This is a genomic window from Streptomyces humidus, assembly GCF_014649655.1.
GTDB classification, from domain to species: domain Bacteria; phylum Actinomycetota; class Actinomycetes; order Streptomycetales; family Streptomycetaceae; genus Streptomyces; species Streptomyces humidus.
This window is the reverse complement of record NZ_BMTL01000020.1, coordinates 1-56149: the sequence shown is the minus strand read 5'-3', so window position 1 is coordinate 56149 and position 56149 is coordinate 1. Positions and strand designations below refer to the sequence as shown.

The 56149-nt window shown below is 70.2% G+C and carries 54 protein-coding genes and 5 pseudogenes; 32 read left to right on the top strand and 27 right to left on the bottom strand.

Going from position 1 to position 56149, the window contains the following annotated elements:
• Positions 1-86 precede the first annotated feature (86 nt).
• Positions 87-833 carry a hypothetical protein gene (locus tag IE239_RS23200; protein ID WP_190151298.1) on the top strand — a complete coding sequence of 249 codons (747 nt, stop codon included), beginning with the start codon at positions 87-89 and terminating at the stop codon, positions 831-833.
• Between the two features lie 133 nt (positions 834-966).
• On the opposite strand, the gene IE239_RS23195 is transcribed toward IE239_RS23200, so the two are convergent.
• The 6 genes from IE239_RS23195 to IE239_RS23170 form a co-directional block, all read right to left on the bottom strand.
• Positions 967-1386 (bottom strand): DUF6278 family protein, encoded by a 420-nt coding sequence (locus IE239_RS23195; RefSeq protein WP_190151297.1) that lies wholly within the window; start codon positions 1384-1386, stop codon positions 967-969.
• A gap of 122 nt (positions 1387-1508) precedes the next feature.
• A complete protein-coding gene (locus IE239_RS23190) occupies positions 1509-2288 on the bottom strand; it encodes an exodeoxyribonuclease III (RefSeq protein WP_190151296.1) in 780 nt (259 codons plus the stop codon).
• A gap of 30 nt (positions 2289-2318) precedes the next feature.
• Positions 2319-2954: an MBL fold metallo-hydrolase gene (locus tag IE239_RS23185; RefSeq protein WP_190151295.1), complete on the bottom strand. Its 636-nt coding sequence runs from the start codon at positions 2952-2954 to the stop codon at positions 2319-2321.
• A gap of 34 nt (positions 2955-2988) precedes the next feature.
• Positions 2989-4317 carry a bifunctional 3-oxoadipate enol-lactonase/4-carboxymuconolactone decarboxylase PcaDC gene (pcaDC, locus tag IE239_RS23180; protein ID WP_190151294.1) on the bottom strand — a complete coding sequence of 443 codons (1329 nt, stop codon included), beginning with the start codon at positions 4315-4317 and terminating at the stop codon, positions 2989-2991.
• Between the two features lie 20 nt (positions 4318-4337).
• Complete coding sequence (locus tag IE239_RS23175; RefSeq protein WP_229878259.1) at positions 4338-4979, bottom strand: site-specific integrase; 642 nt, start codon at positions 4977-4979, stop codon at positions 4338-4340.
• A gap of 76 nt (positions 4980-5055) precedes the next feature.
• Positions 5056-6273: an IS256 family transposase gene (locus tag IE239_RS23170; protein WP_190151293.1), complete on the bottom strand. Its 1218-nt coding sequence runs from the start codon at positions 6271-6273 to the stop codon at positions 5056-5058.
• Between the two features lie 369 nt (positions 6274-6642).
• On the opposite strand from IE239_RS23170, the gene IE239_RS23165 reads away from it, so the two are divergent.
• Positions 6643-7746, top strand: coding sequence for a baeRF2 domain-containing protein (locus tag IE239_RS23165; protein ID WP_190151292.1), 1104 nt, complete (start codon positions 6643-6645; stop codon positions 7744-7746).
• 281 nt (positions 7747-8027) lie between these two features.
• Here IE239_RS23165 and IE239_RS23160 read toward each other — a convergent pair whose 3' ends face one another.
• On the bottom strand, positions 8028-8483 hold the full coding sequence (locus IE239_RS23160) for a 1-acyl-sn-glycerol-3-phosphate acyltransferase (RefSeq protein ID WP_229878258.1): 456 nt from the start codon (positions 8481-8483) through the stop codon (positions 8028-8030).
• A gap of 110 nt (positions 8484-8593) precedes the next feature.
• On the opposite strand from IE239_RS23160, the gene IE239_RS23155 reads away from it, so the two are divergent.
• Both IE239_RS23155 and IE239_RS23150 read left to right on the top strand, forming a co-directional pair.
• On the top strand, positions 8594-9673 hold the full coding sequence (locus tag IE239_RS23155; RefSeq protein WP_190151291.1) for a hypothetical protein: 1080 nt from the start codon (positions 8594-8596) through the stop codon (positions 9671-9673).
• 178 nt (positions 9674-9851) lie between these two features.
• Positions 9852-10976, top strand: a complete 1125-nt coding sequence (locus IE239_RS23150) for a CapA family protein (RefSeq protein WP_190151290.1) — start codon at positions 9852-9854, stop codon at positions 10974-10976.
• Positions 10977-11103: 127 nt separating this feature from the next.
• Here IE239_RS23150 and IE239_RS23145 read toward each other — a convergent pair.
• Together IE239_RS23145 and IE239_RS23140 are read right to left on the bottom strand one after the other, a co-directional pair.
• Positions 11104-11490: pseudogene (locus IE239_RS23145) on the bottom strand (RtcB family protein); the annotation flags it as partial.
• 800 nt (positions 11491-12290) lie between these two features.
• The gene (locus IE239_RS23140) at positions 12291-12494 is read right to left on the bottom strand and encodes a cold-shock protein (RefSeq protein ID WP_190151397.1); all 204 of its coding nucleotides are present in this window, start codon (positions 12492-12494) and stop codon (positions 12291-12293) included.
• A 318-nt stretch (positions 12495-12812) separates the two neighbouring features.
• On the opposite strand from IE239_RS23140, the gene IE239_RS23135 reads away from it, so the two are divergent.
• From IE239_RS23135 to IE239_RS23110, 6 genes are all read left to right on the top strand, one after another.
• Positions 12813-13010 carry a hypothetical protein gene (locus IE239_RS23135; RefSeq protein WP_190151289.1) on the top strand — a complete coding sequence of 66 codons (198 nt, stop codon included), beginning with the start codon at positions 12813-12815 and terminating at the stop codon, positions 13008-13010.
• 232 nt (positions 13011-13242) lie between these two features.
• A complete protein-coding gene (locus IE239_RS23130) occupies positions 13243-14343 on the top strand; it encodes a baeRF2 domain-containing protein (protein ID WP_190151288.1) in 1101 nt (366 codons plus the stop codon).
• A gap of 66 nt (positions 14344-14409) precedes the next feature.
• Positions 14410-15294 (top strand): universal stress protein, encoded by an 885-nt coding sequence (locus IE239_RS23125; RefSeq protein WP_190151287.1) that lies wholly within the window; start codon positions 14410-14412, stop codon positions 15292-15294.
• A 305-nt stretch (positions 15295-15599) separates the two neighbouring features.
• Positions 15600-15761, top strand: a complete 162-nt coding sequence (locus IE239_RS23120) for a hypothetical protein (protein ID WP_308435407.1) — start codon at positions 15600-15602, stop codon at positions 15759-15761.
• 134 nt (positions 15762-15895) lie between these two features.
• Positions 15896-16027 carry an Hsp20/alpha crystallin family protein gene (locus IE239_RS23115; protein ID WP_308435406.1) on the top strand — a complete coding sequence of 44 codons (132 nt, stop codon included), beginning with the start codon at positions 15896-15898 and terminating at the stop codon, positions 16025-16027.
• Between the two features lie 121 nt (positions 16028-16148).
• Complete coding sequence (locus IE239_RS23110) at positions 16149-16358, top strand: hypothetical protein (protein WP_190151285.1); 210 nt, start codon at positions 16149-16151, stop codon at positions 16356-16358.
• A gap of 389 nt (positions 16359-16747) precedes the next feature.
• Here IE239_RS23110 and IE239_RS23105 read toward each other — a convergent pair whose 3' ends face one another.
• Positions 16748-18160 carry an amino acid permease gene (locus tag IE239_RS23105; protein WP_190151284.1) on the bottom strand — a complete coding sequence of 471 codons (1413 nt, stop codon included), beginning with the start codon at positions 18158-18160 and terminating at the stop codon, positions 16748-16750.
• A 43-nt stretch (positions 18161-18203) separates the two neighbouring features.
• Here IE239_RS23105 and IE239_RS42295 point away from each other — a divergent pair.
• A pseudogene (locus IE239_RS42295) lies at positions 18204-18488 on the top strand (hypothetical protein); the annotation flags it as partial.
• Positions 18489-18549: 61 nt separating this feature from the next.
• On the opposite strand, the pseudogene IE239_RS42290 reads toward IE239_RS42295, so the two are convergent.
• Together IE239_RS42290 and polX are read right to left on the bottom strand one after the other, a co-directional pair.
• Positions 18550-18788, bottom strand: a pseudogene (locus IE239_RS42290) (serine/threonine-protein phosphatase); the annotation flags it as partial.
• A gap of 70 nt (positions 18789-18858) precedes the next feature.
• Positions 18859-20586 (bottom strand): DNA polymerase/3'-5' exonuclease PolX, encoded by a 1728-nt coding sequence (gene polX / locus IE239_RS23095; protein ID WP_190151283.1) that lies wholly within the window; start codon positions 20584-20586, stop codon positions 18859-18861.
• A gap of 442 nt (positions 20587-21028) precedes the next feature.
• Between polX and IE239_RS23090 the strand changes: the two genes are divergently transcribed.
• Complete coding sequence (locus IE239_RS23090; protein ID WP_190151282.1) at positions 21029-21850, top strand: universal stress protein; 822 nt, start codon at positions 21029-21031, stop codon at positions 21848-21850.
• A gap of 265 nt (positions 21851-22115) precedes the next feature.
• On the opposite strand, the pseudogene IE239_RS43295 reads toward IE239_RS23090, so the two are convergent.
• Positions 22116-22238: pseudogene (locus tag IE239_RS43295) on the bottom strand (serine/threonine-protein phosphatase); the annotation flags it as partial.
• Positions 22239-22421: 183 nt separating this feature from the next.
• Here IE239_RS43295 and IE239_RS23085 point away from each other — a divergent pair.
• Entirely contained in the window at positions 22422-23315 is an 894-nt protein-coding gene (locus IE239_RS23085; protein WP_190151281.1) for a universal stress protein, read from the top strand.
• Between the two features lie 274 nt (positions 23316-23589).
• Here IE239_RS23085 and IE239_RS23080 read toward each other — a convergent pair whose 3' ends face one another.
• Positions 23590-24015, bottom strand: coding sequence for a CBS domain-containing protein (locus IE239_RS23080; RefSeq protein ID WP_190151280.1), 426 nt, complete (start codon positions 24013-24015; stop codon positions 23590-23592).
• Between the two features lie 265 nt (positions 24016-24280).
• On the opposite strand from IE239_RS23080, the gene IE239_RS23075 reads away from it, so the two are divergent.
• The 4 genes from IE239_RS23075 to IE239_RS23060 all read left to right on the top strand — a co-directional run bounded on the left by IE239_RS23075 (position 24281) and on the right by IE239_RS23060 (position 28704).
• The gene (locus IE239_RS23075; RefSeq protein WP_190151279.1) at positions 24281-25609 is read left to right on the top strand and encodes a phosphoribosyltransferase; all 1329 of its coding nucleotides are present in this window, start codon (positions 24281-24283) and stop codon (positions 25607-25609) included.
• 553 nt (positions 25610-26162) lie between these two features.
• Positions 26163-27143 carry a sigma-70 family RNA polymerase sigma factor gene (locus IE239_RS23070; protein WP_229878257.1) on the top strand — a complete coding sequence of 327 codons (981 nt, stop codon included), beginning with the start codon at positions 26163-26165 and terminating at the stop codon, positions 27141-27143.
• Positions 27144-27270: 127 nt separating this feature from the next.
• Positions 27271-27468, top strand: a complete 198-nt coding sequence (locus IE239_RS43290; protein WP_190151277.1) for an RNA 3'-terminal phosphate cyclase — start codon at positions 27271-27273, stop codon at positions 27466-27468.
• A gap of 207 nt (positions 27469-27675) precedes the next feature.
• Complete coding sequence (locus tag IE239_RS23060; protein WP_229878256.1) at positions 27676-28704, top strand: ribose-phosphate diphosphokinase; 1029 nt, start codon at positions 27676-27678, stop codon at positions 28702-28704.
• A 177-nt stretch (positions 28705-28881) separates the two neighbouring features.
• Here the strand turns inward: IE239_RS23060 and IE239_RS23055 are convergent, their stop codons facing one another.
• The gene (locus IE239_RS23055; protein WP_190151276.1) at positions 28882-29277 is read right to left on the bottom strand and encodes a hypothetical protein; all 396 of its coding nucleotides are present in this window, start codon (positions 29275-29277) and stop codon (positions 28882-28884) included.
• A gap of 254 nt (positions 29278-29531) precedes the next feature.
• Positions 29532-29963 (bottom strand): DUF2267 domain-containing protein, encoded by a 432-nt coding sequence (locus IE239_RS23050; RefSeq protein ID WP_190151275.1) that lies wholly within the window; start codon positions 29961-29963, stop codon positions 29532-29534.
• Between the two features lie 417 nt (positions 29964-30380).
• On the opposite strand from IE239_RS23050, the gene pyrH reads away from it, so the two are divergent.
• The gene (gene pyrH, locus IE239_RS23045) at positions 30381-31109 is read left to right on the top strand and encodes a UMP kinase (RefSeq protein WP_190151274.1); all 729 of its coding nucleotides are present in this window, start codon (positions 30381-30383) and stop codon (positions 31107-31109) included.
• 113 nt (positions 31110-31222) lie between these two features.
• On the opposite strand, the pseudogene IE239_RS23040 reads toward pyrH, so the two are convergent.
• The 4 genes and pseudogenes from IE239_RS23040 to IE239_RS23030 form a co-directional block, all read right to left on the bottom strand.
• Positions 31223-31583: pseudogene (locus IE239_RS23040) on the bottom strand (ATP-binding cassette domain-containing protein); the annotation flags it as partial.
• A complete protein-coding gene (locus tag IE239_RS42280) occupies positions 31523-32518 on the bottom strand; it encodes an IS110 family transposase (protein ID WP_268254528.1) in 996 nt (331 codons plus the stop codon). The pseudogene IE239_RS23040 and the gene IE239_RS42280, both read right to left, overlap by 61 nt.
• A gap of 30 nt (positions 32519-32548) precedes the next feature.
• Positions 32549-32722 carry an IS110 family transposase gene (locus IE239_RS42275; protein WP_229878254.1) on the bottom strand — a complete coding sequence of 58 codons (174 nt, stop codon included), beginning with the start codon at positions 32720-32722 and terminating at the stop codon, positions 32549-32551.
• A gap of 101 nt (positions 32723-32823) precedes the next feature.
• The gene (locus tag IE239_RS23030; protein WP_190151273.1) at positions 32824-33801 is read right to left on the bottom strand and encodes a magnesium transporter CorA family protein; all 978 of its coding nucleotides are present in this window, start codon (positions 33799-33801) and stop codon (positions 32824-32826) included.
• A gap of 255 nt (positions 33802-34056) precedes the next feature.
• Here IE239_RS23030 and IE239_RS23025 point away from each other — a divergent pair, with 255 nt between their 5' ends.
• Positions 34057-35109 (top strand): fatty acid desaturase family protein, encoded by a 1053-nt coding sequence (locus IE239_RS23025; RefSeq protein WP_190151272.1) that lies wholly within the window; start codon positions 34057-34059, stop codon positions 35107-35109.
• Positions 35110-35223: 114 nt separating this feature from the next.
• Here IE239_RS23025 and IE239_RS23020 read toward each other — a convergent pair whose 3' ends face one another.
• Positions 35224-35385 (bottom strand): DUF5994 family protein, encoded by a 162-nt coding sequence (locus tag IE239_RS23020; RefSeq protein ID WP_190151411.1) that lies wholly within the window; start codon positions 35383-35385, stop codon positions 35224-35226.
• 310 nt (positions 35386-35695) lie between these two features.
• On the opposite strand from IE239_RS23020, the gene IE239_RS23015 reads away from it, so the two are divergent.
• Positions 35696-37402 carry a SpoIIE family protein phosphatase gene (locus tag IE239_RS23015; protein ID WP_229878253.1) on the top strand — a complete coding sequence of 569 codons (1707 nt, stop codon included), beginning with the start codon at positions 35696-35698 and terminating at the stop codon, positions 37400-37402.
• 1243 nt (positions 37403-38645) lie between these two features.
• Here IE239_RS23015 and IE239_RS23010 read toward each other — a convergent pair.
• Genes IE239_RS23010 through kdpF form a run of 4 tightly spaced genes read right to left on the bottom strand, consistent with a single transcriptional unit; the run spans position 38646 to position 43230 of the window.
• Positions 38646-39317 (bottom strand): potassium-transporting ATPase subunit C, encoded by a 672-nt coding sequence (locus IE239_RS23010; protein WP_190151270.1) that lies wholly within the window; start codon positions 39315-39317, stop codon positions 38646-38648.
• Between the two features lie 24 nt (positions 39318-39341).
• Positions 39342-41438 (bottom strand): potassium-transporting ATPase subunit KdpB, encoded by a 2097-nt coding sequence (gene kdpB / locus IE239_RS23005; RefSeq protein ID WP_229878252.1) that lies wholly within the window; start codon positions 41436-41438, stop codon positions 39342-39344.
• Between the two features lie 32 nt (positions 41439-41470).
• Complete coding sequence (kdpA, locus tag IE239_RS23000) at positions 41471-43132, bottom strand: potassium-transporting ATPase subunit KdpA (RefSeq protein WP_190151268.1); 1662 nt, start codon at positions 43130-43132, stop codon at positions 41471-41473.
• Positions 43133-43140: 8 nt separating this feature from the next.
• Complete coding sequence (gene kdpF, locus IE239_RS22995; protein WP_009326374.1) at positions 43141-43230, bottom strand: K(+)-transporting ATPase subunit F; 90 nt, start codon at positions 43228-43230, stop codon at positions 43141-43143.
• 342 nt (positions 43231-43572) lie between these two features.
• Here kdpF and IE239_RS43000 point away from each other — a divergent pair, with 342 nt between their 5' ends.
• The 8 genes from IE239_RS43000 to IE239_RS22960 all read left to right on the top strand — a co-directional run bounded on the left by IE239_RS43000 (position 43573) and on the right by IE239_RS22960 (position 50251).
• Entirely contained in the window at positions 43573-43707 is a 135-nt protein-coding gene (locus tag IE239_RS43000) for a hypothetical protein (RefSeq protein WP_268254525.1), read from the top strand.
• A 53-nt stretch (positions 43708-43760) separates the two neighbouring features.
• Positions 43761-44321: an RNA polymerase sigma factor gene (locus IE239_RS22990; RefSeq protein ID WP_190151267.1), complete on the top strand. Its 561-nt coding sequence runs from the start codon at positions 43761-43763 to the stop codon at positions 44319-44321.
• The gene (locus IE239_RS22985) at positions 44318-45136 is read left to right on the top strand and encodes a zf-HC2 domain-containing protein (RefSeq protein WP_190151266.1); all 819 of its coding nucleotides are present in this window, start codon (positions 44318-44320) and stop codon (positions 45134-45136) included. Before IE239_RS22990 ends, IE239_RS22985 begins: the two co-directional genes overlap by 4 nt.
• Before the next feature lie 32 nt (positions 45137-45168).
• Positions 45169-45978 (top strand): ABC transporter ATP-binding protein, encoded by an 810-nt coding sequence (locus IE239_RS22980; RefSeq protein ID WP_190151265.1) that lies wholly within the window; start codon positions 45169-45171, stop codon positions 45976-45978.
• Positions 45975-47369 (top strand): hypothetical protein, encoded by a 1395-nt coding sequence (locus IE239_RS22975; RefSeq protein ID WP_190151264.1) that lies wholly within the window; start codon positions 45975-45977, stop codon positions 47367-47369. The genes IE239_RS22980 and IE239_RS22975 overlap by 4 nt, the downstream gene beginning before the upstream one ends.
• Positions 47366-47941 (top strand): hypothetical protein, encoded by a 576-nt coding sequence (locus IE239_RS22970; RefSeq protein WP_190151263.1) that lies wholly within the window; start codon positions 47366-47368, stop codon positions 47939-47941. The genes IE239_RS22975 and IE239_RS22970 overlap by 4 nt, the downstream gene beginning before the upstream one ends.
• 230 nt (positions 47942-48171) lie before the next feature.
• Positions 48172-48687 (top strand): NfeD C-terminal domain-containing protein, encoded by a 516-nt coding sequence (locus tag IE239_RS22965; protein WP_190151262.1) that lies wholly within the window; start codon positions 48172-48174, stop codon positions 48685-48687.
• Between the two features lie 121 nt (positions 48688-48808).
• Complete coding sequence (locus tag IE239_RS22960) at positions 48809-50251, top strand: flotillin family protein (protein WP_190151261.1); 1443 nt, start codon at positions 48809-48811, stop codon at positions 50249-50251.
• 262 nt (positions 50252-50513) lie between these two features.
• Here the strand turns inward: IE239_RS22960 and IE239_RS22955 are convergent, their stop codons facing one another.
• Positions 50514-51122: a DM13 domain-containing protein gene (locus tag IE239_RS22955; RefSeq protein ID WP_229878251.1), complete on the bottom strand. Its 609-nt coding sequence runs from the start codon at positions 51120-51122 to the stop codon at positions 50514-50516.
• Positions 51123-51570: 448 nt separating this feature from the next.
• On the opposite strand from IE239_RS22955, the gene IE239_RS22950 reads away from it, so the two are divergent.
• From IE239_RS22950 to IE239_RS22935, 4 genes are all read left to right on the top strand, one after another.
• The gene (locus tag IE239_RS22950; RefSeq protein ID WP_190151259.1) at positions 51571-52629 is read left to right on the top strand and encodes a PucR family transcriptional regulator; all 1059 of its coding nucleotides are present in this window, start codon (positions 51571-51573) and stop codon (positions 52627-52629) included.
• 139 nt (positions 52630-52768) lie between these two features.
• On the top strand, positions 52769-53236 hold the full coding sequence (locus tag IE239_RS22945) for a hypothetical protein (protein ID WP_190151258.1): 468 nt from the start codon (positions 52769-52771) through the stop codon (positions 53234-53236).
• Between the two features lie 67 nt (positions 53237-53303).
• Positions 53304-53669: a PadR family transcriptional regulator gene (locus tag IE239_RS22940; RefSeq protein ID WP_190151257.1), complete on the top strand. Its 366-nt coding sequence runs from the start codon at positions 53304-53306 to the stop codon at positions 53667-53669.
• Positions 53666-54244, top strand: coding sequence for an HAAS signaling domain-containing protein (locus IE239_RS22935; protein ID WP_190151256.1), 579 nt, complete (start codon positions 53666-53668; stop codon positions 54242-54244). The genes IE239_RS22940 and IE239_RS22935 overlap by 4 nt, the downstream gene beginning before the upstream one ends.
• Positions 54245-54637: 393 nt before the next feature.
• Here IE239_RS22935 and IE239_RS22930 read toward each other — a convergent pair.
• A partial coding sequence (locus tag IE239_RS22930; RefSeq protein WP_190151255.1) for a Tn3 family transposase occupies positions 54638-56149 on the bottom strand: 1512 nt, incomplete at its 5' end.

Here is a 56149-nt window from a genome sequence, read left to right as displayed (position 1 = left end):
AGCCACCTTCCGGGCACTGTCGGGCCTTCCCCATAGTTCGAACACGGGTACGTCCGGCGGTGCTCGCCCAGGTACCATGCGCGCCCATGAACGACGACGTGCGCAATATCGTCCTGGGCGTGGTGGCCGCCGGCATCAGTGCCGCGCTCGGCTGGCTGGCCCGCACCTACCTGTGGAAGCGCAGACTCCGGCGCAAGCAGGCGTTCTTCGGGCTTCCGGAGCACTCGGAGTCCCTGCTCGTCGTCAACCGCGACGCCGGCAGCACGGATCTCGCGGTACACCGCCACGACGTGTTCGCGCTCCTGGAACTCGCCGCGCTCATCAAGGACTGCGGCGCGGGCGCCGAAGTGGTCACCCAGGACGCGGCCCGGCAGGGTTTCGGCGAGCGGACGGAGTTCTGCGTCGGCGGCCCGGGCTCCAACCGGCGGATGGCGGCCCATCTCCAGGCCATGCTGCCCGGTGTGCGCATCAACACCGACCGGGAACCGGGTCCGGACAGACTCGCGTTCCAGATAGGCGGCGAGCACTACCGGATGGAGTCGGGCGTCACCGAGTACGTCCTGCTGGCCCGGCTCACCGCTGGGCAACGGCGGGGCGGGCGGCCGGTGTTCCTGTTCTGCGGCCAGCGCGCGATCAACAACCAGGCCGCCACCCGCTATCTCGTCCGCAACCATGAGCGGCTGGCCCGCAAGCACGGCAACGGCTCCTTCGTCCTGCTCCTGAAGGTGATCAACTCCCAGGCGTACGGCCCCGACGTGGTCGAGCTCGTCGAGGACGTGACCCGAGCGGCTCAGACCCCCCTGCCTGCGACGACGGTCGCCACTCCTACGTGACCGTCCACGGACGCACGCCCGGCCTCAGGACGAGGTGAGGAGAAGAGGTGAGGAAGCGAGGTGAGGGAGCGACGCGCACGGTGCGACGGTCAGCCGTGTGCACCGCCGCCACGGACGCCGTTCCGTACCCGGCTCAGCGCCCGGCCACCTCTGCGTACGTCCGGGACAGTTCGGGGGTCCCGGTCGCGGCCCACTCGAACCCGGCCGTGACCACGTCGATCTCCCGCCCTGACGTCAGCCGGACGACCGCCTCCCCGCCGGGCCTGATCACCCAGGCGGCGCCGGGCACCGTGCGCACGACGACCGTCCCCAGATAGAGCCCCGCGTCATGGCCGAACCAGGGCAGGCTCTCCTCGTCCTCGCGCCAGCGCGGCGGCAGCTGGTCCAGCGCCTCCAACGAGTCGGCGCTGTCGTCGAGCCCGATCCCCTCCCGCGCCGCGTGGGAGCGCAACACTTCGCATTCGGACAGGAGTTCGGCGATCCCCTCGGGGTCCTCGGCCAGCACCGCCGCCCGGTGCTTCTTGCGCTTGTTGCCCAGGAAAGGGATGTTCATGAGCCCAGCGTGACACCGGCCCGGGCGTGCGCACCACAGGCGCGCGGCACGAGCCCGGGATCACCTCGCGGCCCGGCGGCGGCGCGGGAACGCGGCCCCGGAGCGGGCCCCGGCGCGGTCGCCTAGACCTCCAGGTCGACGACGACCGGCGCGTGGTCCGAGGCGCCCTTGCCCTTGCGCTCCTCACGGTCCACGTACGCGTCCTCGACGGCCTTCGCGAACGGCTCGTTGCCGTACACCAGGTCGATGCGCATGCCACGGTTCTTGGGGAAGCAGAGCTGGCGGTAGTCCCAGTAGGTGAAGGGGCGGTCGTACTTCAGGGGCCGCGGGACGACGTCCGACAGGCCGGCCTCGCGCAGGGACGCCAGGGCGGCCCGCTCGGCCGGTGTGACATGCGTGGCCCCCTCGAAGGCCGCCACGTCGTAGACGTCGTCGTCGGTCGGGGCCACGTTGTAGTCGCCCAGCACCGCGAACGGGCGGCTGCCCGCCGCGTCCCCCGCGACGGCCGCCCGCAGCGCCTCGAACCACTGCAGCTTGTAGGCGTAGTGCGGATGGCCGACCTCGCGGCCGTTGGGCACGTAGACCGACCAGACGCGGACCGGACCGCAGGTCGCCGCGACCGCCCGGGGCTCCGGCGCGCCGTCGAAACCGGGATCGCCGGGGAGCCCCCTGACGACGTCCTCGACGCCCACCCGGGAGATCACCGCCACGCCGTTCCACCGGCCCGTGGCGTGCACCGCGGCCTCGTAGCCCAGCTCGCGCAGCTGGTCGAGCGGGAACTGCTCCTCGGCGACCTTGGCCTCCTGAAGGCACAGCACATCGGTGCCGCTGCTCTCCAGCCAGGCCAGGAGCCTCGGCAGGCGGGCGGTGATCGAGTTCACGTTCCAGGTCGCGATGCGCATGCCTGACAACCTACCGGGCCCCACCGACACTCACAGGGCCGTGCTCTCCCCCGGCGCCAGCCGCAGGTGCTCCGCGCCGCCGAGGGCGCCGATCTGGTGGTCGTAGATCGGACGGGCGAGGTCGGTGAGCATGGCGTCGTGGATGTCGTAGGCGCGCTGCGGCTTCACCTCGCGCACGTAGTCGATGACCTCGGAGATCTTGCTCCAGGGAGCCATCACCGGCAGCATCAGCGTCTCGACGGCCGGGCCGGGGACGGTCAGCGCGTCGCCGGGGTGGAAGACGCGGCCGCCGTCGACGAGGTACCCGACGTTGGTGATGCGCGGGATGTCCGGGTGGATGACCGCGTGCAGCTCGCCGTGGACCTGCACGTCGAACCCCGCGGCGGTGAACGTGTCGCCGTGGCCGACGGTGTGCACGCGCCCCGGGAAGGCGGCGGAGATCTTCTCCGCGACGGACCTCAGCGTCCAGAGCTCGACGGCCGGGTCGGCCTCCAGGGCCGTCCGCAGCCGCTTCTCGTCGAAGTGGTCGGGGTGCTCGTGCGTGACCAGGATCGCCTCGGCGCCGAGGGCCGCGTCCTGCTCGCTGAACCCGCCCGGATCGAGGACGAGGGTGCGCCCGTCCTTCTCGAGACGGACGCAGGCGTGCGACTTCTTGGTGAGCTTCATGGTTCCATCCTGCCCCCGGGGCCGCAGCGGTCGCTCACTCGGTGGGGGTGGTCTCCTCCCGGACGACCTGCTGCGCCACCCGGAACGCGCGGTGGGCCGCCGGCACGCCGCAGTACACGGCCGCCTGGAGCAGCACCTCCTTGATCTCGTCCGGGGTGAGACCGTTGCGCAGCGCGGCCCGCGTGTGGGAGGCGAGCTCCTCCAGATGGCCGCCCGCGACCAGCGCGGCGAGCGTGACACAGGAACGGGAGCGCCGGTCGAGGCCGGGGCGGTCCCAGATCTCGCCCCAGGCGTAGCGGGTGACGAACTCCTGGAAGTCGCCCGAGAAGTCGTCGGCCTCTGCCAGCGCCCGGTCGACATGGGCGTCGCCGAGGACCTCGCGGCGCACCTTCAGACCCGCGTCGTACGGGTCGGGGCGGCCCAGGGCCTGCGACGGGACCGGGACCGGGGCCGGGGCGATCTCGGCGATGGCCGGCGGCTGCGGAGGCTGCTGCACCAGCTGGGACTGCTGCGGCATGTTCGGCGTCGCCCTTACGGGGATCCCCGGGATCGCCGTCTGCCCGGTGCCGGAGTCGTAGGCGGGCTGCCAGGCGGTCGAGAAGTGCCGGACCAGCAGGTCGGTGACGGCCGCGGGCTGCTCCACCGGGACCAGGTGCGAGGCGCCGGGCACGACGGCGAGACGGGCGTCCGGGATGCCCGCCACCAGGGTGCGCGCCTCGGCAGGACCGGTGACCTGGTCCTCGGAACCGACGAGGACCAGGGTCGGCGCGCCGACGAGACCGATCTCCGCCCGCACGTCGAACGCCGCCAGGGCCTCGCAGGCCGCGATGTAGCAGCCGGGGTCGGTGGTGCGCACCATCTGCACGGCCCACTCGGTGATCGCGGGCTGCGCGGCCGCGTAGCCGCCGGTGAACCAACGGTCGGGCGAGGTACGGGCGATGGGGTCGAGCCCGTTGGTGCGCACGATGACGCCGCGCTGACGGAACTCGTCGGCCGTGCCGAACCGCGGCGAGGCCGCGATCAGCGCGAGGGAGGCGACGCGTTCGGGGTGGCGCAGAGCCAGTTCCACGCCGACCGCCCCGCCGAACGCACAGCCCGCGTAGCCGAAGCGCTGCACTCCGAGCCGGTCGAGGGTGGCGAGCAGCCGCGCGGCCAGGTCGGCGACCGAACCCGCCGGGTAGGCCGGGGCGCCGCCGTGACCCGGCAGGTCGAACCGGAACACCCGCCACTGCTGCGCCAGTTCGGGAACCTGACGGTCCCACATGTGCCATGTGGTACCCAGTGAGGGACCGAGGATCAGGACGGGAGCCTCTTCTGGCCCGTCAAAGCGGTATTGCAGGGTGTTCGACGGTGTCTCACTCACGCCTCTGACCCTCTCACGTCTCACAAAATCTCACACAGCCGGGGGAAGCCGACGGCTCGATGCATCCGTGGCTCGACTCGTCGGGCACTGCCTACGGCCTCGTCTGGCTTCACGTACCACTTCTTCGTGGTCTTCACGTTCGTGTGCCCGGCCCACCGGGCGAGGATGTGATCCGGCACGCCGTTGTTGGCGAGGAAAGTGAGGCAGGAGGCACGAGCGTCGTAGAGACGTACTCTGCGCAGGCCAAGGACCTCCATGAGCCGGTACGCGCGCCTGCGGAGCTGCTTGATCGTGAAAGCCTCCCCGGTCTCGTGCACCACGACGTACCCGGAGTCCGAGTAAGCCTCACCGAGGACGAGCTTCTCCTTGGCCTGGAGAGCCTTGAACGTCCTGAGGGCCATTAGTACTGGCCCCGGCAAAGGAAGATCACGTTCTCCGGCCATCGACTTGGTGTCCTTTTCCACGACGTATCGATTCCCCGTCATCGTCCGGGTGTTGGCTATGGTGATCGTGGCACTGTCCAAGTCGACGTCCTCCCATCGAAGTCCGCAGACTTCAGCGGGACGCAGACCCATGAGGGACAGCAGAAGGGGAGCATAGAGCCGTTCCGTCCTGACGCTGTGAATGAACATCTGGACTTCCTGGACGTTCCACGGCTTCACCTCCTGCTTCTTCTTCCGGTCCTCCTTACGTGCCCTACGCGGAATTTGGTCGTGCCCCTTGGTGTGGTGCAGGCGATCATTCGTCGGTGGCGGGCAGCAGGGTGTTCTTGTCCGGATAGAGGCTGTCCATGCTCTCGTTGGAGAGGTAGCGGCGGGGGAAGGCGATCCACTCGTCGTGCATCTCGATCAGGACGGCGGCGGCGAGGCGTTCGACGGCGGCATCGTTGGGGAAGACCTGGACGACGTCGGCCCGGCGTTTGACCTCACGATTTAAGCGCTCCAGCGGGTTGGTCGACTGGATCTTCTTCCAGTGCTGGTGGGGGAAGTCGGCGAAGGCTGTCAGCTCTTCCTTGGCGTCCAGGAGCATCTCCTTCACCTTGGGGAACCGCTTGCCGAAGGCGTCGGCGACGGTGTCGAGCTGGGTGCGGACCGAGACGGCATCGGGCTGGGCGAAGATCGTGCGGATGGTCGCGGCGGCCATCTCGGCGTGCTGCTTCGGGATCACCGAGAAGACGTTGCGGACGAAATGAACGCGGCAGCGCTGGTGTGCGGCTCCGATCATGACCTTGCCGATGGCGGCGACCAGGCCGAGGTGCTGGTCGGAGATGACGAGGCGAACCCCGTTCAGGCCGCGTTTGCGCAGGTCACGCAGGAAGGTGGTCCAGAAGGTCTCGTTCTCGCTGTCGCCGACCATGACGCCGAGGACTTCGCGGCCGCCGTCCTCGGTGACGCCGGTGGCGATGACGACGGCGCGGGAGGCGATCTGGTGGTCGACGCGGGCCTTGAGGTAGGTGGCGTCGAGGTAGACGTAGGGGAAGCGGGTGTGGTCCAGGGGGCGGTTGCGGAAGGCGGCGAGGCTCTCGTCGAGGTCGCCGCAGATCCGGGAGACCTCGCTCTTGGAGACGCCGGTGTCCGAACCGAGGGCTTTGACCAGGTCGTCGACGCTGCGGGTGGACACGCCATGGACGTATGCCTCGATGATGACGGCGTAGAGGGCCTGGTCCACGCGGCGCCGGCGTTCCAGCAGGCTGGGGAAGAAGGTGCCGGCGCGGAGCTTGGGGATCGCGAGTTCCAGGTTGCCGGCCTGGGTGGTCAGGGTCCGTTCGCGGTGGCCGTTGCGGTAGGCGGTGCGGGTCTCGGTGTGCTCGCCCCATGCGGCACCGATGTGCTGTGTCGCCTCGGCTTCTATCAGTTCTTGCAGGTCTCGTTCAGCCGCGGTCCGGACGATCTCGAGTCCGTCCGCCGAGCGTAGTGACTCCAGAAGGCGGAGCAGGTCATCATGAGCCAGGGCCATCGTGCACCTCCCGGTCGGAATTCACCTTTCACCGCGGAGAGTTGCACGGTGGCCCGTCCTCGTTCAGGGCGCACGAGCGGTCAACCAGGGGCAACGCGGTGGCGAGCCGGTGGCGCACATTGGCCAAGAACGGCTACACCACTTCAAGGGACGCCATCCGGCCGGCTCGCGCAGAAGGCCGTCTGGGCACCTCCGGGGGCTCTGGGGCCCCGTGACCAGGCCGGCGCCAGACGCCGCACGGGTCGTGCCGCAGGCGGGCACGGCTCGTCAGACAGGCGCATCCTGGAGTTGGACGAGCCGCGGCACGCCAACCCGAACGTGTCCTGCTACAGCGGCACCGTGGCGCTGACGCCGTAGTCGGGAGTGACCATGAGACTTTCCTTCCTCGAACCTCTGTACAAGCAGCCCGGTCCCTTCGCGTCCGTCTACCTGGACACGTCCCGCGACGCCGCCGTCGACGACCCCGATGCCGCCATAGAACTGCGCTGGCGGCATCTTCGGGACGCCCTGATGGCCGAGGGAGCGGACCGGGACTCCGTCACCGCGGTGGCGGACACCGCGGGCAGCGACACGGACGTCCCCGGCACGCACGGTCAGGCCGTGTTCACCGCCCACGGACGACTTGCTCTGCTGGACGAGCTGCCCTCCCCGCCCACCCGGGACACCGCGCACTTCGGAACCCTGCCGGACACCATGCCGCTGATCGTCCAGCACACGCCCGGGATCCCGTACTTGGCGGTGCACGTGCACTACAGCGGCCGCCACTCCACGGACGCCACCGACACCGTGCGCATCGACGCCGAGGCCGGCACCTGGCCGTTGACCAAGGTCACACCGGGACACCGCGTCCACGAGGAGATCCCGGCGACCGACTGGCTGAACGCCGCCGGAGAGATCGGCCGGGAGTTGGAGGGCCACGCACGGCGCATCGATGTCGAGGCGGTGGTCGTCGCGGGAGACGTCTGGGCCCGCGGCATCCTCGTCCGGCGGCTGCCCGCACCCCTGCGCGGGCAGGTCACCACCGTGGAAGGCGCCGGCGAGTCCATGCCGGGACGGGCGCTGCTGGAACAGCGACTCGAAAGCTTCTTCAGCGGGCGCATGGCCGCGCACGACCGGGCCCTGCTGGATACCTTCCTCGCACAGCGGGCCCGGGACGGAGCAACGGCCGAGGGCCTTTCCGCCGCCGTGTCAGCCCTCCAACGCGGCCGGGCCAAGGCCCTCTTCCTCAACGACCACCCCGAGTCGACACTCCACCTCTGGGTCGGCCCGAAACCCGGCCAACTCGCCCTCACCGAGCAGGAATTGCGTTCCTACGGCATCCAGGATGTCCGCGAGGAACGGGCCGACGCGGCCCTGGCCCGTGCCCTGGTCGGCACGAGGGCCGAACTCGTCGTGGTACCCGAGCAGCAGCTGCGGCTGAGCGAGGGCGTGGGCGTACTGCTGCGCTACGCCGACCCCGCATCTCGTGCGTGAACCGGCCGTCGCTCCGAGGTACGCCACGGGACCCACCTCCTTGAGGCTCTGGATTCCATGGTGACCCGGCCGACCTGCGGCAGGGAACGGGCCATCCGTCCCGTCGTCGAGGGCCGACTGGTCCGGGCGTACCCTCTGGCCGCGTCGGGGCTTCATCCTTTGGCGAGCCGGATCCGGGGTGTCGTTGCTCTTGTCAAGAGTTTCTGTCAGGGGTGCCGCTGGTCGCCACGCTCATGGGCGTCGGTTGAACGGGCCACGGCTGAGGCGGGTTCGTCCAAGGTTCAGTGCCCGGTGGGGAGCACCGGTGCGCCGAGCTGTCGGGCGGCTGTGTGCCAGGCCTGGGTCAGCGCGGTGTGCGTCAGGGCGAGAGCCTGGGCCTGGGTCTGTTCGCCTTCCAGGCGCAGCGGTGCGCCGACGTGCACGTGGAGTCGTGGGCGGTGCAGTGGAGCGGTGAGCAGCCTGGCCACCTGTTCGCAGGGGCTGCCGGATGCCAGTGCGCGGGCTCCGACCTGGCCCAGGGGCACGATCTGGGCGCCGGTCGAGCGCGCGAGATGGAGGAGGCCAGGGTGGAAGGGCCGGGGTGGAGCCTCGCGGACGCCCTTGCGATGCTGGAGCCCGCCCTCCGGGTAGACCAGGACGGACCGGCCGGCGGTGCGTGCGACCTGGGCTTCTTGCAGTGCTTGGGCGGCTCGCGTCGTGCCGGTGCACCGGGATGTGCCCCTCTTGAGTGAGGACACAGCCGAGCAGAGGGACGCGCCACAAACCCTGACCAGCCCGTCGGGCGATCTTCGGCAACCTCCCCCAGGATGGGACCCGGTTGCCCGCACCGATTCCCAGGAGGCAGCTCATGACGGCAGCGACGGATACGCTCATACCGGTGCTGGAGGACGCCTGTGAAGCCCATGCCGCGGTTGTTGCCCGGTTCCGGGCGGATGCGACCAGCACGCCGCCAGGCGCCGACCGGCACAGACTCGAACGTCAGGCGGCCGAAGCCCAGGACCACCTCGCGCGCATCGAGGGCCACCTGCGCGCGGTCCGTCCTTCCCGCGGACCGCTGGCCACCACTGCGCAGTTGATGCGGTTCGTCGCTCTCAGCGCGGTACGGGCGACCTTGCTCCCGCTGGACGCCACGGTGGCGGCCGTCACAGAGATCGTGCGCGGCCAGCAGTTGCCCGATGCGCACACTTTGTTGAAGAACGCCGAAGACGAGTACGCGGCCACAGCCCGGGCAGTGGCGACCTGCCAGGCGGGCGAGAACGTCGCCGAACAGCTTCAGGACCGGGAATCCGCCGACCTTCTTCACCTGCTTCGCCGTCAGGACGAGCAGCTGCTGGAAAGCATCGAGGCGTACCTCACCCAACGGGCCGGGGCCGTGGCAGCGGCCACCAGCGGCCACCGCCTGCCACAGGCCGAAGCGGCCGGGCCCGCCGAACGCGGCAGTCTGCCGGATACGGTCATGCACACGGTGCACGCGGCCATGACCCGGCTCGGGGGAGCCCTGCGAGCGAGCATCCGGCGCGTGACAGACACGGCTGAGGGAGCCCTGCGGGAGATGCCCTACCCCACCCGCGCGGCCGAGCAGGCCCACCGCGCGCCCATCCGCGAGCAGGACCTGCCCACCCCCGCGTTCGGCCGACTGGCCGTCGCGGAGATCCAGCAGCGTCTCCGCGACCTGTCCCAGACGCAGCTGACGGTGATCGAGAACTACGAGCGCACGCATGCCCACCGCCCTGCGGTGCTGGACGCCATCCAGCGACTGCGCAGCCCTGAACCCTGGGCCGGTTACGACACCATGGACCTGTATGAGATCACCGACCGGCTGAATCAGGTCCCCTCCAGCGCGGCCTGGCAGGTACTGGAGTACGAGCGGTACCACCTGCAGCGCCAGAGAGTCATCTCCGCGGCCGAGACACGCATCCCCGAGTGACGTCGGCGACCGTTCCCGGGTCGCGCACCTGTTCGAGGAGTCCCTGGAGGCGGTGACCGACCCGGCCCGCAGCTGGTTCACCAGCCACATGCTCCCGCGCACGTGCAGCCGCACGGCGCCCCCGTCACGCGGATCCTTCGCGCACCGCCCGCGGCGGCTTTAGCTTGGGAGGGTGCACATGGGCGTGGTCACCCTGTTCCTCGGCGGGGACGTGATGCTCGGCCGGGGCGTCGATCAGATCCTCCCGCACCCCGGTGACCCGGCGCTGCGGGAGACGTACCTCCACGACGCCCGGGACTACGTCGGCCTGGCCGAGGCGGCGAACGGGCCGATTCCCCGGCCGGTCGACTTCCGCTGGCCGTGGGGCGAGGCGCTGCCCGTCCTGGACAACGCGGCGCCCGACGTGCGGGTGGTCAATCTGGAGACCGCCGTCACCGGTGACGGGGACTTCGCGCCCGACAAGGGCATCCACTACCGGATGAGCCCGGCCAACCTGCCGTGCCTGGCCGCGGCCCGCCCGGACGTCTGTGTGCTGGCCAACAACCACGTGCTCGACTTCGGCCCGCGCGGCCTCTGTGAGACGCTCGACGCCCTGGCGGAGGCGGGGCTGCGGACGGCAGGGGCGGGCCGGGACGCGGTGCGGGCGCGCCAGCCGGCGATCGTGCCGCTGGACGCCGGCGGGCGGGTGCTGGTCTTCTCCTTCGGGATGCCGTCCAGTGGGATCCCCGAGGACTGGGCCGCAACCGGTCAGCAGGCCGGCGTCGACGTCATCTCGGAGCTTTCGGTGGCCGCCGCGTCCGCGCTCGCCGACCGCCTGCGGCAGGTCCGGCGGCCGGGCGACATCGCGGTCGCGTCGGTCCACTGGGGCCCCAACTGGGGCTACGACGTCTCCCGCTCCGAGGTCCGCTTCGCCCACGCGCTCGTCGACGGGGGCGTGGACATCGTGCACGGACATTCCTCGCACCACCCGCGCCCGCTGGAGGTGTACCAGGACAGGCTCATCCTGTACGGCTGCGGCGACCTCGTCGACGACTACGAGGGCATCGGCGGCTACGAGAGCTACCGGGACGACCTGCGGATGCTGTACCTGGTGTCGGTGGAGGCCGTCACCGGCCGGCTGGTCGACGCGCGGATGGCGCCCCTGCAGGCGCGCAGGATGCGGCTGGAGCATGCCTCCCCCGAGGACACCGAGTGGCTGCGCGCCGTCCTCGACAGACACAGCCGGGAGTTCGGCACCCGCATCGACGGCGGGCCCGACGGCGCGCTCACGCTGCGGCCGCTGCGCATGGGACGGCGCACATGACGTGGACGTCAGGACGGCCGGTCCTGGTGCAGGAACCGGTGGGGCGGCCGAGCGGCCAGGTGCTGACGACGTCGTCCAGGGTGAGCCAGCCGTGTGTCAGGTCGGTTCGGGGCGGTTCCAGCCCTTTCTAGCCCTTGAGGACGCCCAGCGGCACCAGGCGGGCGACCAGGCGGCCCAGGTTGTTGTGTCCGCTTGCCCGGACGACGGCGTCGACGTCCTTGTACGCTTCGGGCGCCTCCTCGATGACGCTGCGCCAGGACGTCGGCCGCGCCGCCACCCCCGCACCGACCAGCTCCTGGCGCAGCTGCCGGGCGGACATTTCGCGGTGGGCGCGGTGCCGGCTCCAGACGCGGCCCGCGCCGTGGCAGCAGGAGTCGAAGGCGGCGTTGCCGGTGACGCCGGTCATGACGTACGAGGCAGTGCCCATCGTGCCGGGCACGAACACCGGCTGGCCGAACAGGCGCAGGGCATCCGGCAGGTCGGGGTGGCCCGGCGGCAGGGCCCGGGTGGCGCCACGGCGAGTACTGGCAGAACGACGGCCCGGCCGCGGCGGAGCTCCCGGTCAACGGCCTTTCGGCCGCGCGCGTTGGCGTCGTTGGGGTGCTCGGCTACGTCCAGGAGGGCGCCGGCCCGAGATGCTCTGGCTCTGTCGCGGTGCCGACCTGCGGTGCGGGCCCGGCTGTGCCCGGAACGGACATCGGGGTGCGCGACCAGACCCGCGATCGCCAGGCCCGCCGGCAAGACGACAGCTTCCGGCCCTCGGTTCCAGGCAACCGACCTTGTCACCTCGTGGGGCCGGGTCAGCCCTGGACCTCGACGTGGTGGGGCTTGATTGCCTGGGCCTCGAGGATGGTTACCGTCGGCGAGGGAGGCGCTGACCCCCTTGGCCTTCGCTGCGGCGGGTAGCAGCACCAGGTGTTCGAAACGCCCGGCGCGGCGTGCAGATCACTGAACTCGGCGGCGAACGGCCAGGCCGGCCAGAGGATGTTCGTTCCGACAAACTGCAGGGTCGGGCGCCGCCAGGGCGAGGGCCTCGCCGACCGGTGTTGCACCGGAGAGCGTCATAGTGGCTCACCTCCACCGCGGTCATGTGCTGCGGTCACTTCCAAGCCGGACCGCCCGGGCACACCCGGCACCACCGCGCCGCGCTCTTCGGCGGCAGCCCCAATCCCAAGGTGCCGAGCGAGAACGGTCTCAAGGCGGGTCAGCGCGTGCCGTAGATGGTCGCGGCTGTTCGCGTAACCCGCGGGGAGCGGTCTGTGCTCGTCGTCTTCCAATTCGCCGGGCTGCCCGACAGGTTCGCTGGCCATGCCTCTACAGCGGTACTACCTGGTCGGCCTGTGGCCCCTTCGCCCCCTGGACGATCGTGAACTCGACCCGCTGACCCTCCTCCAGGCTCTTGTGACCGGGCACTTGGATGGCCCTGAAGTGAACGAAAAGATCAGGGCCGCCCTCGTCCGGGGTGATGAACCCGAAACCCTTGTCCGCGTTGAACCACTTCACCGTGCCTTGCGCCACCGCCATGTCCCTTGCAGGAGAGGTACCGAAGATCAGGACAGACTGTCCGTCTGCACGGTACAGCGCCACGGCCACCGACCAGATCCGCCACGACGCGGACAGCAGCACGATTCCCGTAGGTAGAGACCCTCCAGCCGACAGGACGTGGGATCGATACGGATGGCTTCTGACGGACGCAGTGGCTGCCGAAGCCACGTATCCCATCGCCATGGAGTTGTTCAGCACGCGCGGCGCGCGAGCCATCTGTCGCGAACCCCACCTGCTGCCGACGGCTGCCGGCGGTCCGTCGACCCGTTGGCAGACCTCTACAGGCAGTGAATGTCACCGGCGTTCCTGCTGTGCGGCCTCGGTGCTGCCGGGTTGGCGCTCGCCAGGCTCGCCATCGGCGGATTCGCCCCGGACGGGCACCTGCCCGCGGTGGTGCTGGCGGTCCATGCCTGCGGCCTCGTGGCCTTGTGCTCCGTCCGCCCACCGTCCCAGGACACCGCCGTCGGTTCCCGCTCGGCACCGGAGTGACGAACACCGGGCTGCCAGGATCCTGCGACGACGGCCGCCAGACCCTGCGCCCCCGCGAGTCGGCGGTGCACCGTCCGGCGCGCAAAGTCGGTGGGCGGGAGGTCTACTTGAAGAGCGGAGGCGGGTTGGGGCGTCACCGGCAAGCGGTGTCTGGGTGGCCGGGAGGGGGAGCGGTTCGGGATGGCTCGAACGGGCCACCGTGACAACGGGCCACCGTGATGAGGAGGCGACCGTGGAGCTGACCTTTCTCGACCCTGTGTACGCGCGACCGGGACCGTATGCCTGTGCCTATCTGAACACCTCGCGTGACGTCCACGACCCGGAGGCGGCGATCAGGTTGCGACGCCAGCATCTGCGTGAGGACCTGGCCCGGCAGGGGGCCGACAACGCCACCGTGGCCGTCGTCGCCGACATCGCGGGCACGGACCGGGAGGTTTCCGGGCGGCACGGGCAGGCGATCTTCGCGAGCCACGGTGGTCTGGTCCTGGTGGAGGAGCTGCCCGATCCGCCGGCGCACGACGCGGCCCGGTTCGGCGCGTTGCCCGACGTGATGCCGCTGGCGGTCCAGCACGCGCCGGACATCCCGTATGCCGCCGCCACTGTGCACCGCGCCGCGCACCCGGAGACCGGCGCGCCGGAGGAGATGGAGGTGGACTTCCAGACGGGGAGGTGGCCGAGCAGCACGGTCGCACCTGAGAGGCGTCGCCATCGCAGCGGTCCTGCGACCAAGTGGCCGCACGGCGCCGCCGAGATCGCCGGTGAGCTGGCCGACCTGGTTCACCGCAGCGGTGCCGAGGTGATCGTGCTGGGCGGGGAGGTCCGGGCGCGCAACGTGCTGGTGAACCGCCTGCCCGAGCCCTTGCCCGAGCGCGTGGTCTCAGTCGCGGATGACGGGCATCCGGCCGGCGAGGGACGGGCGCTGCTGGAGCAGGAGTTGAGCGATGTCTTCCGGGGCCGGATGAGCGGACGGGACCGGGCTCGGGTGGAGAAGTTCCGGACGCGGCGAACCCGGCAGGCCGGTGCAGTCGAGGGGATGACAGCGGTTGTGGCCGCGTTGCAGCGCGCTCAGGCAGGCGCGCTGCTGCTCAACACGCCCGTCGACCTGCCCTTGCGGTTGTGGGCCGGCTCGGAGCCGACGCAGATCGCGCTGTCGGCCGCCGACCTGGAGTCCTTCGGCGTCCTCGCCTTCCAGGAGGAACAGCCCGGCGCGGCCTTGATCCGCGCCCTGGTCCGCACCGGCGCCGAGCTGGTGGTCGTACCGCGGGAGGAACTGCCTCTGGAGGACGGGGTGGGCGTGCTGCTGCGGTACACCGACCCGGGCGTGCCGTTGTGATCCCCCGTGGTCCGGCCTGGGCTGGGACGGCGGGTTCTGCTTGGTGCCGGGAGGAGCTGGTGAGGTATGTCTGAGGGGCCGGTGGTGGTAGGGACGGACGGTTCGGCCGGAGCGGCACGCGCGGTGCTGTGGGCGGCGCAGGAGGCCGCCCTCCGGCACCAACCCCTGCACATCGTGTGCGCCGTCGATCTCGATTTGTCGGAACGCCTGTCCGCCGACACCGCGCGGCGGGTCCGCGAGGCGGCCCGGTCCTTGCTGGGCGAGGCCGCCGCAGCAGCCTCCGACAGGGCGCCCGGCCTGGCGGTCTCCACGGAGGTCGGCCGGGAGCCCGCGGCCGACAGCCTGCTGCGGGCGGCCGCGGCGACGGCTCCGCAAGCCGAGGGTGTCGAGGCTCCTGCGGTGACGATCGTCGTGGGTTCGCGGGGGCTGGGCGGTTTCTCCACGCTGTTGCTGGGATCGGTCGGGCTGACGGTGGCCGGACAGGCGGGGTGCCCTGTGGTCGTCGTGCGTGGTACGGAACGGCCGCCGAGCGGGGTGGTCGTGGTGGGCGTACGGGACGAAGAGGACCTGGAGGCGGTGCGCTTTGCCGGGGAGACGGCCAGGCGGCGTAAGGCATCGCTACGTCTGTTGAGTACGTGGACCTACCTCCAGTACGTCGGGAGTATGGCGCCCATGGCCGACGTGGTGCGGGTGGCCGTGGAGGCGGAGGCCGCTGCGAGTACCCGCATGCTCGGCTCCGTCCGGGAGGAGTTCCCGGACATCAAGGTGACCGAAGAGGTGGTGAGGGTCCCCTCGCCGGCTGGTGAACTGGTCGCGGCGTCCCTGCACGCGGAGCTCGTCGTCGTGGGCGCACGCAGGCCCGCCCACCACGTAGGCCGTGCGCTGGGCCGGGTCACACACGCCGTGCTGCAGCACGCGCACTGCCCGGTCGCTGTCGTCCCACGCGGCTGACTGCTGCTGACTGACGACCGGGAACCGCCCGGTTGCTGTTGTCCCGCAGCCGGATCAGGACGCGGGCTCTGCCCGCTTCTGCCGGGCGCCGAGCTTGCGAGCACCGGGTCGACGAACCGGTGCTCGGAACGCTGCAGGAACGTGATGACGTGCCCCGGGTGACTTGGATGGACGCCCCGCGGACAGCAACTTGCGGCAGGGAACGGTCAGAACTTGCGGCAGGGAACGGTCAGGGTGAGGCTGGGATGGTGACTCGACATGCACCTGTGGTCGTGCATCCGCCAGGGTCGGATGCCGGGAGGCGGGTGACGATTCGTGGCGAGCAGGTGGGTACGGCCTATCACCTGCTCGATGTTGTGGAGTTTCTGCGTCGTTCTGGCATGCCGGAAGCGCACATGGGGATCGATGATCCGGATCTGGTCGAGTGGCGTGGCGGCGATTCAAGAATGTGGCGCGTGGAACCGTAGGAGCAGTTGTTCGTACCGGTCTGTCGTCTCACCGGGCGGCGAGGGGGACGAGGGCCTTGTAGGGCTGGGGACAGCGGCCGGAAACGCGGATCGCGGTACCGGCCGAGGGTTCGCGATCCGTCCTCGGCCTGGAGTTGCGGGCGCTGCTGCCCACCGACGTCAAGGCCGAAGAGATCAAAGCGACCCTCGCCGACGGGATACTCACCGTGACCGTCCCCAAGGCCCGGGCCGCCGAGCCACGGCACATCGAGATCACTGGAGCCTGACGGGGCGCCGCGGCACGAGCCGACATGTGCAGCAGGGCGGGCGGCGCGATCGCTGTCCGACCCCGATTCACGTGCGGTACCTCGCGTCAGCCGATGTGCGGTCGACGAAAGCGTACGGACCATGACCGGTACCTATGCCCTGATCAGTCCCGCCGGGAGCCCGGAGTTCCGCGAGGGTGTCCCGGACCGGATGCGCAAGGACGCCGACCCGCGGCATGGCGCCCTCCGCGTTCACCATTCAGCGTTCCTCATGGGGGCGGGGCGGGCCGAGCTGACCGGACGGCTTCTGGTCGTCGATGGCGGCGGACGGGCTGACACGCCCCGGCGGTGATCGCCAGTACTTGCGGCGCGGCGGCCGACCCCGTACGGCGCTGGCTGACCTCCGCAACGGTGGTACAGCGCCGACCGCTGCGGCCGCATACTCACCGTCGTCCCCGTCACACCGCCGCAGGTGCGTATGCGACCGCTGTCCCCAAGCGTGTCCGCTGCCATATCGGCGGTCCGGGCCCGGTGGCTGCCGGCCACGGCCACGGCCCCGGCCGCATACCGCTGGGCGGAGGCGCCCCTGGCGCAGAAGCGATCCCGGAATGCGGGGCAAGACGCGCATCTGTGGGGGTGTCCCCTGCCGGTGGCCGTCCCGAGCGGTCAGGCGGCCGGCAGGAGGGCGGGGGTGGGTTCCTGCTCTGGTCGCCTCCTCTTCGGCGACCGGGCGTTGCTCCTCTACCGCCGTGCCAACTCCGAGTGTCGACAGGAGTATCCGAAGTACACACCGAGCCCGATCACGAACCACACAGCAAAGCGCACCCACGTCTGCCAGTGCAGGAAGGTGATGAGCCAGAGCGAGAAGACGATCCCGACCGCCGGCACCACGGGCATCCCGGGCGTGCGGAAGGTGCGCGGCAACTCCGGCTGCCGGTACCGCAAGACGATGACCGCCACGCACACCACGACGAACGCCAGCAGGATGCCGATGTTGGTCAGCTCGGCCGCCTCGGCGATCGGCAGAAATCCGGCGATGGCCGCCGACGTTCCTCCGACGATCCAGGTCACACGCGTGGGCACGTGCCGCGTGGGATGCGTCTTGGCAAACCACTTCGGCAGGAGCCCGTCGCGGCTCATCGAGAACCACACACGTGTGACGCCCAGCATGAAGGTGAACATCACGGTGAGGATGCCGATGATCGCGCCGACCGCGATGACGTCCGCGATGCCACTGAGCCCCACGGACTTGAACGCCGTTGAGAACCCGCTCTCCGGGTCGATGTCCTGGTAGTTCTGCATGCCGGCCAGCACCAGGCAGGCCGCCACGTAGAGCACCATCGAGATGGCGAGCGAGTAGATGATCGCCTTCGGCATGTGGCGCCGGGCGTCCTTGGACTCCTCGGCGGCGGTGCTCATGGCGTCGAACCCGAACACGGCGAAGAAGACGGTCGCGGCTCCGGTGAACGCTCCGCCGACGCCGAAGGGGAAGAACGGGTGGTAGTTCGCGGTGTTGATGTGGAAGACACCGACGCCGATGACCAGCAGCACAACCAGGAGCTTCAGCACCACCACAGTGGTCTCGAAGCGCGCCGCGCTCCTGATGCCCAGGTTCAGCAGATACGCGATCAGCAGACACAACAGGGCGGCGAACAGGTCAACCCGATGCCCGGCCCCCGTACCAGGAGCTCCCAGCATCCACGCCGACAGATCGAGGCCCGTTTCGCCGACCAGGAAACCGAAGTATCCCGAGATGCCGATGGCGACCACGGCGACGATCGCCGTGTATTCGAGCAGCAGATCCCAGCCGATGAACCAGCCCGCGAGTTCACCGAGCACCGCGTACCCGTAGGTGTAGGCCGATCCCGCCTTCGGGATCAGGCCCGCGAACTCCGCGTAGCACAGCGCCGCGGCGGCGCTCGCCGCGCCCGCGATGAGGAACGACACCACCACGGCGGGGCCGGCCGTGCTGCCTGCTACCGCGCCCGCCAGCGCGAAGATGCCCGCGCCGATGATGCCGCCCATGCCGATTGCGGTCAGCTGCCACAGCCCCAGGGACCGTTCCAGTTGCGTGCCCTCGGTGACCTCGGTCTCCTCGATGTGTTCGATGGGCTTGCGGCGCAGGACGCCCCGGCCCATTCCGAGTCCGGCCAATGGACCTCACCTCTTCCCGCACGGCAGTCACTGACGGCCGATCATGATGACCCGGCCCCTGTCCGTACAGAAGACGACGCACCCGGTCCTGGACGAGGTCCGAGTAACGGTCGGCGTTCTCGTCGCCTGCCTCCGCGTACGGCCCGATTCCCCGTCCCGTCGGCTTCGCCTGGCCGTGGGGCGACGCCCTGCGGGTCCTGGACGAGGCCGCCCCGACGTCCGCGTGGTCAACCTGGAGACCAGCGTCACGCGCGACGGCGAGTTCGCCCCCGACAAGGACGTGCACTACCGGATGAACCCCGCCAATTTCCCCTACCTGGCCGCGCCCCCCGATGTCTGCGTCCTGGCCAACGATTACGTCCTCGACTTCGGCCCACGCGGGCTGGACGGGCGGGGCCGGTCGACGCGAGCCGGCCGACGACCAGGGCCCTGGCCACCTCGCCGCCGGGCTGGCCGCCCAGCCCGTCGGCGACCGCGGCGACCAGCGGCGTACCCAGTGGGAACACCAGTGTCTGCGGACTCTCGGTCACGGCGGCGCACAGCGTCCACGGCCCGACGACCAGGCTGTCCTGTTCCGGCCGCGCATCAGCCCCGGGTGGCTCAGCGCGCTCACAGCGACGTACGTCACCGGACGCCACCGCCTTCGCCTACCGGACCCGTGGGTCGTGTGACCGTCGATTCCCCATGCCTGTGCGGTCTCATGTCGCCCGGCACTTGCGCAGGAACCCGCGCAGTCGCCGCAGTGGCCACGTGTTGATCACATCGTCGGGGGTGAGCCATCCGCGTTGTGCCGTGCCGATTCCGTAGCGGAGGTACGCGAGGGTGGGGACCGAGTGGGCGTCGGTGTCGATGGCGAACTTCGCCCCGTGGCTCCTGGCGCGGAGGATGTCCTCGTCGCCCAGGTCGAGGCGGTCGGGCTGGGCGTTGACCTCCAGGGCGGTGCCGGTGCGGGCACAGGCGGCGAAGACCTCGTCCCAGTCGGCGTCGATGCCCGGCCGTTTACCGATCAGACGGGTGGTGGGGTGGCCGATGACGTTGACGTGGGGGTTCTCGCAGGCGCGTACGAGCCGCCGGGTCATCGCGTCCCGGCCGAGGTTGAAGTGGGAGTGCACCGAGGCGACGCAGATGTCGAAGCCTTCGAGGAACTCGCCGGGCCAGTCGACCTCCCCTTCGGGGCCGATGTTGAGCTCGGTGCCGTGCAGCAGCCGCATTCCGTGGTGCCTGCCGTCCAGTTCCCGCACGTGCGCGCGCTGGGCGAGGATCTTCTCGTCGGTCATGCGCTGCATGTACAGGTTCGGTGCGTGGTCGGTGATCGCGTAGTACGCGTATCCGCGTACGGCGGCAGCCGACACCATCTCCTCCAGCGGGGCGAGGCCGTCGGTGAGGTCGGTGTGGGTGTGCAGGTCGCCGCGGATGTCCTGCTCGGTCACCACCTCGGGCAGCTCGCCGCGCAGACCGGCTTCGATCTCGCCTCGGTCCTCGCGCAGCGGGGGTGGGATCCAGGGCAGGCCGAGCCGGGCGTACACCTCGTCCTCGGAGCGGGAGGCGACCCGCTTGCCGCCGTCGGTTTCGAACAGGCCGTACTCGGAGAGCTTCAGCCCCAGGTGGACGGCGATCGTGCGGGTGCGGATGTTGTGCGCCTTGGAGCCGGTGAAGTACTGCATCCCGGAGCCCCACGATTCCGGCCGTACCACACGCAGGTCGACCTGGACGCCCTTGACGGTACGGATCGAGGTCTTCTTCTCGCCGTGTGCGATGACCTCGGCGGTGGAGGGCAGTTCGGTGAGGGCGTCCATGAAGGGGGCCGACCGGCGGGCGGCGACCAGGATGTCGATGTCGCCGATGGTTTCCTTCATGCGGCGCAGTGAACCGGCGTAGGCGCAGTGTTCACAGCCGGTGATCCGGGAGAGTTCGGCGACGATGTCCTCGGCCGCCTCCATGGCGGTGCTCAGCAGGATCCGCCCTCCTGCCTGCTGCATGAGGGCGATGCCGTGCAGGATGTTCTCCTCGGTTTTCTCCCCGAAGCCCTTCAGGTCGCGCAGTTTCTCCGACTTGATGGCGTCGGCCAGCTCGCTCACCGAGGAGATGTGCAGATCCTCGTAGAGGACCGTCGCCTTCTTGGGGCCGAGGGTGGGGATGGTGATGAGCTGCCGTACCCCTGCGGGAATCCGGGCCCGCCGCTCCTCGACCACCGTGACATGGCCGGTGCGGAAGTACTCGATGACCTTCTCGGCGATGGACCTGCCCACACCCGGGATCTCTTTCAGACCCGCGACGTCGAGGTGGGAGACGTCGGCGGGATGACCGCCGATCGCGCGGGCGGCCTTTTCGTAGGCGCGCGCTTTGAACGCCTCGCCTCCGGTGATGGCGATGAGGTCCGCGTACTCCTGAAGGAGCGCCTCGACCTCCTCGTTGGGCCGGACCACGTCTCACAGTCTAGGAACCGATCTGTCCGGCATGCCAGTTGAGGGCAGGTGCCCGGCGGCACTACGACCGGACAGAGGTGGTCGCACTTCGAAGTGCTCTCGAGGCTGACAGCGGTCACCAAGAATCGCGACTGGCCACCGACACCAGGCCCCTCCAGCCCTCCAGCGCACCGAAGTCGTGGGCCCAAGGGTGTACTGGAAGTCAGGAGGATCCGCGCAGCGAGAGGTCTGAGGCAATGCGGTCTGGGATTGCCTCACCCGGCCCCGGGATGCCCGCGCAGTGCGCATGCGGGACTGTGGAAGGGAGAGGAAGGGAGCCTGCTCCACGGCGGGCCGCATGCGGCAGCCGGAGGAGGGCATCACCAGGATCCGCCGCGATCCCGGCGAACTGCACCGGTCCGGCGGCGCCCAAGGAATTCGGCATGAATCCCCGGGAGAGGCGATGACTGATCCGATCGTGGTCGGGGTCGACGGCTCCGGGCGCAGCCTGCGGGCTCTGCTGTGGGCTGCGCAAGAGGCATCACTGCACCATTGCCCACTGCGCATTGTCCACGTGCTGTCCCTCGAGCCCGGTCCCGTGCCGGATTCCCGGATCATGAGTGAGGCCACCGCGATTGCCAAGCAAGCCCACCCCGAGCTGGAGGTGATCTCTGCCGAGTTCGACGGCACGCCGGCGGCCGCATTCCTCTCCGAGTCCGAGCGGGCGCACACCGTGGCTCTGGGTGCCAAGGGCAGAGGAAGCTTCGGGACCGTGATGCTCGGTTCGGTCGCCCTGCAGGTCGTCGGACATGCCGCGAGCCCGGTGGTCGTCGTCAACCACGTTCCTCTCGACCAGGGCCGCGTCACCGTCGGTGCCGACGGTTCGGCTCACTCCCAGGCCGCTCTGGAGTACGCCTTCAAGGAGGCATCCTTGCGCGGTGCACAGCTTCAGGCACTGTACGCCTGGAGTCCCTCCGGAGGGCCCGCGCCGGTCAGTCTTGCCCAGGACGAGATCGACGCGGAACACCGGCGTGCGCTGCAGGAGTGGCTTGCTCCGCTGCGCCAGGATCATCCGGATGTGGAGGTCGTGGAGGAGTTGGCACACGAATCCCCGGTTCTCGCCCTGGCCCGTGCCTCCGACCGGTCCGACCTGCTGGTCGTCGGCTCCCGCGGTCGCGGCGGCTTCCGCGGGCTGGCCCTCGGCTCGGTCAGCCACGCCCTTCTCCAGTACTCCCTGTGTCCCATGGCGGTTATCCGTCCGCGCACGCAACCGGCCCGGTCGTGACACTGCCCGCCTCGGACGCGCAAGGCGGCATGGCGGTGGCGCTGAACGACAGTCCCGCCCAAGCCGTCCTACGGGCTGCCGCGGGCGCCGGACTGCCGGGTGGCGGCGTGCCCGCGCCCGTGCACGGCAGGCGCTCGAACCCTGGCGTCGGCCAGGGTTCGAGAGGCCCCTGTTGTCTGCCCCACGCGGCTCTGTGGCCGCAGGTTCGGCGGGGCTTCACTGACCTTTGCTCCCGCATGAGTGAAGCGTCCGGGCCGACGGGTGGTCATTGGTCCGCGATCCGTACCACGGCGAGCGTGACGTTGTCGGGTCCCCCAGCTGCGATGGCGGCCTTCCACAGTTCGAAGGCGGCCCGACCGTCGTCGTACTCCCGCAGCAGTCCGTCGAGGACGTCCCGTCACCGACCGGACAAGAGGCGTTCCCAACCGGCAGGACCCTCTGGACGCTCCAGGGCGGCTGGTCGCCGTCCAGGACGGGCGCCGTCCGCTGTGGGTGTCGCAACTTCGGGATGCCAGACCACGTGGACGGATGCCCGAACGGCCGGTGCATGAGCTGAGAATGGAGCGGAAGCGTGAGCACGTCGCGTGCGCGAGGGGCGGTTGTCGTCGGGGTGGATGCCACGCCGGGCGCCAGGCTGGCTCTGGCCTGGGCGGCGGACGAGGCGGCGCTTCGGCGTCTGCCGCTGCATGTGGTGCTCGCCGTTGACGTGCCAGGGCTGGAGGAAAGCTCAGCCGAGCTGACGTCGTTGTGGACGTCGTGGGGCCCGGCGGTCCGTACCGTCTACGCGACGGTGCTGGAGGAGGCGCGGGACTTTGCCGTTGGACGGCATCCGGGGCTCACCGTGCTCGCCGAGCTTGCCGACGGCTCTCCGGCGGACGTCTTGCGGGCCCGGGCACCGGGCAGCGCCATGGTGGTGATCGGCTCGCGCCACCGCGGCATCGTGCGGGATCTGTTCAGTCGCGAGGCGGTGGGGCAGCCGCTGGTCACGCACGCACCGTGCCCGGTCGTCGTGGTCCGCGAGCCGGAGCTCGTGTCGCACGCTCCGCCCCAGGTCGTGGTGGGGGTGGACGGTTCGGCCGTGTCGATGGAGGCGGTGCGGTTCGCCTTCGAGGAGGCTGCCTTCCGCGAAGCCCGCGTGATCGCGGTGTCGGCCTGGCAGCCGCCCCACCTCCGCGACTTGGCTTTGGAGGACGCGCAGGACGAGGCACGGCGGGTACTGGCGGAGTCCACGGCAGGCTGGCAGGAGAAGTACCCCCAGGTCGAACTCCGGCACGCGGTGATCCGCGGCCACCCGGTACGGGTGCTCAGCGACGCGGCCCAGTGGGCGGTGCTGCTGGTGGCGGGCAGCCGCGGGCTGGGCGGATTCTCCGGACTGCTGCTCGGCTCGGTCAGCCAGGGCCTCATGCACCATGCACCCTGCCCGGTCGTCATCGTGCCGCACCCTGCCGGGAACGGGACGCCCTGACCAACCGCGACGGTAGAACCCGTCGGCCCCGAGCGCACGTCAGCCCTCCGGACAGAGGAGGTCGCCCCCGCGGAGGCCAGAGGGCGCCAACACAGGCGGCGTCGGCGAGACCGGCGTGCGGCCAGGTGCCGTCGACCGCACAGTCACGCGGCACCTCGTCGGTACTTCTCCGGGGGCATGTCCACCCCCGCGGCCAGTGCGGGCCGTCCGTACGATCGATTCACGCGCCGCGGACCGTCTGTCCTTCGTCGGGACGTCCTCCGGCAGCGGCTGGTCAGACGCTGCGTGCCACCACGGCCTCGACGAATCGGCCCACCTCCTTGTCGGGGAGGTTGCGGGCCAGGTCGGCTTCGCTGATCATGCCGACCAGCTGCTTGTCCTCGTCGACGATGGGCAGTCGGCGGATCTGGTGCTCCTCCATCGTCTCCAGGACGTGTTTGATGTCCGTGTCCGCCGTTGCCGTGAACGGCTTTCCCCGGGCCAGTTCACCCGTGGTCATCTTCTTCGGGTCGCTGTCGGCGGCCAGGCATTTCACCACGATGTCCCGGTCGGTGATGATCCCATGCAGCTTGTTGTCGTCACCGCAGATCGGCAGCGCCCCCACATCCAGGTCCCGCATGCGGCGCGCTGCGGCGTCCAGCGTCTCGTGCTCGCCCACGCACTCGGCCCCGGTGTGCATGACGTCTCGTGCACTGGTCATGGAAGCCTCCTCAAGACAGGGAATCGGGTCGGCTCGGAACGGCTTGGATTGGCTTGCGAAAGCTGGCCACGCGGCCCGATCGCGTGATCGCCTCCTGATGCCCTGAGCTGTACTCCATCCTCACGCGGGTCGTTGCACCCCGCATCCGAGGCGAGGCCGGGGTGCGTCTCGCTGCCGTGCGCATCTGTTCTCTGCGGGGGCGAGGATGGAGGTACGGGGCGCACGCGTCGCCCACCGTGTTCGTCCTGGACAAGGAGGTCGGATCGTGTTCTACATGGATCGTCGTGATGCCGGCCGGCAACTGGCCGCCCGGCTGGAGCACCTCAAGGGGGCTGAGGTGGTGGTGCTGGGTTTGCCCCGTGGAGGGGTTCCGGTCGCCGCAGAGGTCGCCGAGGCGCTCGGCGCACCGCTGGATGTCTGCCTGGTGCGGAAGCTGGGCGTGCCCTTCCAGCCGGAGCTGGGGATGGGAGCGATCGGGGAGGGCGGCGTACGCGTGATCAACGACGACGTGGTGCGCACCGCGCGTATCACCCCGGATGAACTGGCCGAAGTCGAGGCCCGTGAGCGGGAAGTGCTTCAGAGCCGCGCCCGGCGGTACCGGGAAGGGCGGGAACCGGTCGGCTTGAAGGGCCGCACGGTGTTGGTGGTCGACGACGGGGTGGCCACGGGGTCGACGGCGCGCGCGGCCTGCCGGATCGCCCGTGCCAGGGGAGCGGCACGGATCGTGCTGGCGGTCCCTGTGGCGCCGCACGACTGGACCGCTCGACTGGGCGGGGACGCCGACGAACTGGTATGCCTGCATACCCCGCGGATCTTCTATGCGATCGGAGAGTTCTACGCCGACTTCTCCCAGACCGACGACCATGAGGTCGTCGCCTGTCTGGAAGAGGCCATGGCCCGACCGGTGAGCACCCGACGGACTGAGTCGCATCACGCCGTGCCCGAGGACCGGGAGGCGGACGTGCAGGCCGGTGCGACCGTGCTGCGTGGGCAGTTGACGGTGCCCGAGGGTGCGACCGGAGTCGTGCTGTTCGCGCACGGCAGCGGCAGCAGCCGGCACAGCCCCCGTAACCGGTTCGTCGCGGCCGGGCTGAACCGGGCCGGGCTGGGCACCCTGCTGTTCGACCTGCTCACCGAGGAGGAGGAGATCGACCGGGCCAACGTGTTCGACACCGGGCTGCTGGCCCGGCGTCTGGCGGACGCCACCGGCTGGGTGCGCGGTCAGCCGGAGACCCAGGGGCTGGCTGTCGGGTACTTCGGTGCGAGCACCGGCGCGGCCGCCGCGTTGTGGGCGGCCGGCGAGCCGGGGGCGCGGATCGCCGCGGTCGTCTCCAGGGGCGGCAGGCCCGACCTGGCCGGGCCACGGCTGCCGGCGGTGACGGCGCCCACGCTGCTGATCGTCGGGGGCCACGACGAGTTGGTGCTCGGCCTCAACCGCGATGCGCAGGCCCGGCTGCGCTGCGAGAGCCGGCTCGCGGTGGTTCCCGGCGCCACCCACCTCTTCGAGGAGCCCGGCGCCCTTGAGCAGGTGACCGAGCTGGCCCGTGACTGGTTCACCGACCACATGGCCCCGGTTCCGCATGCGGCGGCCTGAGGCTGGACCCGTGCTCCGGTCACAGGCGGGTGCTCAGGTGGAGCGGCACGGTCCCTGCGCTTCCCCTGTACCTCGTGCCGGAGCGTCTTTGGTGTCCAGCGCCAGGATCCGTATGCCGGCCCCGGTGAGCACCGCCGCGCGAACCACGAGAACGGCCGACGGGACACCGAACCATCCGCGGCATGGCGGCGGTAGGACGCCGACACTCCCACGATCTCCTGGCCAAGATGTAGAGGAGACTGGGCTGACGCTGCTGCGCAAGCCCGACGGACGCCTGGCCGTCACTATCGGCTACGAGCTCGTTGCTGCGGCTCGCCCGCCCAGGGGCCGGCAGGTAGGGCGGTGAACCGCGTGGGGCCGTCGACCTGTCGCAGGTGAGACAGCATTTGGTGGCGCGGTGACGTGCCGGGTGGGCGTTTGCCCGGGGCAGGAGTCGCCGACGGGACGTGGCTGTGCGTCGCGCGTAGCTTGGACGTGGACGGTACCCAGGACGTGGTCGCCCTGGCTTCCGCCGCGGGGAGTCGTCTCGGGGTGCGTGTGGAGGGTGATGGCCATGGTGGTGGACACCAGCGTGGTCGAGGCCCGTCGCCGGTCCGAGCCGGTGGAGCCGGGTGACTCGTCCGACCTGCTGGGCCAGTACCTGAAGCAGATCGGTTCCACTCCCTTGCTCAGCGCCGCGGAAGAGGTGGACCTGGCCCAACGTATCGAGGCCGGGGTGTATGCCGACCATCTGCCGCGCGAGGCCGCCGACGGGCGGGAACTCCTCGCTGGCAGGCGTCGTGACCTTCAGGAAGTGGCCCGCGACGGTCAGCACGCCAAGGACCATATGATCCGCGCCGACCTGCGGCTGGTCGTCGCGATGGCCAGGAAACGCTACGGCCGTCGTGGCCTGCCCTTCCTGGACGTTCTCCAGGAGGGGAACCTGGGCCTGATCAGGGCGGTGGAGAAGTTCGACTACACCAAGGGCTACACGTTCTCGACCTACGCGACGTGGTGGATCCGGCAGGCGATCGAGCGGGGCCTGGCCCGCCATGCCAGGACGGTACGGCTGCCCCTCGAGGTCGTGGAGGATCTCGGCAAGCTCGGCAGGGTGGAGCGTCGGCTGCAGCTGGCGCTGGGCCGCGAGCCGACCGTGGAGGAGGTGGCGGCCGAGAGCGGCTTTGCCGGCGAGAAGGTGACCCGGCTGCGCGAGGTGGGCCAGCAGGCGATCAGTCTCGACACCCCGGTGGGTGAGGCGGGCGATACCGTCGTCGGTGACCTGATCGTGGACACCGAGGTGCTGCAGGCGCCGGAGGTCGCGGAGTACCGCGCCCTCGCCGAGCAACTCCACGCGATGATGGGCAGGTTGCAGCCGCAGGAGGCGCTGGTCCTCACCCTGCGCTACGGCTTCCACAACGGACGGCCGCGGACGGTGAAGCAGACCGCCGACCAGGTGGGGCTGACTCCCGCGCGGGTGCGCCGGCTCGAGAAGCAGGCCATGGCGCAGCTGCGTGCCCCGGAGCACCGCACGCCGCTGGCCGCGTGGGCAGGCTGACGACGATGTGGCGGCGGACGCCGGACGCCCGAGGGACCGTGCTGAGAACGCTCAGGGCGTCGAACCGCCCCAAGCCGCCCCGAGAGGTCAGGACCGAGACGTATAGAGAGGTGTGGAGTACGCCCTGATGAACGCCCTGCTGGAGATCGACGGAGGCGCTTGCTCCGGATCGGGCATGATCGTTCGCCAGGCAGTGGCCTGCGCGGCCGTGACGGGCACCCCGGTTCATCTGCGCCATGTCCGGGCACACCGACCGCGTCCGGGACTGCGACATCAGCACCTTTGCGCGGTCGAGGCGGTGTGCCCTGCCGGTCACCGCTCATAGCCAGTAAACAACGATCGACTGGTGCCCGCAGCGAACAGGGGCTTTGGCGCGTATCGCCGGGCCTTCCTGGCGCTGTGACCGGAGGACGGCGCTGCCCTGACCGCTTAGCCTGGGACCATGCGCGAGGGCCTGGTCACCCCCTCTTCCTCTGCGGTGACGTGACGCTGGGCCGGGGCGTCGATCAGCGGAGTCTTTCTCGCCGCAGCGGTGCTCAAGGTGCGGTGCACCCAGAAGTCCCACCCGCAGGCGGCCAGCGATGCCCACGATCCTGGCGGGCTCTGGCGGGGCGAGGAGGCAGCGATGAGTGTGGGTGTTGTGGCGGGTACGGCTCATCGAGCGCTTGCCGACGCTGTCGCGGCGGCGCTGGGCACTGCGCCGGTGGCCTGCGAGCTGGAGCGCTTCCCGGATGGTGAACTGCGGCCCGATGTCGGCCAGGTGCAAGGCGAGGACGTGTATGTCGTTCAGCCCACGGGGCCTGCGGTGAACGAGCACCTGATCGAGTTGCTCCTGCTGCTCGATGCCTGCCACCGAGGTGGTGCCGACCGACTCACCGCCGTCGTGCCGTACTTCGGCTATGCCCGGCAGGACCGCCGGACGCGGGCAGGCCAGCCGGTGGGAGCCCGGGTCGTGACCGAGGCACTTGAGGCTGCGGGTGCGGACCGGCTGGTCGTGGTGGACCCGCACACCGCCGCGCTGGAGGCGATGTGCGGCATGCCGGTGGAGATGCTGACGGCGGTGCCGGCCATCGCTGCCGTGCTTGCCGAGGAGACACCCGGTACGGCTGTGGTGGTGTCGCCCGATTTCGGGGCGGTCAAATTGGCCGAGCACTACGCCTGCCTGCTGCGGCGCCCCGTGGCCGTGGTGCGCAAGACCCGCGAGTCGGGCACGCGTGTGCAGGCCGAGGAACTGGTCGGTGATGTCGCAGGTCGGCCCACGGTCATCGTGGATGACATGATCAGTACGGGCGCGACGGTGGAAGCGGCGGTGCGCGTCCTGCTCTCCTGCGGGGCCGCTCCGGACATCACCGTTGCCGCGACCCATGGCCTCTTGGCGGGAGACGCCCGGGACCGGCTCGCACAGCTCCCGCTCCGCCGCGTGCTCGTCACGGACACGCTCGCCACAGGGCAGACGCAGGCGCTGCCGCTCCAGGTACGGTCCGTGGCCCCGCTGCTCGCCGACGCCATCAACCGCCTGCACAACAGCGAGCCCCTGGACGCTCTGCTGATGCGCTCCTGACGTGTGTAGCGGAACGCCGCAGTTCTCCCATACAGGAATCAGCGTCCTCGATGGCCATCGATCACTGGAGCGCAGGATGCCGCCTCCTACCGCCGCCACGACGCGGACTTGTGCGAGGACTTGGATCCCACGCCGACCCAGTGCGTGCGTCGGGCCTCGTAGCAGCGTCAGCCGAATCTATCCGGCGCTTTCGGCTTCCTTGGAGACGGTGGCGTGGACGTCATGGATGAGCCGCTGCTGTGCTTCGGTGAGGCCGCACAGGATTGCTTCTCCGGTGCCGGGAGTGGTTCGGCTGCCGCAGATGGTCAGGTTGCCGAAGACGTACTGGTCCGGGCCACCGAGGGCGGCCAGGAGCGGGCCGGCAACGCGGTTCGGCGGATATGCGCCGCCATCCAGGGCGGACGTGTCGGCGACGTGGCCGTGCAGGCCGTTAACGCCCCAGGCAGGGCGCTGGACGGGGAAGGCGGCCGGCGCTCCGTGGTGTGAGTCGGCGTCCTTGCACATCTGGTCGGGGACGCCGTCGCGGTACTCCAATCCGCCGTCCGGACGGATCAGTGCGTAGATACCGGTCATGTTGTGCTTCCGTGTGCGAGCGGCGTTCCGCCCGCCTGACGTGTTGTCAGGCGGGGCGGGCAGGTGGTCCGGTTTGGCGGTGGTGGCGGATGGCCACGATGGCGATCCCCGACCCGTTGACTTCGTGCGCGGTCAACGGGTTGCGCCGGATGAGTGAGCGGTGCATGGCAGTTGCGATGCTGAGTGACCGTCAGGCCCTGGCCCGCGCCCTGCCGTCGCCTGCGTGCCGACCGCGGACGAGCCCGTGGAGCCGGTCAGGCAGTCGGCTGGAGGAGGAGCGCGCGGATGTCGTGCGGGAGCTGGTTGAGCGCCGCCTCCAGTTGTCCGGGGGAGACGTGCTCGCGTACGACGGCGGCGACCGCTGGGGCGATCCGGGGGACTTCTTCGGCCGTGACTTTGGCTTCCTGGACGAAGCGGTTGACGTAGCCTTCGCGGTCGTACTTGACCGGTACGGCGCTGGGGTCCCAGCCGTCGTAGTAGATGCCCCGCAGCAGTTCGGGGAGTTGTGCGGCGAAGTTGGCGGCCACGTCGACGGTGAGCCGGTCGCGGAGTGTGTGCAGCCAGGTGCGCAGCACCCGGTGGGCGAGGTGGCGGTCGTCGGTTCCCAGAGCTTCCGACGTCGCTTTCAGCCAGATGTTCGCGGTGTGGATGGCGTGCTCGAAGTCGGGCGGGTGTGTGGGGGGCATGGGTCTTTCCCTTCCGGTTTGTCCGTGGCTGCCTTGTGCTGCACGGGATGGCGCGCCTCCGCGCGGACCGTGGTCGGTATGGAGAGCGGCCAGCTCATTCAGATGCGGCGGGTGTGCGGGCGGCGACTGTCCGGTGGCGTGCCACATGTGCAGCACAGGGTGCACGCGGTGGCATTTCTCTAACGGGCTCCATGCTATGGCGGACGGAACCGGTCGGCAGCCGCAGCACTGCACGGCATCACGGGCGCCACACGCGAGGGACCATCAGGGTGGCCGCCGACAGGGTGCGCCGACGGGGGAGCCGCCCGAGCATGGTCTTGTGCCTGTCCGTACGGCCGGGCGATCACGTGATGCCCCCTGCACCCGGGCTCGTACCACACGCGGCGGGGTCACCCTGTGGTGCAGGGAGGGAGAGCCGTGGGCCGCTATGCGCGTGTCGTGGTCAAGCTCAGCGGCGAGGCGTTCGCCGGTACAGCAGGGACAGCCGGGACCGGGACCGATCCGGTCTGCCTGGCTGGGCTGGCGGACGAGGTCGCCTCGGTGCACGACCTCGGTGTGCAGACCGCGGTGGTCGTCGGAGGGGGCAACCTCTTCCGGGGGCGGCTGGCCGGGAGTTGGGGGATCGGGCGGGCCGAGGCGGACGACATCGGCATGCTCGGCACGGTGATGAACGCCCTGATGCTGTGGGGTGCGCTCACCGCGCGCAGCGAACCGGACGTGCGGGTCATGACGGCCGTTGCGATGCAGAGCGTCGCCGAGCCGTTCATCCGGCTGCGCGCGGACCGGCACCTGCGGCGCGGCCGGATCGTGCTGCTGGCCGGAGGCACCGGGCAGCCATATGTCACCGCCGACTACGCCGCGGTGCAGCGGTCCCTGGAGCTGTCGGCCGATGCGCTGCTGGTCGCCAAGCGCGGAGTCGACGGCGTCTACGACAGCGATCCGAAGACGCATCCGGACGCGAAACGGTACGAGCATCTCACCTACCGGGAGGCGCTGGAGCGGAGCGTGAAGGTGATGGACACCACGGCCTTCGTCCTGGCCGAGGAGCAGGGCCTGCTCATGCATGTCTTCGACGTCGCGGCGGCGGGCGCCATGGCAGCGATCTGCGAAGGGCGCGATATCGGCACCCGCATCACCGCCGACTGACGCGCGGCAGCACCCGGCCGGCACCGGCGCGCTGCGTGCCGCAGCATCGCCGAACTCGGCGACGTCTTGTCGGCGCGGGCGTGGCCCCGGCCGCCGGGTACGGTGGCGCGGGCTCAGTGGCGTGCGAGGCGGTGGTGGGTGATGCGGTGCGGGCGCGCTGCTTCGGCTCCCAGACGGTCGATCTTGTTGGCCTGGCAGGCGGCGAAGTTGCCCTCGTACCAGAACCAGTCGGCGCCCCCTTCCCAGGCCAGGATGCGGGTGGCGGTGCGGTCCAGGAACCACCGGTCATGGGCGGTGACCATGACGCAGCCGGGGAAGCCGAGCAGGGCGTTCTCCAGCGAGGCCAGGCTCTCCACGTCGAGGTCGTTGGTCGGCTCGTCGAGCAGCAGCAGATTTCCTCCCCTGCTTGAGGGTCAGGGCGAGATTGAGCCGGTTCTGCTCGCCGCCCGACAGCGCGCCAACCGGTTTTTGCTGCGCAGCGTGCAGATGTCCGATGCCTCCAGCCTCCCGTCAGGGATGCGGGACTGCCGACAGTTCCGGCCTGCCTGGTGCGGGAATCGCTCCGTCGCCGAAGCGTGTGAACCGATGCCCGGAGCCCCCACGGGCGACACGGCCTGGCGGGTGGGTGCGGGCCCGTCGGCCACCATCACCGGCAGGGAACCGAGCACGGCCGCGCGCCGGGGTCGGGGTGGCGCAGCAGTACAGCCACCTGTCCTCCAGGCGGAATTCCGCCGATGAACGATGACCAGTTCGGCGCTGCTCCCTGCCGACGTGCGGATCAGTCCCGCCGTCGATCGATCGTTGCGGCCCTGACGCGCCACGGGGGCAGCCGCCTTCATCCTCGACCGGGCGGTCCCGCCGCAGGCGTCACGCCCCGCTGCCGGAGGGGGAAGCGAAACGAGCTGGGTCAGGCGTTGGTTCAGCTCATCGATCTGTCCGGTGAGCTGCTCGATGCGTTCTGCGAGCATGCGCAACGTCAGGTGGGTGGCCTGGGTCACCGCGTCCTCGTCACCCCCGCCGCCGGGTAGGCCGAGGCGTGCGCAGGTGCGGAACAGCTCGCGGTTGCCCAGGCTGGACAGCTGTTCCCGAAGGGCGGGATCGGCGATGACCAGAACGGCTTTGAGCTGGTTGATCGCCTGGGTACGGGCCTTGACCGCGGAGTCCTTGCCGAGTTTCAACATCCGGGCGCTGCGCACCGGACCGTCGCCGGACTTGGCCCGGGCCCGGGCCCGACCGCTGAGCACTGCCCGCGCGGCGGCCTGCGCATCGAGCGGGTCCGACTTCCCCAGCAGCCGGCGGGCCGAGCGGTCGGGCCGGTTCACCTCATACACCTCGACCTGCTGCGCCAGCAGGTAGCGGGACAGGCCAGCGCCGAAGGTGCCGGTGCCCTCCACGCCGGCCCGGCGCACCGTCCCCCGCTTGCGGGCCCACACGAGCAGCTACCGATAGCCGGCCGCCGTCGCCGGAAAGGACTCGGTGCCCAGGACCTTCCCCAGCGGGGAGATCACGGCGGCGACGTGAACCTCGCCGTGCGTGTCCACGCCCAGGACGACTTCGCCGGGAACAGGTGGATCCGTGCTGGTGCAGGAGGTACTGCGCCGTCTGGTCGTCATGGTGGTTGGCCTTTCCCGCGCGTGACGTGCTGGGTGGAACGGCACCCGCCCGCTTGGGTAGTTTCCTGCCTCCGGGACCTGGTCGCCGGCGCCGATGCCGGTCACAGCCAGTCCTTGCGCTTGAACGTCAGATACAGCAATGCGGACAGGAGCACGATGACGGCGGCGGAGGTGATGAATCCCGACTCGTGGCCGAAACCGGGATAGGGGAGGTTCTGGCCGTAGTAGCCGGTGATCGCGGTGGGAACGGCGATGATCGCGGCCCAGCTCGTCACCTTCTTCATGATCAGATTCATGCTGTTGGCCTGGACCGAGAGGTTCGTCTCCATGACCGAGGCCACCAGGTCCCGCAGTGATTCCGTCCACTCGGTCGCACGCAGCACGTGGTCGTAGACGTCCTGGTAGTACGGGACGAGAGGGCCGGTGATCAGATGCAGGCCGGGACGCATGAGCCCGTTGACCACCTCGCGCATCGGAAGCACGACACGGCGCAGCCGGACGAGCGACTTACGCAGTGCGAAAACCCGGCGCTGCACGGCGTCGATCTCACGGCGCCCGGCCGCGAAGAGCAGGCCCTCCAACTCCTCGATGCTGTCGTCCAGTTGCTGGACCGCGGCGAAGTGTCCGTCCACGAGATGGTCGAGCAGACCGTGCAGCAGGAATCCGACGCCGTGGCCGGCCAGGTCCGGGCTCTCGTCCCAGCGGGCGACGACGTCCTCGATGTCGAGGCCGTCGTCCTTGCGGACGGTGATCATGGCCTGACTGGTGAGGAATACGGCGATCTCGCTGTACGTCAGCTGCGCACCGTCCGGGCTGACGGTCACGGCGTAGGCGCTGAGGAACTCGTGGGTGCGATAGCGGTCGAGTTTCGGCCGCTGTCCACGCTGGGCGGCATCCTCCAGAGCCAGTTCGTGGATGCCGAACTCCTGACCGAGCATGGTGAGTTCAGCGGCTCCGGGCCGGTGCAGGTCCAGCCACAGGACCGACGCCGGATCAGCGAGATGCGCAGGGACGTCACCGACGGGAAAGTCCTCCAGGACCAGAGTGCCGTCGTGATACAGCCGGGTACGCGTCACCATGGCCCGAGGCTAGTGTCTTATATCCCTTTCATGCCACTTCGCCCTGATTGCCAGCGCGGCAGGTTCATCGACAGCGGCCACCCTCCGGGGCGGATCTCACGACGTCAAAGCCCGGCGACATCCGCAGGCTCCGGCCGACGAGCACCAGGGTGCCGGTCCGAAGGCAGGAATGCGGGTACCCGGCTACGGCATCGCATCCGGCGTACACCGCCCGACCGGATGCGGCCCGTCCGCCAGGAAGGACACGCCGACAGCATGACCACGCACACCCCTCCCCGTCGCCCACCTCCCCCCGCAGGCGGCAGTGATTTCGCCCGCCTGTCCAAGAAGATCGCCGAGGCCGGCCTGATGAACCGGCGCCCCGGCTACTACACTGTCCGGTCCATCGCCGTGGCCGTCGCCTACGCCGGGGGCTGGAGCGCGTTCGTCGTCATCGGCGCCGGCTGGTGGACCCTGGCGGTCGCCGCGTTCCTCGCCATGATGTTCGGCCAGGTGGCTCTGCTCGCCCACGACGTCGCCCACCGCCAGGTCTTCCGCCGGCGCCGGCCCAGCGAGACGGCCGGCCGCATCGCCGGGGCCGCGATCGGGATGGGCTATGGATGGTGGCAGGACAAACACACCCGCCACCACGCCAACCCCAACCAGGAGGGCCTCGATCCCGACATCGCCCCCGACCTGCTGGTGTGGTCCCAGGACCAGGCCCGCGCCGCGACCGGGCTGCCGAGGATCATTGGCCGCCGGCAGGCGTTCCTCTTCTTTCCCCTGCTCCTGCTCGAAGGGGTCAACCTTCATGTCTCCAGCGCGCGAGCACTTGGCAACCGCGCCCTGAAGAACCGCGTCCTGGACGGCACGCTGCTCTACGGGCACATCGCCTCCTACCTGACCGCAGTGTTCCTCGTCCTCCCACCCGGCATGGCGATCGCGTTCCTGGCCGTCCACCAGTGCCTGTTCGGCCTGTACCTCGGTTGTCTGTTCGCCCCCAACCACAAGGGCATGCCGATCCTGACCGGCGACGACCGCCCCGACTTCCTGCGCCGCCAGGTCCTCACCGCTCGCAACGTACGCGGCAGCTGGTTCACCGACCTCGCCCTGGGCGGCCTGAACCACCAGATCGAACACCACCTGTTCCCCAGCATGCCCAGCCCACACCTGCGCAGGGCCCGGCCCATCGTCCGCCGCTACTGCCAGGATCTGGGAGTCGACTATCTGGAAACCGGACTGATCGCCTCCTACCGGCAAGCACTCGCCAGTCTCCACCGAGCAGGAGCGCCACTGCGGCGAGCCCGTATCGGCAGCGCCCCAGCATGACGCACCGGCGCCGGCGGCGTACTCCAGAGCCCTGTCCCGGTGCCCGGCTGGAGTGATCCGGTGAAACGCACTGCCGGAACAGCCCCGTCGGCTTCCCGGCGGGGCTGCGCCGCCTCACGGCTCCCCCTTGAGGTGGCTGCTGACGCGGTCGCGCGAGCGCGGCCACCAGGCGCCGTCCAGCAGGGCCGTTGCGGAACCGGTGGGAGCGAGCCTGAGGCGAGGGACGGGGGCGAGCCCGCCTTGGGGTGAGGCCGGGCGGGAGACGGTCGCAGTCATGACGCGAACCCTGCCTCAGGCCGACCGGAACCGGCCCGGCGTACTGGATCACCGAGAGCGACACAGACATGAGGCCGGCGTTCGACCGGTGTTCGAAGGATCCTCGGTAACTCCGGCGCACTTCTGGACAGTACGCCTTGGACCGGTCGAGACGAGCCCGTTCCCTGCCGTTCGGGCATAGCGTTGATGCAGGTCGTACCGATCGTTGTCAACTCCGCCAGTCGTCGACCCGCTGGTGTGTCGGCCCGCCGACGCGTCCGCGGTTTCCGGCGAGGGTCTGCATGGCTGGAAAGGCGGCATGGTGGAGGACATGGGAGATGAGAGGCGGTGCCGGTCGGCGGCCGAGCCGGATTTCTGGCGGCAGGTCGTCCGACGGCTGGGCACAGCTCTCATCGTGGTGGACCCCACCGGACGGATTCTCGCGGCCAACCCGGCCGCCGAGCGCCTGCTGGGCCGTGCCGCCGCCGCCATGCGGGGCGAGGACGCACACGACCTGCTGCACCGGGACGCGGCCGGAGGCCCGGTGCCCCGGGAGCAGTGCCCACTACTGCGGTCCCTGGCCGAGAGAGCCGAGGCACGGGGGGAGGGTGAGATCTGTCTGCGCGGTGACGGCCGTCTGACCGCGATCTCCTGGTCCGCTTCCCCGCTGAGGGACGACAGCGCCTTCCAGGGCATGGCCGTGCTGTTGACCGACGCCGCCGGCAACCGCAGCACGCGCCGGGAGCGTGCGGCCTACACGCGGGCTCTGGAGGACCGCACCGAGCGGCTGACGCTGGTGGCGGAGATCACCGACGTGCTGGGTCAGACACTCGAGATCGACGAGGCCCTCGCCCGGCTGGGCCGCCTGCTGGTTCCCCGCCTGGCCGACTGGGCGGCGGTGGATCTGCGGGTCGGTACCGAACAGGTCCACCGTGTGGCGGTGACGGGCCCGGGGGGCCGCCACGCCGCGCAGGAGGACTGGCGCGAGCGCCTGCCCCAGACGGAGGTGGGAAGAGCCCACTCTCCGCTCGTCCAGGTATTGAACGGCGGTGATCCCGTCCTGCAGCGCGAAGCAGACGTCACCGAGCCGGCCGGCTCTGCCCTGGCCGCCGTCCACAGCGGCTTCCTGCGGGCGGTGGGCGCGACATCCGCCATCACCGTGCCGCTGGGCTCCGCCCGTCAGGTCGCCGGCGCCCTGACGCTGGTGCGCACCGACCCGGAGTCCCCCTTCGACACCGAAGATCTGAAAGTGGTGGGCGACATCGGCCGCCGGGTCGGCCTGGTCATCGACAACGCCCGCCGGTTCGGCCGCCAGCGTGCCGTCGCCGAGGCCATGCAGCGCAACCTGCTCGCCCCGCTGCCCCGGCTCGGCCGCCTGCAACTGGCCGCCCGCTACCAGCCCGCCCCGGCCGGCTCCCAGGTCGGTGGCGACTGGTACGACGCCTTCGAGCTGAAGGACGGCACGCTCGCGCTGGTCATCGGCGACGTCGTGGGTCACGATCTCACCGCCGCGGCCGGCATGGCACAACTGCACGGCATCCTGCGGTCACTGGCCTGGGACCGCACAGGCCCACCCGGTGCTGTCGTGGACCGCCTCGACGACGCCCTGCCCGCCATCACCACCGTCCCCATGGCCACCCTCGTCCTCGCCCTGCTCGAAGGCAGCCCGCACACCGGCCCATGGACGCTGCGGTGGACCAGCGCCGGGCATCCGCCGCCCCTCCTGCTGGCCCAGGACGGACAGGCGCAGTACCTCGAAGCCGGGCAGGGGCTCCTCCTAGGCGCCGGTTCGAGCACCGTCGGCAGCCGACCGAACGCCACGCAGTCGCTGCCGCCGGGTTCCACCCTGCTGCTCTACACCGACGGCCTGATCGAAATCCCCGGCAGCGACCTCGACACCGGCCTCACCCGTCTGCGCCACCACGCCCTCGCCCTCGCCCACGAACCGCTCGACACCCTGTGCGATCAGCTACTCGTCCGCATGCCTCCCGGCAACACCGACGACGTGGCCCTGCTCGCCCTGCGGATGCCGTCCTGAACCATGACGTGTGCAACTGGAGGCGTGGACGTTTATCTCGCGGAACGGTCGCGGAGCGTTACCCCCCTGGTCGATGACGAGGAGACGGGTTCGCGTGAGACCCGCACGCCTGCCCTTCTTGGTGGAAGGGATCCGGTGTGACGTGGACGCGACCGCTTGCAGTACGTCGGCACACGACCACGCACGCACCGACCTACCGACGCTGGGTCGGTGGCGTGGACGCGGTTCGCGATCCGCCCGCGCGGAGAGACATGCCGTGCCGTAGACACTCCTCAAAGACGGTTGGGTTTGCAGGAGCGAAGGGCGCCTCCCGCTTGGGCGCGGAGATTCCCTGGGTGACGGGCTGTGCCTCGGCCGTCAGAGCGGCGGCGTCGCCCCCTCCTTGCTCCGGGTGCTCAGGAGGGGAGAAGCCGGGCGCAACGGCGCCCTCGACGGACGTTGCACGCACCTGTTTGAGAAGCCCCGTCGGGCCGCACCGGCGAGGTTTCTCGTCGAACACCGCTATCACACACATGTCACCGACTGCGTCGACTCCCCCGGACCAAGACGCTCTGACCTGGAACTGTGCGGTCACCTTGGACTGACCTGGACGCCGACAGGCGGTCTCTACAACCTGTGCCAGGTGGTGCCCAGTGAGGGTCCCAGGATCAGGACGGGAGCCTCCTCTGGCCCGTCGAAGCGGTATTGCAGGGTGTTCGACGGTGTCTCACTCACGCCTCAGACCCTCTCACGTATCACGGACGCCCCTGTAACGGGGGGACGCTGGATGCCGTCCTGACCAGGTTGCAGACCTCCCGGGCGGCGTATCGCTCGAGGCACCGGACGGTCGCACGCCGGGTCCTGCCCTCCTGGGTGCGGCGTTCGTGGTACGCCCGGGTACCGGGATCGCAGCGCAGCCGATTCAGACGTCGCCGTGGGCCGTACGGCGGCGCAGCGCCCGGGGCGACATGTCGACCGGCTCGATCCGGTCCGCCCGGCGTCGGGCATCGCGCAGGTCCTGCCGACGCCGGGTGCCGCGCCAAGGCAGATCCGCAGCCTTCCGCGTGCCGTGTCATCCCTCGAAGCGGTAGCCCATGCCGGGCTCGGTGATCAGAGCGGCGCGTCCTCGTGCATTCGCCTTTCGTGCAGTACGGGCGGACGTGAAGACCGGGAACGGCACAACCGGCCTCATGGCGGCGGGAGTCGGCGGAGCCGAGATCCCTCACCGGTCGCCGGCTCCCGTGCGGATCGCCGGATGACGCCCTCAGCTCCTGTTCGCCACGAGGTCCTTGAGCGCGATGTTGAGCTCCAGCACGTTCACCCGGGGCTCGCCCATGAAGCCGAGCGTGCGGCCCTGGGTGTGGTCCTTGACCAGCTTCTCCACCCGGGCAACGGGCAGGCCGTTCTCGGTGGCAACCCGGTGGGCCTGGATCTCCGCGTACGCCGGGGAGATGTTCGGGTCCAGGCCGGAGCCCGAGGAGGTCACCGCGTCGGCCGGGACCTCGGACGGCCTGACCGTCCAGCCGGGCACCGAGTTGTCCTTGATGACGGCGGCCTTGGCGTCCTTCACCTGCTGGATGAGGTCCTTGCTGTCGGCGGAGAGGTTGGTGGCGCCGGACAGCAGCAACTTGTACCGGGTGTTCACGCTGTTGCTGCCGAGGCCGTTGGCCGGGCGGCCCTGGAACCACTTCAGGTCGGGCTCGGGGGTCTCCTGGCCCTTCTTCAGCGGCAGGTTGTACGACTGCCCGATGAGCGAGGAGCCGACGACCTTGCCGTCCGACTTGATCTCCGAGCCGTTCGCCTTGTCGTGGAACAGCCCCTGAGCGATGCCGGTGATCACCAGCGGGTAGATGACGCCGGTCACCAGGGTCAGCACGAGCAGGGCGCGCAGGCCCGCCCACAGCAGCCGGGTCGTGTTCATGACGGAGTTGTTCATGGTGATCAGCACGCCTTTGAAAAGTCACAGCCCGGGAATGAGGGAGATGAGCATGTCGATGATCTTGATGCCGATGAACGGGGCGATCAGCCCGCCGATGCCGTAGATCGTCAGGTTGCGCCGCAGCATCTTGTCCGCGCTCACCGGCCGGTACCGCACGCCCTTCAGGGACAGCGGCACCAGCGCGATGATGATCAGCGCGTTGAAGATGACGGCCGAGAGGATCGCGGAGTCGGGCGATTCGAGGCCCATGATGTTGAGCGAGTTCAGGCCCGGGTAGACGGCCGCGAACAGCGCCGGGATGATCGCGAAGTACTTCGCCACGTCATTGGCGATGGAGAACGTCGTCAGCGCGCCCCGGGTGATCAGCAGCTGCTTCCCGATCTCGACGATCTCGATCAGCTTGGTCGGGTTGGAGTCGAGGTCGACCATGTTGCCGGCCTCCTTGGCGGCCGACGTGCCCGTGTTCATCGCCACGCCGACGTCCGCCTGCGCGAGGGCCGGCGCGTCGTTCGTGCCGTCACCGGTCATCGCGACCAGCTTGCCGCCCGCCTGCTCCCGCTTGATCAGCGCCATCTTGTCCTCGGGCGTGGCCTCCGCGAGGAAGTCGTCGACGCCCGCCTCCTCCGCGATGGCCTTGGCCGTCAGCGGGTTGTCGCCCGTGATCATGACGGTCTTGATGCCCATGCGGCGCAGCTCGTCGAACCGCTCCCGCATGCCGTCCTTGACGACGTCCTTGAGGTGGATGACGCCCAGCACGCGAGCGCCCCTGTCGTCGTGGACCGCGACGAGCAGTGGGGTACCGCCCGCTTCCGAGATGCGGTCGACGACGGCGCCGGCGTCCTCGGCGACGGTGCCGCCCTGCTCCTCGACCCAGGCGACGACCGAGCCGGCCGCCCCCTTGCGGATGCTGCGCCCGTCGGCGTCCACGCCCGACATACGGGTCTGGGCGGTGAAGGCGATCCATGCGGCACCGACGAGCTCGCCCTGGTGCCGCTCGCGCAGCCCGTACTTCTCCTTCGCCAGGACGACGATGGAACGGCCCTCCGGTGTCTCGTCGGCCAGCGACGACAACTGGGCGGCATCCGCCACCTCGGCTTCCGTCGTGCCGCTCACCGCCACGAACTCGGCCGCCCGGCGGTTGCCGAGAGTGATGGTGCCGGTCTTGTCGAGCAGCAGGGTGGAGACGTCGCCGGCGGCCTCGACCGCGCGGCCGGACATGGCCAGGACGTTGCGCTGGACCAGGCGGTCCATGCCCGCGATGCCGATCGCGGAGAGCAGGGCGCCGATCGTGGTCGGGATCAGGCACACCAGTAGCGCCACCAGCACGACCATCGTCAGGTGCGTGCCCGCATAGTCGGCGAACGGCGGCAGCGTGACGACGGCCAGCAGGAAGACGATCGTCAGAGACGCCAGCAGGATGTTCAGCGCGATCTCGTTGGGCGTCTTCTGCCGGGCCGCGCCCTCGACCAGGTTGATCATCCGGTCGATGAAGGTCTCGCCCGGCTTCGTCGTGATCTTGATGACGATGCGGTCGGACAGCACTTTCGTGCCACCGGTCACGGCGCTGCGGTCGCCGCCGGACTCGCGGATGACCGGAGCCGACTCACCGGTGATCGCCGACTCGTCGACCGAGGCGACGCCCTCGACGACGTCACCGTCGCCGGGGATGATGTCGCCGGCCTCGCAGACCACGAGGTCGCCGATCCTGAGGTCGGTGCCGGGCACCTGTTCCTCGGCGCCGCCCACCAGCCGACGGGCCACCGTGTCGGTCTTGGCCTTGCGCAGGGTGTCTGCCTGCGCCTTGCCCCGGCCCTCGGCGACCGCCTCCGCCAGGTTGGCGAAGACGACGGTCAGCCAGAGCCAGGCACTGATGGCCCAGCCGAACCAGTCGCCCGGGTCCTTGAAGGAGAAGACGGTGGTCAGGACGGAGCCGATCCACACCACGAACATGACGGGCGACTTGACCATCACCCGCGGGTCGAGCTTCCGGAAGGCATCCGGCAGCGACCTGACCAGCTGTTTCGGATCGAAGAGGCCCGCGCCGACGCGTCCTTCGGCGGGCTTGTGCCCGGTGGGGACGTCGCTGTGCGGCGCCCGGGTCGCAGTGGCTGTGAACATCGAGTCCTCTTGCTTCTCTCTACGAGCGGTCATCACGCCAGCCCCTCGGCCAACGGGCCCAGCGCCAGGGCCGGGAAGTACGTCAGACCGGTGATGACGACGATCGTGCCGACCAGCAGCCCCGCGTACAGCGGCTTGTCGGTGCGCAAGGTGCCCGCGGTCACCGGCACCGGCTTCTGCTCGGCGAGCGAACCGGCCAGCGCCAGCACGAACACCATCGGCAGGAACCGGCCGAGGAGCATGGCCGATCCGGTCATGGTGTTGAACCAGTCCGTGTTCGCGTTCAGGCCGGCGAAGGCCGAACCGTTGTTGTTCGCGGCGGACGTGAAGGCGTACAGCACCTCGGAGAACCCGTGCGCCCCGGAGTTGAGCATCGAGTGCGGTGGTGTCGGCAGGGCCATCGAGATCGCGGTGAACACCAGGACCAGGGCAGGGGTGATCAGGATGTAGATCGCGGCCAGCTTCATCTCACGGGAGCCGATCTTCTTGCCCAGGTACTCGGGCGTACGGCCGACCATCAGTCCGGCGATGAACACCGCGATCACAGCCATGATCAGCATGCCGTAGAGACCGGAACCGGTACCGCCGGGCGCGATCTCGCCCAGCATCATGCCGAGCATGGTGATGCCGCCGCCGAGGCCGGTGAACGAGGAGTGGAAGGAGTCCACCGCACCGGTCGAGGTGAGCGTGGTCGATACCGCGAAGATCGACGACGAGCCGACGCCGAAGCGGACCTCCTTGCCCTCCATCGCCCCTCCCGCGGCTTGCAGTGCCGGACCGTGGTGGGCGAACTCGGTCCACATCATCAGGACGACGAAACCCAGCCAGATCGTGCACATCGCGGCGAGGATCGCGTAGCCCTGCTTCACGCTGCCGACCATCACCCCGAAAGTGCGGGTCAGCGCGAACGGGATCACCAACAGCAGGAAGATCTCGAAGAGATTCGTGAAGGGGGTGGGGTTCTCGAAGGGGTGGGCGCTGTTGGCGTTGAAGTAGCCGCCGCCGTTCGTGCCGAACTCCTTGATGGCCTCCTGGGAGGCCACGGCCCCGCCGTTCCACTGCTGCGAGCCGCCCATGAACTGGCCGACCTCGTGGATGCCGGAGAAGTTCTGGATCGCACCGCACGCCACCAGCACGATCGCCGCGATCGCGGCGCCCGGCAGCAGAATCCGGATCGTGCCGCGTACCAGGTCGGCCCAGAAGTTGCCCAGCTCACCGGTGCGCGAGCGCGCGAAGCCCCGTACAAGGGCCACCGCCACTGCGATGCCCACGGCGGCCGAGACGAAGTTCTGCACGGCCAGACCGGCGGTCTGCACGATGTGGCCCATGGCCTGCTCGCCGTAGTACGACTGCCAGTTCGTGTTCGTCACGAACGACGCGGCGGTGTTGAACGCCTGCGCCGGCTCGATCGAGGAGAAGCCGAACGAACCGGGCAGGACGCCCTGGATCCGCTGCAGCAGGTACAGGAAGAGGACACCGACCGCGGAGAAGGCGAGCACCCCGCGCAGATACGCCGGCCAGCGCATCTTCGCATCCGGATCGGCGCCGATACCACGGTAGACCCACATCTCCACCCGCCAGTGCTTGTCGGCGGAGAAGACCTTGGCCATGTAGTTGCCGAGGGGGACGTAGGCGAGCGCCAGCGCGCCGATCAGGGCGAGCAGTTGGAGGAAGCCGGCAAGTACGGGACCCATGTCAGTTCTCAGAACCTCTCCGGGAAGATCAGGGCGAGGACGAGATAGCCCAGCAGGGCGACGGCCACGACCAGGCCGACGACGTTCTCGGCGGTCACAGCTTCGTCACCCCCCTGGCGACGAGGGCCACCAGTGCGAAGACCGCGAGTGTGGTGACGACGAAGGCCACATCGGCCATCGCGAGCTCCTAGCGGAGGTTCGGAATCCGTAAGCGGATCGAGCGGGTCGGACGTTTAGAGGAAACCCCGCCTCTGGCCGGATTCGAGCGTCGTTGACGGGTCCCTTACGGCGGGCCGTACACCATTGACGTAACCCTTACGGCATCTGCGCCGACCTGTGGCAAGGCGCGGCTGCCGGGCGCGCGATGTGCCGTCCCCCTCGTCGGGACCCTGACCGTCACCCGGCAGACGCTCCGGAGTCCGCAGGGCGACGGACCGGCCATGGTGATCGCCACGGCCGCCCCCGGGCCCCCCGCCGCGGTGGCGCTCAGCCTCCTCGCCCATGTCGGCGGGCGGGACAGTCCAGCCCCCGAGGGTGCCGAACCCCCGTCCCTCCTGACCGATCTCCACGTGTGACGTGGATCACGGCGACGGGAAAACCCGTCGCCGGGGGCGGGCGTCTAGCAGGTGTGAGATCAGTCAGAGCAGCGCTGCACGAGGTGGACGAGGAGCGTCTCGTCCGGCTCGTGGCGAAAGGCGACCGCGCAGCGTTCGAGGAGCTGTACCGGCGTACGTCGCCGTGGATGGCGGTGCGGCTGCGCCGCCGGTGCGGGGACGAGCAGATCGTCGCGGAGGTCATGCAGGAGACCTACCTGGCGGTGTGGCGCGCGGCAGGCGCCTTCGCCGGGGCCGCTGTCGGGGGGACGGCCATCGGCTGGCTGTGGACGATCGCGGCGCGCCGCCTGGTCGACGCGTTCCGGCGCAGGGCTCACCACGCGGAGCCGCCGCCGGCCGCCGCCCCGCCCGAGGCGGCCCCCGCCGCCGAGGAGTTGGCGCTCGCGGCGACCGTCGGCGGTGATGTCGGGGACGCGTTGCGGCGCCTCGCGCCGGAGCTGAGACAAGTACTGCAGGCGATGGTGCTCGACGGACTGTCCGTCCGGGAGACCTCGGTCCTGCTCGGGCTGCCCGAGGGCACGGTCAAGACCCGTGCCCGCCGGGCCCGTATCGAGATGCGGAGGGCGCTGGCATGAGTGCCGAACACGCGGCGAAGCGGCTCATCGAGGAATACGCGCGCGGCGGCGCGGACCTCTCCGCCGACGAGGTGTGGGCCGTGGAGGCTCATCTGGAGATGTGCCGGGTGTGCCGTGAGCAGTTGTCCGCCGCTGTCGGTGCGGGGGTGCCCGCCGTGGCGAGGCTCGTCGACAGCGTGTGGTCCGGCCTCGAACCCCGGCTCGCGGTCACCGCCACGATGCCCCGCCGACGGCGCTGGTCGGCGCGGCTGTCGAGGTGGATGACCCCCACGATGGTGCCGTGGCTGGCCATGGTCGTGGGCGTGACGCTGCTGACCCTGCTGCTGGACCTGGCCTACACCGGCACCGGCGAGGTGTCGTGGGTGCTGCTGCTCGCGCCGGTCCTGCCCGTGCTCGGCGTCGCGGCGTCCTGGTCGCGCGGTCTGGACCCGGCGTACGAGCTGACGGCCTCGGTGCCCAGGGCCGGCCTCTATCTGGTGCTGCGGCGCACCGCGTCCGTGCTCGGTGTGGTGGTCCCCGCGCTGCTGGTGGGCGGCTGGGCGACGGGAGTGATGGTGGTGCAGTGGTTGCTGCCCTGTCTGGCCTTCACCTCGACGACCCTGGCGCTCGGCGGTGTCGTCGGTGTGACCCGTGCCGCCTTCGGGCTGGCCGCCGTGTGGGCCGGTGTGGTCGTGGCGCCGACCCTGGCCACCAGCCGTACGACCTTCGCCCTGCAGACGGGCGGTCTGCCCGTGTGGGGGCTGGTCCTCGCGCTCGGCACCGGTGTCGTGATCGCCCGCAGAGGCGCGTACGCCGTGCTGGGAGCCCATCGATGACCCTCTCGAAGAACACGGGAAAGGAACACCGCATGGCATCCGCCGTGAGCGCGGCCGACATCGCACCGAGGGCCTACGCCTGGGAGATCCAGGCCACCGGGCTCAAGGTCAGGGTCGGTAGGAACCGGATGGCCGTCGACGGCCTCGACCTCTCGCTGGGCATCGGCGTCCACGGACTCCTCGGCCCCAACGGGGCGGGCAAGACCACCCTCATCCGGGCCCTGGCCACTGTGCTGCGCCCCACCGAGGGTGGCCTCGAACTGCTCGGCGAGTCCGTGGGCGGCATGGGCGAGCACCGTGCGGTGCGCCGCCGGATCGGCTATCTGCCACAGGAGTTCGGCTACTACAAGCGCTTCACGGTGCGCGAGTTCGTCGAGTACATGGCGTGGCTGAAGGAGGTGCCCAAAGCGAGCATCCCCGCGGCGGTGCAGCGCGCCGTGGAGCGGGTGGGTCTGGCGGACCGCGCCGACGAGAGGATGAAGGCCCTGTCGGGCGGCATGGTGCGCAGGGTCGGTATCGCCCAGGCCATCGTCAACGACCCCACGATCCTGCTCCTCGACGAGCCGACGGTCGGCCTGGACCCGGCGCAGCGGCTGCGCTTCCGCGAGCTGCTGCAGGAGCTGGGTACGGACACCTGCGTGCTCGTCTCGACCCATCTGGTGGAGGACGTCGCCGCCGCCTGCACCGACGTGGTGCTCTTCGCCGAGGGGCGGCTGGTCTTCAAGGGCCCTCCGGACGAACTGGCCTCGGCGGGCGGCCCGGAGCACGTGGGTGACAGCCCGCTGGAACGCGGCTACTCGGCCTTGCTGCTCAACCCCGAGCAGGGAAGGGGGACTTGGTGAACGGCCGCGTTCTGCGTATCGAGTTGAGGCGTTCGGTCGCCCCGTGGGCCGGCATCCTGGTCCTGGTACTGGCGCTGACGTTCCTGTACATGCCGGACGCCGCCTGGCGGAGCGGCACCACGGCGTGGACGGCCCAGTGGACACCACTGGCCATGAAGACCCGCTCCCTGCTGTTCTACCTCTGGCCGCTCGCCATCGGGCTCGGGGCACTGCAGGGACTGCGCGACCACCGCTCGAAGATGTCCGAGCTGCTGACGAGCACCCCGCGGCCCGCCCGGCACCGCGCGGCCACCCTGGCGGGCGCGGCGGCGATCACGCTGGCCTCGGCCTTCGCGCTCCTCGTCCTCGTGGGCGGGGTCCAGGTGCTCGCCCACACCGAGTACCTGCACCTCGGGTGGCTGCCCATCTCGCTGGTGGGGGTGCTCTTCCTCGTCGCGGGGGCCGTGCTGGGCATGGGGGCCGCGAGGGCCCTGCCGTCGCCGCTCACCCCACCCGCGCTGGCCATGGTCGCCTTCGTGTTCACAGCCCTCATGCACATGACGCTGGGCCGGACGGAGACGGGCACGACGGACGGGTTGCCGAGCACGGAGCCGAACCGGGTCTCACTGCTGTCACCGACGCTGGAAGACGTGCGCGAGGCGTTCGTCACGGTCTCCGCCCCCGTGCACGTCGGGCAGACGATCTGGCTGCTCGGCATGGCCGCGACCGGCTTCGCACTGCTCGTCGCCGCGACCCCGCGCGCCCGGCTGACCGCCCTGACGCCCGTCCTGGCGGGTGCGACGATCGCCCTGCTCGTCCTCCCCGCCGAAACGCGCCGGATGTACGTCGTCGACAGGGCCGCCGCGGAGCTGGTGTGCGACGGCCCGGTGTGCGTGACGAGGACGCAGCAGGCTCGACTCGCGGACCTCGCGGGTCCCGGTAAGGAGGCGCTGCGCCTGCTGCGCGGAGCCCTCGGTGATCAGGCGCCGGAGTCGGTCCGGGAGAACACCGCCGTACTGCCCGACGGCTCCACGCCGCGGTGGTCCCGCAAGGCCGTGCTCTTCGACTTCGACGACGACCTCGTCGCCACCGCGAAGGGCGAGGAGCTGACCCGGGTCCTGATCGCCAAAGGCATGGTGCCAGGGTGCGCCCCCGTCGGCTGGAGCGCCTTCGGGGCGGACGACTACGCGCAGACCGTCGCGCTGGGCTGGGTCCTCGGCGACCTCAAGCGGCTCGGCGGCCCGTCGGCACGTGTGCCCGCCGGGTTCGAGGCCGACACCCGCGCGGCCTGGAAGGAACTCGAGGCGCTTCCACGGGCCGAGCAGCTCTCGCGGATCAACGCGATGCGCGCCGCCGCGTTCTCCTGCGAGGGCGACCCGTTCGACGTGCTGTCCGGCGGTGCGTCCCGGTGAGATGGCTGACGTTGTACGCGCGTTCGCGTCAAATACCCGCGTCGCTCGCCGCGATGCTGATCGGCGCGGTGGCGGTGTGGGCACTCGCCCGGGACGGGAGCGCGGGACCCGGTGACCCGCGGCTGGCCGTGCTCGTCCTCACCACTGGGGCAATGGCGGTCTCGACCGGGCTCGGCGGGCAGGACCTCGCCCTGGACCGGACGGCCGCGATCCGCTGGATGCCCCGCAGAGCGGCGCACGTGCTGCTCGCCGGGGCGGCCGTCGCCGCGGCGCTGCTGACGGTGCAGACCATGGGCGTGTCCATGGCCACCACCGCGTTCGTGGTCCGCGACAGCGCGGGCCTGATGGGACTGGTCGCCCTCGGCGCGGCGCTCTCGGGCGGCCAGTACGCATGGACGCTGCCGTTCGCCTGGCTCTCGTCGGTGTTCTTCGCCCCGCCCCCGACGAGCGCGCCGATGCGGGTGGCGATGTGGATGCTGCTGCCTCCCGGCACGCCGGCGGGCACCTGGACAGCCCTGGTCATCACGGTCGTCGGCACCACGGCCTACGCCGTCGCGGGTCCGAGACGGTAGCCGACCCGGACCCCCGGAGCGTGATGCGCCCCGAGGCCGGCGGTCGGCGTGGCGGATCCGGAGCTCCACGGCACCGGGACGGGCTTGCGCATCACGAGGAGCCGCCGGGAGTGGAGTCCGGCATCAAGAACGCGTAAAGATTGCCGGGAAACGGCAGTGTCAGTGCCATCCGGACCATGTGAGCATGCACCTGACGGCATGACGACGCGATGGACGGGCGGTGGGGGCGGATGGGCTGGTTGCTGGGTCTCGGCATCGCGGGCCTCGTGCTCCTGGTGCTGTCCCTCGCCCTCGACGGCGTCCTCGAAGGACTCTTCGACGGCGTCGGCGTGCTGGACGGCCTCTTCGACGGGCTGCTCTCCCTTCCCGTCATCGCCGGTTTCGTCTCGATGCTCGGTTTCTCCGGGGCGATCGCCATGGGAGCCACGGACGTGGGCGTGGCCGGCGCGACCGCGATCGGCACACCGGCCGGGCTCGCCACAGGCTGGCTCGCCTACCGTCTCGGCCGGGTGCTCTTGCGGGACCGTTCCGGTGCGGCTCCGCGGCACTCCGATCTGATCGGCGCCTCGGCATCCGTGGTCACGGCGATTCCGGCCGACGGCTACGGGGAGGTGCTGGTCCGGCTGGCCGGGCAGCCGGTGAAGCTCTCCGCGAAGAGTCCGGCGGCGGTCGGCCGGGGGGCCGAGGTCTGGGTGGAGGCGGCGCTGTCCCCGACAGCGGTGTCCGTACGTCCCGTGGAGCGCTGACCTCCGCGCCCGTGGCCCGCTTCATCGCGCCGCCCCGCGTCGTGCCTGTTTCCGCACCATCTTCCGATCACCAGAACCCGTCTCGATCCGCCGTCCCCCGGGAGGGCTGAGGGGAATCTCCATGAGTCCAGTCGTCTTCGCCGCGGTGGGAGTCGTCGTACTCCTCGTGCTGCTCGCTCTGGTCGTCGTCACCCGTTACAAGGTGGCCGGGCCGAGTGAGGCGTTCATCGTCACCGGCCGGCGCGGCAAGCAGTCCACCGATCCCGAGACCGGACGGGTCTTCACCGACAACAGCGGGCAGAAGGTCGTGGTCGGCGGCGGCGTGTTCGTCGTGCCGTTCGTGCAGCAGAAGTTCACCCTCGACCTGTCCTCGCGGCACATCCCCGTCGCGGTGCGCGGCGCGGTCACCCTGCGCGGGGTGAAGGCCCATCTGGAGGGTGTCGCGATCGTCAAGGTCGGCGGGACCGAGGACTCGATACGGGCCGCCGCCCAGCGTTTCCTGATGCAGCAGGACGGCATCGTCGGCTTCACCCAGGAGGTGCTCTCCGGCGCCCTGCGCGCCATCGTCGGCCGGATGTCGGTGGAGGACATCATCCGCGACCGCGCGGCCTTCGCCGGCCAGGTCGCCGAGGAGGCGGAGGCGAGTCTGTCCGGGCAGGGCCTGGTGCTCGACGCCTTCCAGATCCAGGACATCACCACCGAGGGCTCCTACCTCGAGGACCTCGGCCGGCCCGAGGCCGCCCGCGCCAGGCAGGAGGCCGACATCGCCGAGGCCGTCGCCCGCCGGGCGGCCGAGCAGGCCCGGCTGAAGGCCGAGGAGGAGATCGCGATAGCCCAGCGCACCTTCGCGCTGAAGCAGGCCGAGATCAAGGCCGAGACCGACGAGGCGGCGGCCCGAGCAGCTGCGGCCGGCCCGCTCGCCGAGGCCGCCCGGCGCCAGGAGGTGCTCGCCGAACAGGAGAAGGTCGCCGAACGGCAGGCCGCGCTGACCGACCGCGAACTGGACACCAAGGTCCGCAAGCCCGCCGACGCCGCCCGCTACCAGGCCGAGCAGGAGGCCGAGGCCCGCCGTATCGCCCTGGTCAAGCAGGCCGAGGCGGACGCCCAGCGGTCCCGGCTCACCGGTGAGGGCGAGAAGGCGCACCGCGCCGCGCTCGCCGACGCCGTCCGTATCGAGGGCGAGGCCGAGGCCGCCGCGATCGGCGCGAAGGGCGCCGCCGAGGCGGAGGCGATGCGCAAGAAGGCCGACGCGTTCGACCGGTACGGCGACGCGGCCGTCCTTCAGATGCTCGTCGAGGTCCTCCCCCAGGTGGTCGCCAAGGCGTCCGAGCCGCTCGGCGCCATCGACAAGATGACCGTCATCTCCACCGACGGCGCCTCGCAGCTCTCCCGCACGGTCGCCGACAATGTCGCCCAGGGCGTCGAACTCCTCAGCTCCACCACCGGAGTCGACCTCGCCGAACTGCTGAAGGGCATCACCTCGCGCAACGGCGGTGCGCGGCCTGAGGCCACGGCGTCCTCGGCGTCCGCGGAGGCGAACGGCAAGATCGAGATCACCGGCTGAACGCAACGCGGAGGGTGACCTGAGCCCGGGCGGCCGTAAACCGCCCGGGCGTCTCGCGGACGGACGGCGGCGCGGCACGAGGAGGCCGTGGCGGACGTGTTCCCGCGAGCGGGATCGGACGGTCCCGACCCCGTCGGCCGACGGCCGACGGCAGGACGAGCGGCTCGGCACACCACCTGACGGCGTGGGGCCGACGGTGGGCGGTGGCGTACGCCCGGCGACCGGCCACTCGCCGACCCGGCGGGAAACGGCCGCACCGCTGTCAGACGCGGGTGAGTTCCGCGGCGCCGAACGAGACGTCGAATCGGTCGCACCAGATGCTCACGCTGTTGTAGCTCGACGGATCCACGTCCTTGGGCAGGAGGTAGTTCTGGCTTCCCTTGTTCCCCTTGAGTCTGCCCAGGCTGACGTGCTTGCCGTCGTCGAAGACGCGCCAGCCGGCCTTCCCCTTCGTCACATGTGCGTCGGTCAGCCAGACACGCAGGTCCGGTCCGTTGCTGGTGTCCAGGCTCTCGAGCCGCAGGACGTGAGAACCGTCGGCCAGCCGTACGAGCTTCACCGTGCCCGAGGTCGCGTGCTCGTGGCTGATCAGCTCACCACCCGCCAGTGTCTGCGGTGCGGCGACCGCGGGCTGTTCGGCGGGGTCGGAGGGCTTGGCGGGCCCGGAGGCGGGCTCGGAGGGCTCGGAGGGGCGCGCCGCAGCAGCGGGAACGGAAGCCTCCACCACCCCCGGCAGGGCCTCGTCGACGGTCTCGTCCTGCCACAGCTTCCACGGCTGGAACCAGTACAGCCCGAAGCCCATACCGCCGATCGCCACCACCAGCACCGCGATGACCGCCGGCCTGGTCAGTGTCTTCCGCACGCGCCCCACCCCTGCCTCGTCTCCTGGGAGTTCCGCTTGTCCTCCCATTCAACGGAGACGAGCGGCCGTTCCGCACCCCACAGGTGATGACGGAATCCTTACGCCGCGGGCGGCACCGGTCGCAACGGCCGTACCGGCAGGAGCAGTCGACACGGCGAGGGCGTCCGCCGAACGGCGCCCTCGGCGGTGGACCCGCTCCGCTCCACCCGCGCCACGTCCCGGGTCGTCTCCGGCGGCGCAAGCACGGTTGTTCCGGGCCTCGGTGCCGGGCATCTGCCGGTGCCCGGCACCGAATCCACCCCCGTACTCCCCCGTGCTCCCCCGTGCTCCCCCGTGAGCCATGCTGCACGGTCCGATCCCGGCCGCGCATCGCCGGTTTCCGGCAGTGTTCATTAGGGTCTGCATGCCGGTGGCCGCCAGAAGACGTCACCGGCGCGTCAAGCGTCCGGGGGGCCACATGACAGACCGGGAGCGTCCCGAGCGGTATCTGGACGGTTATGCCGAGATCCTGACCCAGGTGTCGGCCACCGGGCGACGCCTCACCCGGGACGAGCTCGCCTCCCGCCGCGCCCTGGGTGAGCGGGCCGCCGAGGCCGGCCACGGGCTGCGGGCCCTCGTCAGCGAGCATCTGACCGCCGCCCGCTCGGCCTGGCCCGGTTCGCCCGGCTCCGCCGACGGCGCGCTCGCCGCCGTGCAACAGGTCGTCGACGCGTTCGCCGAGGGGTACGAGCGCGCCCAACTCCTCGCCGTGCGCCAGGAAGAGGCCGCTCGCCGGGAGTTCATCGACGACCTCCTCTACGGCCGCAGCGACCTCGGCCGACTCGCCGAACGCGCCGAACGCTTCGGTCTGCGCCTGTCCCACGCGCACGCCGTCGCCGTCGCACAGGGCCCCGCCGCCTACGACGAGGGCGACCCGGTGCCCCGGCAGGTGGAACGGGAAGTCATCTCCCGTTTCGGCGACCGCAGGGTCCTGCTCACCACCAAGGACGGCCGGCTGCTGTGCATCGCCCCCGGCCACCAGGACGAGGTCCTCGCCTACTTCGCCAAGCAGGCGCACGCCGCCACCGACGGCGGCCGGGTCGCCGTCGGCCGCCCCCGGCCCGGCCCCGGAGGAGTCGTCCACTCCTACGAAGAGGCTCTCAACACCCTCGAACTCGCCGAGCGCCTCGCCCTCGACGACCCCGTCCTGCACGCCGCCGACCTGCTCGTCTACCCCGTCCTCACCCGCGACCGGCAAGCCATGGCCGACCTCGTCGCCGGCACTCTGGGCCCGCTCACCACGGCCCGCGGGGGCGCCCAGCCCCTCCTGGACACCCTCACCGCGTACTTCGACTCCGGCTGCGTCGCCGCCGGGGCCGCCCGCCGCCTCTCCCTCAGCGTGCGCGCCCTGACCTACCGCCTGGAACGCATCCACAAGCTCACCGGCGCCGACCCCGCGGATCCCGCCCACCGCTACATGCTGCAGACCGCGGTCATCGGCGCGCGGCTGCTGGACTGGCCCGCCAACGACCTCTGAGGCGGTTGGTGGAGATGTGCGCGAAGCGCGCCGGGCCATGGCCCGGCGCGCTTCGCGCACATCTCCACCAACCGCCCAAGGAACTGTTTTCGCAGGGCGACGAGGATCAGATACTCATGGTCTGTCACCGTGGGTAGTTATGGGCCGCGCGCAGCCGCTCACTCGGATCACCCGGCTCACCACCGACGATGTCCTCCAGGAAGAGGGCGAGGTCCTCGTCTGCCTCAGTGACCCGCCCTCACCTGTCCCCGAGCCCTTCGCCTCGCTGCTGCTGGCCTGCCTCGGCCAGCGCCCGAACACCCGCTGGCTGCTCCTCGGCCGCCGGGCCGGGCAGCCCATGACTTCGGACACCCTCGAACTCCGGTTCCGTCGCCTGGGCTTCCCCACCCAGCGGGGACGCACCCCGGCCATCCGTCACCTCGTCCTCCAGGCACCTGCACCCGTGATCGCCCGCATGCTCGGCTACCACAACGACACCACCGCCCAACTCGCTGCCGAGAGTGGAGGGACCTGGCGGCACTATGCCCCGGCGATCACGCACGGTGAGATCAAGCCTTCGTCGGTCAGGGAATGCGCGACTCTTGGTTACGAGAGGTCCGCCAGTTGACCGAGGCCGGATTACGCGAGGTCGCCAGTTCTGGCCGGGGTCGACACGCTCATGTAGTATGCATTGCATGGTAGCTGGCAAAGCAAGAGATCAAGCGGAGGCCCGCGGTGTGAGCCAGCTACGCAAGGGCGTGCTGGAGTACTGCGTCCTGGCGTTGCTGTCTGACAGGCCACGCTATGGGGTGGAGCTGCTGGAGGCTCTTGCGGATACGCCGGTCATGGCGACCAGCCAGGGGACGTTGTATCCGCTGCTGTCTCGTCTGCGCAGAAGTGGCCTGGCGGACACGTACCTGGTGGAGTCGGCCAGCGGTCCGTCCCGCAAGTACTACGAACTGACCGACCAGGGCCGACAGGCCCTGGCGGAGTTCTCCGGGCACTGGCCCGGTTTCCGTGATGCTGTTGACCGTTTCCTCGTTTCTGGAGCTGAATCATGAGCGACGCCCTGACCCACCCGCTGGTTCGCGCTTACCTGGCCTCGGTCGACCGGGAGGCAGCAGTGCTGTCCGACGACCGGCGCCGTGACCTGTTGGCGGACCTGCGCGAGCACATCGAGTCTGTGCTGCCGCAGGGTGCCGATGACGCGGCGGTCCAGCAGGCTCTGGACCAGCTCGGCACCCCCCGGGAGATTGCCGCCGCCGCGATCGCCGAAGAGCCCGGCGTCACCCCGCTGCAGCCGCAGAGCAGCGCGCGCACCACTCTGACCCTGGGCATGATGGTTTTGGCTGCCCCGTTCTTCGAGGTCCTCGGCATCGGCCTCGTAGTGGCCGTCCTTGCCGCCGTGCGGATCTGGCGCTCTACAGCATGGACCAGGCGGGACAAGCACCTGGGCATCCTCTGCGCCCTCTCACCCCTACTGGTGATCCCCGCGGCTGCCGCACTGTTCGTTCTCGCCGGCGGCCTCGGTCCCGAGGAACTCTTCGGCAGTTTCCTGATCGCCATGGTGATCCCGCTGGCCGGAGCTATCCGACTGGGACGCAGTGCCGCACGCCTGCGCCCCCAAGCAGCCTGAAAGGCCCGCCTCAACGGCTCCTGCTCCGATCAGGACATGGCCCACCTGACCGCCGTCTTCCACGAGACCACGGCATCCCTGCGCCGGGTCGGCCCCCGGTTTGCCAGTTCCGCCACATCGACCTTCAACGCCACCTGGCATCCCGCCCTGTTCCATAGGGGCCCGTCAGCACCGGATACCTCAAGCGGCACCTGCTGCAAGGTCACCACGCTAGCTACAGAGAGTGATGCTCGCCCTTACCCGGTGGGCACATTGGCGACAGTTGAATACGCGAGCTCGCCAGTACTGGCCTCCTGTCCTGCTCAGCGCCCGGTCACAGCCGATCCGCCGTGAGCGTCGCACTCGTGCTACCTGCGCGTTCTTCACCGACTCCCATGGCGCTGAGGAGCACTGTCAGAGGCCATCCTGAGGAAGGTGAAGCGCGCTGTCGTACGGGCCGGGCGGGATGTGAAGGGTGGCGGTGTCGTAGTCGCCGAAGCGCAGCACGTTGTCCCTGCGGTGCGGACTGAGCGCGGCGATGTCGTCGGGGTTCACCTCCCGGCCTTGGGCGGCCATCTGGCGCAGTGTTTCGGTCATGTCGACGGTGGTCGAGAAGATGATGCTGTTGGCCATCAGGTCGAGGAACTTGACGGCCTTCTCCTGAAGTTCGGGATCGCGGGAGCGCAGGTAGCCGTCCCCGCCGAAGTGCAGCCACTTCGTGTACCCGTTGTACGCCTCGGCCTTGTTCGTCGCCCTGGTGATCTGCTCCCGCAGCTGCGGGTCCGACAGGTAGCGGAGCAGGACGATCGTCCGGACGGCGCGACCGACCTCGCGAAAGACCCGGTAGATCTGGTTCTTGCGGGAGTGGTTGTTCAGGCGCCGCAGGAGGGTGACGGAGGACACGGTGCCTTCCCGTACGGACAGGCCGACCTGCATGAGGTCCTTCCAGCCGCTCTCGATGAGCTGCCAGTCGATGCAGGTACGCGGATCAGCGGAGAACAGCGCGTCGACATGCCGGTAGCGCACCTGGGTATCGGGGCGGTGGAAGGTGAGGTCCTGGAAGTTCCGGATCCGCGGCAGCAGGTCGATGCCGAGCAGGTGGGCGAGCCCGAAGACCGGGAAGGACTGGCCCTGGGTGTCGGCATGTACGGTGTCCGGCCTGACCTCCGACTCGTTCGCAAGGAGCGAGTCGATGAGGTAGACGGCCTCCCACACCCCACATGGGATGAACCGGGAGAAGAGCGCAACGTAGGTGTCGGAGACCAAGTGGTGGGCGATCCCGCCGTAGCCGCCGTAGCGGATCGAGGTCTCGGCGAGGAGGTTGTCGATGACGGTGTCCATCATGGTGCCGTCCACCGCCGCCACCGACCCATCCCCCCACGCCGCGGTCAGGTCCAGGCCGGCGTGGGCGTTGACGACGTCGGCCCCGCACCGGTTGAGAACCGGGATGCTGAAGTGGCGCTTCGCGATCGCGCCGAGCTCGTGCGCGGCCACGCTGCCCCGCATGTGGCGCACCGCCTGGGCAGGGCCGAGCCCGGAACCGTAGACGAACGCGGTGGTCACGTAGCGCGGCAGGGGCTCCTTCAGCTTCGGCGCGCTGCCCGAGCGCGGGCCGGGCCGTTGCCACCAGTCCGTCCAGTGCGCCGCCCGCGCCAGATGTTCCAGCACGCTGCGGGCGGGAAGCCGCTCGGAGAGAGCTTCCTCCAGCTTCTCCGCGGAGGCAGTGCGCTCGCCTGCTCTGCGTAGGGCAAGGGAGGGGACGCCGGTGACCGGGTCGATGGTGAGGTCCTTGTTGTCCGGATACCCGGCGTCCACGGTCTCAGCGATCATGGTGAGCCGCTCGCGCAGCCGAACGGTGAACTCGCTCGCGGTGGCCGGGAAGCCGGCCTGCTCGCAGAAGCCCGCGAGCTTGGGCTCGCACTGCTC

Excerpts from the sequence above, each read along its gene's own strand:
- IE239_RS23010 (WP_190151270.1), bottom strand. The coding sequence starts at position 39,317 with ATGAACAACTCCGTCATGAACACGACCCGGCTGCTGTGGGCGGGCCTG.
- IE239_RS43000 (WP_268254525.1), top strand. The coding sequence starts at position 43,573 with ATGGTGATCGCCACGGCCGCCCCCGGGCCCCCCGCCGCGGTGGCGCTC.
- IE239_RS43290 (WP_190151277.1), top strand. The coding sequence starts at position 27,271 with ATGAACGCCCTGCTGGAGATCGACGGAGGCGCTTGCTCCGGATCGGGC.
- IE239_RS22950 (WP_190151259.1), top strand. The coding sequence starts at position 51,571 with ATGACAGACCGGGAGCGTCCCGAGCGGTATCTGGACGGTTATGCCGAG.
- IE239_RS23135 (WP_190151289.1), top strand. The coding sequence starts at position 12,813 with ATGTCACCGGCGTTCCTGCTGTGCGGCCTCGGTGCTGCCGGGTTGGCG.
- IE239_RS23030 (WP_190151273.1), bottom strand. The coding sequence starts at position 33,801 with ATGGTGACGCGTACCCGGCTGTATCACGACGGCACTCTGGTCCTGGAG.
- IE239_RS23200 (WP_190151298.1), top strand. The coding sequence starts at position 87 with ATGAACGACGACGTGCGCAATATCGTCCTGGGCGTGGTGGCCGCCGGC.
- IE239_RS23015 (WP_229878253.1), top strand. The coding sequence starts at position 35,696 with ATGGGAGATGAGAGGCGGTGCCGGTCGGCGGCCGAGCCGGATTTCTGG.
- IE239_RS22940 (WP_190151257.1), top strand. The coding sequence starts at position 53,304 with ATGGTAGCTGGCAAAGCAAGAGATCAAGCGGAGGCCCGCGGTGTGAGC.
- kdpB (WP_229878252.1), bottom strand. The coding sequence starts at position 41,438 with ATGTTCACAGCCACTGCGACCCGGGCGCCGCACAGCGACGTCCCCACC.
- IE239_RS22965 (WP_190151262.1), top strand. The coding sequence starts at position 48,172 with ATGGGCTGGTTGCTGGGTCTCGGCATCGCGGGCCTCGTGCTCCTGGTG.
- IE239_RS22960 (WP_190151261.1), top strand. The coding sequence starts at position 48,809 with ATGAGTCCAGTCGTCTTCGCCGCGGTGGGAGTCGTCGTACTCCTCGTG.
- IE239_RS23190 (WP_190151296.1), bottom strand. The coding sequence starts at position 2,288 with ATGCGCATCGCGACCTGGAACGTGAACTCGATCACCGCCCGCCTGCCG.
- IE239_RS23025 (WP_190151272.1), top strand. The coding sequence starts at position 34,057 with ATGACCACGCACACCCCTCCCCGTCGCCCACCTCCCCCCGCAGGCGGC.
- IE239_RS23165 (WP_190151292.1), top strand. The coding sequence starts at position 6,643 with ATGAGACTTTCCTTCCTCGAACCTCTGTACAAGCAGCCCGGTCCCTTC.
- IE239_RS22980 (WP_190151265.1), top strand. The coding sequence starts at position 45,169 with ATGGCATCCGCCGTGAGCGCGGCCGACATCGCACCGAGGGCCTACGCC.
- IE239_RS22985 (WP_190151266.1), top strand. The coding sequence starts at position 44,318 with ATGAGTGCCGAACACGCGGCGAAGCGGCTCATCGAGGAATACGCGCGC.
- IE239_RS23170 (WP_190151293.1), bottom strand. The coding sequence starts at position 6,273 with ATGGCCCTGGCTCATGATGACCTGCTCCGCCTTCTGGAGTCACTACGC.
- kdpA (WP_190151268.1), bottom strand. The coding sequence starts at position 43,132 with ATGGGTCCCGTACTTGCCGGCTTCCTCCAACTGCTCGCCCTGATCGGC.
- IE239_RS23185 (WP_190151295.1), bottom strand. The coding sequence starts at position 2,954 with ATGAAGCTCACCAAGAAGTCGCACGCCTGCGTCCGTCTCGAGAAGGAC.
- IE239_RS23110 (WP_190151285.1), top strand. The coding sequence starts at position 16,149 with ATGACCGGTACCTATGCCCTGATCAGTCCCGCCGGGAGCCCGGAGTTC.
- IE239_RS42275 (WP_229878254.1), bottom strand. The coding sequence starts at position 32,722 with ATGACGACCAGACGGCGCAGTACCTCCTGCACCAGCACGGATCCACCT.
- IE239_RS22935 (WP_190151256.1), top strand. The coding sequence starts at position 53,666 with ATGAGCGACGCCCTGACCCACCCGCTGGTTCGCGCTTACCTGGCCTCG.
- IE239_RS23070 (WP_229878257.1), top strand. The coding sequence starts at position 26,163 with ATGGTGGTGGACACCAGCGTGGTCGAGGCCCGTCGCCGGTCCGAGCCG.
- IE239_RS23155 (WP_190151291.1), top strand. The coding sequence starts at position 8,594 with ATGACGGCAGCGACGGATACGCTCATACCGGTGCTGGAGGACGCCTGT.
- IE239_RS23125 (WP_190151287.1), top strand. The coding sequence starts at position 14,410 with ATGTCTGAGGGGCCGGTGGTGGTAGGGACGGACGGTTCGGCCGGAGCG.
- IE239_RS23020 (WP_190151411.1), bottom strand. The coding sequence starts at position 35,385 with ATGACTGCGACCGTCTCCCGCCCGGCCTCACCCCAAGGCGGGCTCGCC.
- IE239_RS23195 (WP_190151297.1), bottom strand. The coding sequence starts at position 1,386 with ATGAACATCCCTTTCCTGGGCAACAAGCGCAAGAAGCACCGGGCGGCG.
- IE239_RS22945 (WP_190151258.1), top strand. The coding sequence starts at position 52,769 with ATGGGCCGCGCGCAGCCGCTCACTCGGATCACCCGGCTCACCACCGAC.
- IE239_RS23080 (WP_190151280.1), bottom strand. The coding sequence starts at position 24,015 with ATGACCAGTGCACGAGACGTCATGCACACCGGGGCCGAGTGCGTGGGC.
- IE239_RS23055 (WP_190151276.1), bottom strand. The coding sequence starts at position 29,277 with ATGACCGGTATCTACGCACTGATCCGTCCGGACGGCGGATTGGAGTAC.
- IE239_RS23090 (WP_190151282.1), top strand. The coding sequence starts at position 21,029 with ATGACTGATCCGATCGTGGTCGGGGTCGACGGCTCCGGGCGCAGCCTG.
- IE239_RS23050 (WP_190151275.1), bottom strand. The coding sequence starts at position 29,963 with ATGCCCCCCACACACCCGCCCGACTTCGAGCACGCCATCCACACCGCG.
- IE239_RS23150 (WP_190151290.1), top strand. The coding sequence starts at position 9,852 with ATGGGCGTGGTCACCCTGTTCCTCGGCGGGGACGTGATGCTCGGCCGG.